The organism is Bacteroidota bacterium, assembly GCA_016714535.1.
In the GTDB taxonomy this organism is placed as follows: Bacteria; Bacteroidota; Bacteroidia; order AKYH767-A; family OLB10; genus JADKFV01.
The window spans coordinates 1-57,671 of sequence record JADKDR010000004.1; the positions used below are offsets into that span (position 1 = coordinate 1).

A 57,671-nucleotide genomic window follows, 5' to 3' on the forward strand; every position below is an offset into this window, starting at 1 on the left:
AAGAATCGGCATTTCAAACGGGCTGGTTTATTGAATCAATTTTAACTGAGTTGTTTATTTTATTTATCATTAGAACACATAAAAACTTTTTCAAAAGCAAACCCGGTAAATATCTATTCATTTTAAGTATTGTGGGATTAGTATTGACACTTGGGTTACCATATTTACCATTTGCTAATGATATTGGCTTGACACCTTTGCCATTTCTAAACTTAGGAGCCATGCTAACTATTGTAGCATCATATATACTTACAGCAGACTTGTTGAAAGTGTGGTTTTTTAAAAAGTTTCACAATGCTTAAAGTTGACAGTGACAATTTAACAAGAGAGGAATAACAACTACTGCTAACACAGGGTTTGGCAAAATTGGCGGTTCAGTGCTTCGTATGACAGTTTTTACTATATTTGAACATTGGTGCTTCGTATGAAGTTTAGTGTTAAAAATCGCCACCTTCGCCAAGCCCGAAAACGTCAGGATGTGAAAAAACCTACCTTTTAAAAATTTTGGCGGCCGAAACAGCTTCGTAACGGTGACCATATACGATTTGTGGCGTTTTTAACGGGGGTTGTTTTTTACGCTGCTACACTATGCTCGTGAAATTGAATGCGTAGAAATTGATGTAATGCGGTCGTTTTTGATTTTAGCCGTGAAATCCTTGTGTAGTCAGGATTCCAGTTTTTTAGTTTCTCTAACAGTGGCTGTATACCTAGTATGTTGATTGTGCGCTTGATGTTGTAAACTGTCATGATGAGGCTCCATTCGCCATTTACTTTTTCTAATCCTTTCAAGTTTGTGTAGTAATATCCCCATACTCGTTTTATTGTACCAAATATGTGTTCGTTTATTTCTTGTCGCTTGCGGTATGTTTCCTTGTGGCTGTTATAGCGAGCATTGTTGGCTTCAACTTCGGCAGCAAACTCACTGCGTTCTATTTCGCGGCCTCCTTTGGCGCGCCCTGTGCACAGGTGTTTTGCAGGGCAGGTTTTACATTTTGGTGTACGGTATTTTTTAAATTGGTAAGTATCGCGCTCGCGCGATTTGCGATGCCATGTGCCTGTGGTTGTTAGTGTTGCGCCTTGTGGACATGTATATGTATCGGTGCTTTCATCGTATACAAACTTAGTTACTACGTAATCGGGGGTGGTGCCATGCTCGTTGCTGTTTACTATTTCGGGTGGTGCTACTATGGTTACTATGCCGGCATTGGTGGCCTGCTGTATTTGCCGGCCGTTGTGGTATCCCTTATCTACTATAGCTGTATACGTTGATACATCCATATTTTGCTTTGCTTCGGTGGCAATATCGGTAAGGGCGTTTCTGTCGTTACGGTTTATGGTGTGTGTGGCAGCTACAAGTTTGTGCTTATCGTCAACGGCTGCTTGTGTGTTGTAGGCTACTTCTACTACCTGGCCTTGTATGAGCAATGCGCGTGCATCGGCATCGGTGGTGCTTATCTGCGTGTCGCCACTTTCTTTTAATTCTGTTTCCAGTGTTTCATAAAATATTTTTCGCGCTGCAAGTTGCTCAATCTTTTTGGTAATGTTTGTGATTTTTATCTCGTCTTCGGCTGCATCGCATTTATCCAATTGTGCCATATATTCACTTATTTTATTTTCAATGAATGTAAAGTGGCGCTCAATTTTTTTCTGCGAATAATTATTTTTCTTGCTGTTGTGGGCGCGTATTTTGGTCCCATCTATTGCAATAAGCTCTCCTCCTATTAAGTCAATGTCTTTAAGAAAACTTACAAATAACTTGAACGTATTGCGCAATGCCTTTGGGTTGTCCTTACGAAAATCGGCAATGCTATGGTAGCTCGGTATCAACTTGCCACAGAGCCATTGCATTTCGATGTTGCGCGTGCACTCGCGCTCAAGCTTGCGGCTGCTGCGTATTCCATTGAGGTAGCCATACAAATATATTTTTAAGAATATACTGCTGTGGTACGATGGCCGGCCTTCATCTTTTATGGTGCTTACTGCAAAATCTAATTTCTGTAAATCGAGCTTGCAAACAAAAGCATCAATAAAGCGTACAACATTTTCAGTATCGATGTTGCAATCTAAACTTGATATTTCCATTTGATGCCGGCAGCCCTCAGCTATGTGATGCATATTTATTTTTTTTGCTAAGGTATGTCAACGGTGTCGTTGTAATTTTTATTTTTACCACATGTTGTTAACGTGCAGCTGTTGAGGAAATGGTTTTTGGTTTTTTCACAGGCTGACGTTAGCGGTCATTGTAAAAAGACAGACAGACTATCAAAATATCGACAGAAAAAATGAAAGACAGCCGACCCTTCGCAAAATTAAAAGAGGTGCTTTGCCAACACACAAGCCGACACAAAAGCACCACATTTAATTTTGCCCGACCGCATGGCAACAAAAAATAGGCATTAACTTAATATTGGAAAGCATCAAATTCTATTATGACTTTTATCAAATACTTTTAAATTCTTATTTCATAATTTTACTTACTTTAATTTAAAACACATCAAAAGCAGAGAATAAAGGCAAACTGAATATCAGCTATGAAATTATTAAAGGGTATCCAGTAGAAGACGTTGTAGAGAGTTATGCAATTCACAATAACATCGATTTGATTATTATGGGAACAAAAGGTGCAACTGGTTTGACAAAGGTTCTGATAGGAAGCAATGCAACAGCAGTAATAAACAATAGTAACATTCCTGTAATCACGATTCCTGAGTTTGCCAGGTTTAATAATCTCAAACATATTGTTTACGCAACAGATTTTTTGAATCTAATTAAAGAATTGAAAATGATTTTGCCATTAGCACAATTGTTTGATTCTAATATTCATATTCTGCACATTGTCTCTTCAGAATCTAAAAAGAAAATCAACACAAAGACTATTGTTGATAAACTTCAAATTAAATATCCCAAAATTACTTTCCATGTTTCAATCAACGATGATATTATGGAAGGAATTGATGAATACAATGCCTATATAAAAGCAGACATGCTCGCAATGTTCACCCATGACCTTACTTTTTTTGAAAAATTATTTGGTAAGAGTGTAACGCGACAAATGGCATTTCATACTTGGATGCCTTTATTGACAATTAAAAAGTTGAAATTATGAAAACAATTCTCGTTCCCACTGACTTTTCAATCCCAGCCGATTATGCAATCCACTATGCAATCGGATTGGCTAAGAAATTTAATTCTTCAATTATTCTTTATCATGCGTTCATTCCCTTTGAAAGCGGTTTTTACTCTTATACACAAAGCACAAAAGAAAATCTTGAAACAGAAAATAATTTAATCAAGCGACTTGATAAAATTAAAGAAGGTCTTTTAAAAAAGAACAAGCAACTTTCTGTTTCTATTCATGTTGACCGGGGACCGGAAAGTATTCGATTGGTAGAATTTTGCAAGAAAAAGAAAATCGATTTAATAGTAATGGGAACTACAGGGGCAAGTGGATTAAAAGAAGTTATTATTGGAAGTTTTACTGCAGATACAATGGCTAAAGCACCGTGTCCGGTATTGGCTATACCAAAAGGATGTAAATTTAGAATTCCGAAAAAAATAACTTTTGCATCTGACTATCACAAATCAGATATTCAGGCAATCAGATTTATTTCTGAATGGAATAAGACATTTAAGGCACAAATAAATATTCTACATATTGATGATAGAGAGCAAACAGCAGCATCGGAAGAAAAACTACATACCAAATTCAAAAGAAAAATTGAAAAGGAATGTGAAAATGTTTCAATAACATTTCAGCATACAGAAGGAACTGATATATCAAAAGCAATTTTAGAAATCACATTAAACGATAAGACAGATATCCTGGCTATATCACCAATTAAACACAAAGGGTTTTGGAACAATTTGTTTCATAAAAGCATAACGAAAACTACCGCTTACCATATTCGCATTCCTTTACTTGCAATACCAATTTAATAGAATTTATTATGGTTAATGATAGTCAAAAAGAAGAAATTGGAATTAAATCAGAATGAATATGGATAATTTATACATAAATATTTTAGGATTTGCTGTTTGTGCTGCGGTAATTATTTTCAGTGGCACGAAACTTTCCTTTTATGGAGATAAAATTGCCGACCTCACAGGTATGGGCAAAGCATGGGTAGGACTTATTTTAATGGCATCAGTTACCTCTTTACCGGAATTGATTACAGGGATAAGTTCAGTAGCCATTGTTAAAGCACCAAACCTGGCAGCCGGTGATATTTTCGGTAGTTGTGTTTTTAACCTGCTCATACTTTCTGTCTTAGACGCTAGAATTAAACAACCTCTTTTTTCAATGGTCAAATCGAGCCATATTGTAGCAGCAATTTTCGGAATTATTTTATTAACGGTGGCAGGCATGGCAATTTACTTGTCGAATGAAATACCGTCTGTATTATGGATAAGCAGTTTTTCTTTTGTCCTTTTTGGCGTTTACTTAGTATCCATTTGGGGCATTTTCAAATATGAACAAGCCGCTTTAATTGAATCTCCACCATTTGAGACTCCTCAAAGCCCTACCCATTCGGCCGACCTTAAAAAAGTTATTGGTGGCTATGCACTACATGCCTTAATTGTAATTGGTGCAGCTATATTTCTACCCTATTTTGGTGAGCATATCGCAGCACATACGGGTTTAGGTAATGCCTTTTTCGGCACACTATTTATTGCTGCCGCCACATCATTGCCAGAGTTGGTAGTTTCATTAGCTGCATTACGAATGGGTTCATTAGATATGGCTGTCGGGAATTTATTGGGCAGCAATGTGTTTAATATGTTTATACTGGGTATTGATGATGTTTTTTATCGGGAAGGTTCCTTGTTTAATGCCATTTCTCCCACACATTTATTATCGGTTTTTATCACCATTATCATGACGGCTGTTGTAGGTTTAGGACTTCTTTTTAAACCTAAGAAAAAGCAAATATGGCTTTTAAGCCTTGATACTTTAATAATTGCACTTCTATATATGGCTCTGATGACATATTTATTTATAAAGAAATAAAATGAATTGGCATTTACTCCCACTTTCCGAAATATCACAGTTATTAAACACAACTCCGACAGGCATTGATAATGTTTCCGCTACACAACGGTTGGAAGAGTACGGAAAAAATCAGATTACAGATAAAAAGAAGAAAACTATTGTGCAGATGCTGCTACATCTGTTAACAGATTTCATGATTCTCATTCTTATTGCAGCAGCAATTATATCCGGTGTTTTAGGAGATGTAAAAGATACGGTAATTATTCTTGCCATCATTATTCTTAATGCAGTTGTGGGTTTTATACAAGAGTATCGTGCCGAAAAAGCCATGGAGGCATTGAAACTAATGGCAGCTACTAACGCACGTATATTGCGTGAAGGAAAAGTGATTGATATTCCTGCATCTGATTTAGTACCCGGAGATGTGGTAATGCTCGAAGCCGGAAATATTATTCCTGCTGATATACGGTTCTTTGAAACACATCAGGTTAAAGTAGACGAATCAGCACTGACTGGCGAATCACATAATGTTGAAAAAAATCCCAACGAACTTCCCGAAGGCGATTACCCGCTTGGTGACAGAATTAATATGGGATTCAAAGGAACATTTATTACCAATGGTCGGGCACTTGCTTATGTTGCGGCAACAGGCATGAATACTGAACTCGGTCGCATTGCTAAATTGATTCAAACCGATGAAACTTCAACACCCTTACAAAAAAGTTTAGCTGCTTTTGGAAAACGATTATCTGTTGTTATACTTATCATCTGCACAATAATATTTGTTATTGGCTGGCTCCGTGGCGAAAATATTTTAACCATGCTGCTAACTTCCATTTCGCTTGCCGTTGCAGCCATACCCGAAGCATTGCCTGCACTTATAACCATTGCACTTGCTTTTGGCGCAAAGCGATTAGTAAAAAGCAATGCACTTATCCGTAAACTTCCTGCTGTTGAAACGCTCGGCTCTGTTACTTACATCTGCTCTGATAAAACCGGCACACTTACGCTGAACAAAATGACTGTGCAGGAAGTTTTTGAAACAGCAGATGCAGAAATTAATTCCATATTTTCAGAAAGCAATGCTTTATTAACTGCAATGGCATTGAACAATGATATGACAAATGATAATGATGGAAAATAGTTAAACAATTCAACCAAAACTACATTGATTCAATATACTTTCGACAAAAAATTTAAGCGAACTGATTTGGAAATAAAATTTCCGCAAGTTGGAAAAATCCCTTTCGATTCCACACAAAAGTGCATGACCACATTGCATAAAACCAACAAAGGAATTGTTGCAATTACAAAAGGTGCTGTTGAAGTGCTTTTTGAAAAACTTGATGATGATCAGAAAAAATCTATTCCTGAATTTGAACTCAAAGTAAATGAGATGGCATCAAAGGGTTATCGTGTGTTAGGTTATGCTGTGAGAATACTTCCTTCTGTTCCTGAAAGTTTAATTGCAAACGAAATTGAATCCTCCCTAACATTAATTGGATTTGCAGGGATGATTGACCCGCCACGCGAAGAAGCAAAGCAAGCCGTGTCAGAATGTAAACAAGCTGGAATTATTCCGGTAATGATTACAGGCGACCACAAACTAACTGCCACAGCCATTGCAAAAAAATAGGAATAATAGCTTCTGAAGAAGATATTGTATTAACAGGTTCTGAACTTGCCAAACTAACTCTCGATGAGTTTGAGAAAATAGTTGAGAAGGTGCGTGTCTATGCCAGAGTTAATCCCGAACAAAAACTAAAAATCATAACTGCCTTGCAAGACAAACATCATTTTGTTGCCATGACAGGCGATGGGGTGAATGATGCTCCTGCCCTTAAAAATGCAGACATTGGCATTGCCATGGGAATTAATGGAACAGAAGTATCTAAAGAAGCATCAGACATGATATTGCTCGATGATAATTTTGCCACCATTGTAGTTGCAGTAAAACATGGTCGAAGAATTTTTGATAACATTCTGAAATTCATCAAATATATTATGACCGGAAACTCAGGAGAGATATGGGCAATTTTTCTTGCACCATTTTTTGGTTTACCAATCCCATTGTTAGCAATACACATTCTATGGATAAATCTTGTAACCGATGGACTACCTGGATTAGCTCTTGCTTCTGAGCCATCAGATGCAAACATTATGAAACGAAAGCCAAGAAATCCAAAGCAAAATATTTTTGCAGGAGGTATGGCATGGCATATTCTGTGGGTCGGTTTTCTTATGGGAGTAGTAACCATCGGAATGCAGGCATGGGCAATACATAGTGAAAATTCTCATTGGCAAACAATGGCTTTTACAGTGCTTTGTTTCAGCCAAATGGGGCATGTAATGGCAATCCGCTCAGAGAGCGAATCCATTTTTAAAATTGGAGTGTTTTCAAATAAGCCCATGTTGGGGCTCATAATAACAGTTGCACTACAATTGATGATTATTTACACCCCATTTTTTAATGATGTTTTCAGAACACAACCCTTAACATCTTACGAACTTGCAATAACTGTAGCCGCATCGATTATTGTATTTTGGGCAGTTGAGATTGAAAAATGGATTAAAAGAATAAGAAATGAGAAATAAAATAGTTGTCACAAAAGCTTCCGGTGCAACCGAACCTTTTTCAATAAAGAAATTGCGAAATTCTTTAGAAAGGGCAAAAGCAACTTCGGAAGAAATCAATTTAATAATTGAAACATTATTACCTAAATTATATCAGGGCATCAGCACTAAAAAAATATACAGCGAAGCATTCCGTTTACTTCGCCATCAATCAAAACCTCACGCTGCCCGTTACTATTTAAAAAGGGGAATTATGGAACTGGGGCCTTCTGGTTTTCCTTTTGAGAATTTTGTGGGTGAACTATTCAAACATCAGGGCTATATTGTTCAGGTAGGGAGAATACTGCAGGGAAAATGTGTGAGTCATGAAATAGATGTTATTGCTGAAAAAGAAAATCAGATGATTCTTATGGAATGCAAATATCGGAATCAATCCGGTATTACTGTTGATGTAAAAACACCACTCTACATTCAATCGAGATTTGAAGATGTTTTAGCAAATGGTTTACTCAAAGATAAGGAGAGTATGTTTGCCGGATGGATTACTACCAACGCGAAGTTTACAAGAGATGCTTTGGAGTACGGAAACTGCAAGGGCTTGAATATGCTTAGTTGGGATTACCCTCACAACAAAGCGTTAAAAGATATTATTGATAATTCAGGACTATATCCATTAACCTGCCTTACATCTCTTACACGCCATGAAAAGCAATGGCTACTTGAAAAAAACTATGTGCTTGTAAGAGACATTTACAACAATAAAAATTTATTACTGCAAGCAGGCGTGAAAGAAACAAGATTAAAAACTGTCCTTGATGAAGCAATAAAATTATGTGAATGAAATGACTAAATATGCCACCGCATTTGCAAGCACATTTTATTTTTTTGCAAACACACAATGCAACCGCACCAAAAAATAAAAAGAGCTCGCAAGCCAACGCATCAAGACACCTGTAAAATTAGCCGACACGGGACGACAGGAAATAACAACGAACCGCTAACATTTAGCCGTATAGACGAAAGCCCCTGGGCGAGTCGAATACGTGGGGCTTTTGTCTATACGGTGTTCAGCGACACCGGCATGGGGTGTCGTCATAATTGAGTGGCTTTGCTGGAGGGGGGGCGTGCTAAATTGCTTAGGTGTAATAGTAAAGCAATTTTATTTATTGCAATTGTTTAACTATGGTGTATACGATTTGTGGCGCTTTTAGCTCTTTAATATATCAGGTCAAAAATTACTCTTTCAAATTTCAATTTCACTAAATTGAGCTTTCAAACAAAAGCATCGATAAAGCGTACAACATTTTCAGTATCGATGTTGCAATCTAAACTTGATATTTCCATTTGATGCCGGCAGCCCTCAGCTATGTGATAGATATTTTTTTTTTGCTAAGGTATGTCAGCAGTGTCGTTGTAATTTTTATTTTTACCACATGTTGTTAACGTGCAGATATTGATGAATTGGTTTTTCACAGGCTGACGTTAGCTGCAACTGCATTGGGACAGTGCTTCTATCAAAGTTTTGAGCGGACAACGACCGAAAGTTAAACTTCGGCAAAGCCGTTTGACTATCCTTCGCAAAAGCAAAAGAGAAGCAAAGCCACGCAAAAAGCTAACGCACTTTTGCTTCACATTTGCTTTTGCCCCACGCACAAATACCGTTTTTCATAGCGGCATGCCGGCTCAAAAAGTTACCTTTGACAAAATCTATAAACAACAAATGATAACAGTAATTATTCCAACACTTAACGAAGAAGAAAACATTGCCAGTGTTGTGACCTTTGCAAAAGGGCAACCTCATGTAACGGAGGTAATTGTAGTGGACGACAAATCGCTGGACAAGACAGTTTCTATCGCACAGGAACATGGAGCAAAGGTTATCACCAGCACCAAATTGGGTAAAGGTGCATCTATGAAAGATGGTATCTTGTGTGCAACTAATAACATCATTGCTTTTCTTGATGGCGACATTGACCCATATCCTCACTATACCATTAAATTATTGACCGACCCCATCTTGCAAGGTGAAGTTGATTTTGTAAAATCCTCATTCAATCGCAATGCTGGTAGGGTAACAGAACTTGTAGCAAAACCACTTCTCAGTATTTTCTTCCCTGACTTACTTCGGTTTAGTCAACCTCTAAGCGGAATGATTGCAGGAAAAAAATCACTCTTTCTGCAATTAGATTTCAGAGACGATTACGGTGTGGACATAGGCATACTGATAGATATGCACCTGTTTTAGATAACCAACTCAGCACACTCAGCAAATTGGTTGTGTTTGATATGGATAACACGCTTTTGCAAGGTCGCTTTATTGATACCTGTGCAGGCAAATTTAATTTCAAAAAAGAGTTGATGAACATTCGTTCTGCCGAAACTGATGTTATCATTCTCACCAAAAGAATTGCCACACTGCTAAAAGGAAAAACAATTAGTGAATTGATTGAAGTAGCTGATAGCATTTCAGTAATAGAGGGAACAAAGGAAATAATTTCACAACTCAAACAGCGGGGCTACATGGTTGGAATTATTTCAGATAGTTACGACTGCATTACCAACCACATCAAAAACAAATTGGGAATGGATTTTTCACTTTCCAATGAACTTGAATTTTCAAAAAGCATTTGCACAGGCGAAGTAAAAATTCCTTCCTTTCTTTTCAGCAATGCAAAGAGTTTGTGCAAGCATTCGCTTTGCAAAACCAATGCACTGTTAAGCATACTTGAAAAATACAGCATCCAAAAAGAAAACTGTATTGCCATTGGCGATAGTATGAACGACCTTTGCATGATTAAAGAAGCTGGGCTTGGAATTGCCTTTTGTTCAAAAGACGAATTGCTAAATCACCATGCAGACATAATACTTAATGAACAAAGTTTTTCTGAACTACTTAACTTGACTAAGTAAAATATGACCACAGCTATTATTATCACAATCTGCCTACTACTTCTGCTGGCATATATCTTTGACATTAGTTCGCCTCTTACAAAAATTCCTTCCGTTATTCTGCTTTTGCTTTTAGGTTGGTTAGTCAGACAAACAACTGACTTCTTCCAATTACATATTCCTGACTTAAATCCACTACTGCCAATATTCGGAACAATTGGTTTAATCCTTATTGTGTTGGAAGGTTCCTTAGAACTTGAACTCAACAAATCAAAAATCTCAATAATTAAAAAATCATCACTCAATGCACTTATTCCAATGTTTGCATTGGCATTTCTTTTTGCATTTGCTTTTCAATACTTCGGGCAAGTATCCTTTAAAATAGCGTTGGTAAATGCAATTCCATTTTGCGTTATCAGCAGTGCTATTGCTATACCAAGCGTTAGAAATCTTTCTGCCTATCATAAAGAGTTTACAATTTATGAAAGCAGTTTGTCAGATATTTTTGGTGTTTTGTTTTTCAATTTCATTGCACTCAACGAAATTATCAATGCTCAATCATTTGGGAACTTTGCTTTGGAATTGCTTCTCATCATTGTCATTTCATTTTTCGCAGTTTTAGGACTTTCATTTTTACTAAGCCGTATTAAACATCACATCACTTTTACTCCAATTATTTTAATGGTCATTCTCATTTATGCAGTTTCTAAAGTTTATCATTTGCCTGGCTTAATTTTTATTCTTGTTTTTGGTTTATTTCTTGGCAATCTTGACGAACTGAAACAGTTTAACTGGATTGAAAAATTAAGACCCGAAAAGTTAGACAAAGAAGTAAAGAAGTTCAAGGAGATTACAGTAGAGGCAACTTTTCTAATTCGTGCATTATTCTTTATGTTGTTTGGTTTTCTAATGGAAGCAAAAGAAATTTTCAATCCTGAAACTATTCCTTGGGCTGCCGCCATTGTAACTTCAATCATTTTGGTCAGATGGCTTGCACTTAAAATTTCTAAGATATCGGCATCACCACTTTTATTTATAGCACCAAGGGGACTAATCACCATTCTACTTTTCTTAGCCATTTTGCCCGAACAAAACATATCAATCGTAAACAAATCCCTCATCATACAAACCATTATACTTTCAGTTCTTGTAATGATGTTAGGTCTAATGACAGCAAAGAAAAATGAATCTCACTAAGTTATTTACCGATTTTTTTGACAGCGAAAAAACAGGCGGACTAATTTTAGTCTTCGTGACAGCTCTTTCACTTGTTCTTGCTAATTCTGCCTGGCAGACAGACTATATTAATTTTTGGCATATTGACTTGGGTGGACACAGTATTGTTCATTGGATTAATGACGGACTAATGACCATCTTTTTTCTCCTCATCGGTTTAGAGTTAGAAAGAGAAATTTATCAAGGAGAACTTTCTGACATAAAAAATGCTTCATTACCAATCTTTGGAGCAATAGGCGGTATGATTGTTCCAGCTGGACTATTTTTATTGCTCAACTTCGGGTCAGACACTCAAGCAGGTGCAGGTATTCCAATGGCGACAGATATTGCTTTTGCTATCGGCATATTATCTCTTTTAGGCAATCGTGTTCCGACCTCTCTAAAAATATTTTTGACAGCTTTGGCAGTAATGGACGACTTGGGAGCAATCATAGTTATTGCAATTTTCTACACGACCTCAATTGCATTTGTAAATTTATTTATTGCATTGGGCATTTTTGCGTTTCTACTCATTCTAAACCGATTGAAAGTTCACAACCTAATTCCATATTTAATTGGTGGTGCAGCAATGTGGTATTTTATGTTGCATTCAGGTGTTCACGCTACAATAACTGGTGTTTTGTTGGCATTTGCCATTCCATTTGGCAACGGTGGAGAAAAATCACCTTCATATATTCTTCAACATTTCTTACACAAACCAGTTGCTTTTTTTATTCTGCCATTGTTTGCAGTAGCTAATACTTGCATTGCGGTTGGCGATAGTTGGCAAAGTGGTTTAGGACAAACAAATAGTTTAGGGATTATTGTAGGACTCGTAATCGGTAAGCCTTTAGGCATTTGGCTCTTTTCGTTTATCGGTGTTGGCTTGGGACTTTGTGCATTGCCGACAGACTTGAAATGGAAAAATATAATTGGTGCAGGTTTTTAGGCGGTATCGGTTTTACAATGTCAATCTTCATTACGCTTCTTGCGTTTGACAATGCAGACAACGTAAACAATTCAAAAATTGCAATTCTAATTGCTTCACTTATTGCGGGAACAATTGGTTTTATCTTTCTTAAACTGACACTTAAAACACTAGTAGAAAATGACGAAACAACTTGACGATAGAAAAATGCGTCTATAATAGCAGCTACAAGAAATTGGCGGTTCAGTGGTTAAATGAAATTTTGTGCTTCGTATCAAGCTCAGTGGTAGCAGACAGTTTAGTGCTCCGTAATCGCCAAATTCTTGTATTTGCAAAACGTCAGGATATGAAAAAACCCATTTTGGAAAATTTTGCCAGCCGAAACAATTCCGTAACGGTAACGATATACGCTTTATGCCTCTTGTAGTTTAAAATACCACGACAACAATTCCTCTTTCAAATTTCAATTTTACGAAATCGAGTTTGCAAACAAAAGCATCGATAAAGCGTACAATATTTTCAGTATCGATATTGCAATCTAAACTTGATATTTCCATTTGGTTGCGGTAGCCCTCAGCTCTGTGATGCATATTTATTTTTTTTCAAAGACACGTCAACGGTGTCGTTGTAATTTTTATTTTTACCACATGTTGTTAACCTGCAGCTGTTGTAGAGTTGTTTATTTTACAGGCTGTTGTTAGCCATAGCGCTATTGAGGCTTCAAACATTTAATCCAACTTTGGTGTTAAAGACTATATTGAAATAAGTTAAACCTTTGCACAAAAAACATCACAAAAAAATGATGAAAAAGATACTCTCAATTTATGTTTTACTTGTTGCCTTTTACATAGGCAATGCCCAAACCACCAATACAAACATTAGCAACGGTATTCTATTTGACGGTGAACCTTACCTGGTTATCAATCCTACAAATAATCAAAACTTAGTGGCCGCCTGGATGGGTTTCAAGTTTTCAAATGGACAATATAAAATTGCAATTAAAACAAGGGCAAGTTTTGATGGTGGTAATTCGTGGAGCATCGTAAACACATTGCCTCATTTCGGAACCGGTTATGGTTCGGCTGATGTTTCTATGGCTTTTGACAAGACCGGATTATTGTATATTTCATACATCGATTATAAGCAAGCACCCGATAGCGGAGGAATTTATGTTTCCCGCTCTTTTGATGGCGGATTAAACTGGAACGCTCCGACAAAAGCCTTTGACATGTATGATGTAGCAAACAAACGACCTATTGACCGACCCTGGCTTGTAGTTGACAATTCCAACACAGTAAATTCAGGAACACTTTACATTACCACCAAACCCGCTCCCTGGATTGCACCACCTAATAGAAACTATTATAAAGTTTCTTCTGATAGTGGTTATACATGGACTTCTATTGCCAATGTAGATGGAGGGGTGCATTTGGTTGGAAATTTAATTGCTGCTCCAATGGCGGCTCCGGCAACTACAATAAATGGAAATTTCTGCGCTGTTTATCCGAGTTATGTAAATAGTCAAAATCCTTTACCAGCATACTACTTTGCAAAATCAAATGACAAAGGGCAAAACTTTTCATACACCACTGTATTTGCAGCTATTCCTGCGGCAAATGATACCAATTTCAAAAACGGATACCAACTAATTGCACAATATGCAGACAGCAACAAATTGATTTTTTTAACTCCCGATGCACAAAATGGCGATGCTGATATTATGGCATTTCATACTAACGATGGTGGTCAAACATGGAGTAGTCCGATTCGTATAAATGACGATTCATTGTCTAATGGAAAAGCACAGGATATGGTGTGGGGTTCATACAATGAACAAGGCAATCTGGTTGTTACATGGCGCGACAGACGCAATTCAGTTGCAAACGGATTTTGGAATGCCGGCTATGATTTTTATTATGCCACAAGCTCCGATAACGGACAAACATTTTCTACAAATAAAAAAATGACGAGCCAATTTGTTGATTTTGATTCTCTTCTTACTCTTAGCGGAAATGATTTTATGAGCTGTGTTTATACAGGTGATACACTTTGCACTGTTTGGGGCGATACCCGAAATGGGATAATGAATATCTACTTCGCAAAGATAATTGCAAGCACCAACACCAATGTTGGATTTACTTTGCTTGAAGGTGAAGAACCGCAGTGGAAAATATTTCCGAACCCGACTAACGATTATTTAAATGTTACATTTTCAAACAACATGACCGGTAAGGAAATTTCCGTATATGATGCCAATGGTAAAAAAATGTTTAATCAAACTATCACAGATTCCTATATCAAAATCAAAACACAAACTTTAGCGAAAGGGATTTATTTTTTGAAAATTGAAAATGATGTTAAATATTTTATAAAAGAATAAAATTAGATTGGACACCTAAGAGTGCACATCAATCTGAACAAAGTGTGAGTAAACTTGACAAGACAAATCTCCGCATAGTCAGTAGAGCTAAAGATAGCGGGGTCTCCATACTTCACCTGTGCTCAGTTAAAATGAAAAGTGGAATTTCAATTCTACAAAATTTAGCGCTAAAACTCCCCAACATTGTAAACCCCATACCGTCAGTTTGCAAAAAACGCTCATTTGAAAATTTCGACAACCAAAACAATTCCATAACCGTAACCATATACGATTTATGGCTCTTTTTGTAATTTAAAATACCGGGGCAACTATTACTTTTCTAATTTCAATTTCACTAAATTGAACTTGCTTACAAAAGCATCAATAAAGCGTACAATATTTTCAGTATCGATGTTGCAACCTAAACTTAATATTTCCATTTGATGCCGGCAGCCCGCAGTTATGTGATGCATATTTTTTTTTGCTAAGGTAAGTCAGCAGTATCGTTGTAATTTTTATTTTTACAACATATTTTTAACGTGCAACTGTGGGCTGTTTAGTTTTTTCATAGGCTCACGTTATGCCCCAAGCTATAACAACTATATAACCAACATATTCACAGTTTAGAAACAAGTAAAAAAGAACAAAAGAGAATGACGAAATATTTTATACTTTTTCTAATAACAATACTAACCTGCCACCAACTTAAAGCCCAAAAGGCATTGCAACTTGATACAACAAAAACGTTGAAAGAGGTACTTGTAACGTATCAAGCCGACAAGTTAACTCCAATAACTTTTCAAAACATAAGTTCAATAGACCTTAAAACAAAATCAACAGGGCAAGAACCTTCGTTCTTGCTTTCTGAAACTCCATCAATCACAAATTATTCAGACGCAGGAAACTCACAAGGCTATTCCTATTTCCGATTTAGAGGCATTGACCAGACAAGAATTAACATGACGCTTGATGGAGTTCCATTAAACGAACCCGAAGACCAGGGAGCATATTTCTCAAACTATCCCGACATCTTTAATTCAGTAAGTAAAATTCAAATCCAAAGAGGTGTTGGAACTTCTAAAAACGGAGTTGGAAGTTACGGTGGTAGCGTTCAGATATTTTCTCCAAACCTTTACGATTCAACAAAAACAACTTTCGGTTTAGGCTACGGTTCATTTAATAGTTTAAGAGCTTTTGGAGAATACAACAGTGGAGTTAAAAACCGCAAAGCACTTTATGTTAGAGCATCACAAATTTATTCTGACGGTTATAAATACAATTCTTCAAACAACTCACAATCTGTTTATATCAGTAGTGGTTTGTTCTACGACAAATCAACATGGATAATAAATTTACTTGCCGGGCACCAACAAAACCAATTGGCTTGGCTTGGCGTTTCAGATTCTTTAATTTCAATTGACAGACAAACCAACGCTAACAAAAATGAAAAAGACCAGTTCACTCAATGTCTGGTAAAACTTCAAAATAATTGGCGACCAAATAATTACTCATCAGTTCAATCAAGTATTTACTATACTTTCTTGAAAGGCAACTACGATTTTAATCTGAACGGCTTTTTAGGATTACCAACAACAGTCGAACTTTACAAGTATGCTTTCCAATCCAACCTAATTGGCTTTTTTAGCAATTATACTTTTTCAAAAAAGCAATTCAACTGGACAACAGGAGTTCATGGAAATATTTATGACCGCCAACACACAGGCAGCGAAAAAACTTTAGGCCAACTTTATATAAACACTGGCTATAAAAATGAAGCAAGTGTTTTTACAAAAGCAGATTACACTTTCAAGTGGCTTACCTTCTTTGCCGACATTCAATATCGTTATTCATCCTTTGACTACAAAGGAACGGTTACCCTTGAAAAAATGGAATGGCATTTCATCAATCCAAAAGCAGGTTTGAGTATTAACATAAAACAAAATTCAGTGATTTATTACAGCATTGGTAGTACAGGCAGAGAGCCAACAAGAAACGATATGTTTGGAGGAAATGATGATTTGTTAGCCGACAGTTTAGGCAACGCCATTATTTCAATCAAAACGCCTGAGTATGTTGTCAATCACGAATTTGGTTTCAGAAACCAATCAAGTAAACTGAATTTCAATTTAAATCTTTACTACATGGATTTCGAAAATGAAATTGTACTTGACGGAAAGTTTGGACCAAATGGTTTGGCACTCACAAATAAAGTTGAACAAAGTTTTAGAACAGGAATTGAGTTAAACCTTACTTACAAAGTAAACAAAAGTTTTTCACTCATCAATAACTCTTCGTTCAATTATAGTCGTATCAAAGAACAAAAAGAAGTGTTCACTCCTATTCTCACACCGCCTTTAATCATCAATCAAGAAGCGGTTTATTCCTACAAAGGTTTTTCGGTAGCAGTTTCTGCAAGGTATCAAGACAAATCATTCATTGACTTTGCAAATACTTCTACTGTTAAAAGTTATTTCCTTATAAATGGACGAATTAGTTATGACATCAAATGTTTTCAGCTTTGTGTTTTCGTAAACAATATTACCGACTCCAAATATTTCAATAATGGCTATATAGATTTTGACGGAAGCAAAAAATATTTTGTGCAAGCACCGACTAACTTTTATGTTTCGCTTAAATATAGCTTCTGATGCACTTCTTTGAAATAAAAAATATTGCATTTCAAATTTTGGATTACCCAATCAGCTATGTTGAGTTGACAGGAACATTGTTTGGATTGTCTTCGGTTTACTTTGCATCTAGGGCAAACATTTTAACTTGGGCAACAGGAATAGTGAACGAATTTTTTCTTTTCATTTTGTTTTTTCAGGTTCAACTCTATGCAGACATGTTTCTGCAAATTTACTTTTTCGTTGTAACGCTTTACGGGTGGTATAAGTGGAATTCAAAGACAAGTGAAAACAAAATTTCTGAAACAAGTTCCAGAAACAAAATACTTCTTGCTGCATCTATCCTAATAGGAACATTGATTTCTGGTTTTTTCTTTACCAATATTCACTTGTACTTGCCAACATATTTTAAAATAGAAGCGGCTTACCCTTTCACCGATTCGTTTGTAATGGTTTCAAGCATTGTTGCTACAGTCCTACTCGCCAAAAAGAAAATTGAGAATTGGCATTTATGGATTGCTATTGATTTAGTTTGTGTTGTCCTCTATTTTAAAAAGGGAATTTTCTTTCTATCACTTGAATATTTTATTTTTCTTGGGCTTGCATCTTACGGACTCTATCACTGGAGAAAACAATTGAGCAATGACTAAAGCATTTGTGTTCGGAAAATTTCTGCCTTTTCACAAAGGACACGAGGCGATGATAAATTTCGCCTTGAGCAAGTGTGGCTACCTCACAGTGTTAGTCTGTTGCAGTGACAAGGAAAATATTCCCGACACAGTTAGAAAGAGGTGGATTGAAAAGACATTTGAAAATGAAAAGAAAGTTGAAGTAAGAACCTTCAACTATTTAGAAAGTGAATTGCCAAACACCTCAGAAACTTCAAAAGAAGTTTCTGAAATCTGGGCAGACATTTACAAAAAGCAATTGCCTGATTATTCGCTTCTAATTACATCCGAAGAATACGGAAACTTCGTTGCTTCCTTTATGAATATAAAGCACATTGCTTTTGACATCCCCAAAAAACTTTTCCCTGTTTCGGCTACTGCTGTTCGTAACAATGTGTTTGCTAATTGGAAATTTTTGCCCGACAGTGTGAAACCCGACTTTGCAATTAAGGTTGTGATATTAGGAACGGAATCAACAGGCAAGACAACTTTGTCAGAAAACCTTTCGAAGCATTTCAATTGCAGTTTGGTTTTGGAAGCAGCAAGAGAAATTATTGCCAACTCAAATAATTTCAGTTTTGACGACTTGCACCTTGTAGCAATAGAACACGCTAAGAGGATTGACAAAACTATTTTAGCAAACAGTCCGCTCGTAATTATTGACACCGATATTCACACAACAAAATCTTATTCAAGATTCACCTTTGAAAAGGAACTTGAAACAAGTGCTGACATTTATAATTCCAATAGAGCAAATATTTATCTCTACCTCAATAACGATGTTGATTATTTACAAGACGGAACGCGATTGAGAGAAGTAGAACGAAATTTATTAGACCTTTCGCATAGACAAGTTTTGGCAGAACATAACATTGACATTATAGAAATAAAAGGTGCTTGGGACGAAAGGTTTGAAAAGGCAGTTGAACAAATAAACAAACTAATAGCAACAAATGGACAAAAGCACTGGGCATAACATTTGCCAAAATTCGAAACTCCACTCGAGTAGAGCAAACAAGGATTTTTAGTTTACATGATATTCAACAACGCATGAAGCCATTAGTATGCGCTGCAACCTACACTGCCAAAGGTGTTTTTGTATCTGAATGTGGTTGGTAATTTGATGATTATAACTATGTGCTTATACGTTGCGCTAAAACTCTTACTCAATTTTGCGCACCAGACATAACTAAAGCGTACAACATTTTCTGCTCATATGTTGCATTTAAATTTTGATTTAACCATTGTGATATGTTTGCCTGCAAGTATTTGAAACTTGATTTTTTCTTTTTTGCTAAAGTATGTAATCAGAGTCGTTGTAATTTATATTTTTACAATAAATAATTAACGTGAAGCTGTGGGCTGTTTTTTTTTTATTCCGGCTGACGCGAACAAAAAAAATAACCGACACCATAATGACAAAAGAATTAACGAAAGACATTATACAGTGGGACATAAAATCTTGGTCTAAGGCACTTTCGTATTGGGACAGCAATATTGATTGGAATGAAATTAAAAACGGGCTTGAGTTAGGGGGTAGAGAAGGTGGACTTTCGCTTTGGCTCGCATTAAAAGGATTGACAGTTGTTTGCTCTGACCTGAACGATGTTCACACAACAGCACAACCACTTCATGTTAGACACAATGTTTCTTCGCATGTCAAATACCAGGATATTGACGCAACTAATATTCCATACGAAAACTATTTTGACATTATCGTATTCAAATCAATTATAGGCGGAATTGGGAGAAACGACAAAGTTGAAATTCAACAAAAGGTTTTCAAAGAAATATACAAAGCATTGAAACCAGGTGGAAAACTTTTGTTTGCAGAAAATCTAATTGCCTCTCCTTTTCACCAACAACTAAGAAAAAGATTTGTCAACTGGGGAAGTTCCTGGAGATATGTGTCTATTAAGGAAATGAAAGAATTTCTTAACGACTTTTCGTACTGCGACATACATACTACAGGTGTTCTTGGAACATTTGGCAGAAATGAAAGTCAGAGAACTTTACTATCAACAATTGACCAATTAATTTTAAATAGAATTTGTCCAGCCAATTGGAAATATATCATTTATGGTATTGCAGAGAAATAGAATTACTCATGCCCACAGCACTTCTAATTAAACAAAGATCAATTATAAAAACAAATGAAACGCCACGTTATGCTACCCTGATGCTTTTAATCAAGTTTCGTTCTAAAGAAATATTGTTGTTTCTCTTGCACGAATTTGCCATCCATTTAAAGACTGCCAGATTAAGCAAACTACTCTCCTTTAAACACCGGCTTTCTTTTTTCGAGAAATGCCTGTACCCCTTCGTTATAATCGTGTGTTTGGCCTGCAATGGTTTGCAATTGTTCTTCTACATTTAATTGTTGTGTCAGTGTATTTGACAGCGAAGCATTCAATGCACGTTTGGTTAGTCCAAGTCCCCTGGTGGGCATGGTTGCTAATAAGCCGGCACATTTCATAGCTGTTTCTTCCATTATTTCTGCTTCGCAAACTTTATATATCATGCCCATGCTTTGTGCTTCGGCAGCGCTCACTTTATCGCCCAGCATCATTAATGCAGTAGCGCGTTGCAGGCCTATCAATCGTGGCAGTGTGTAGGTGCCTCCACTATCTGGTATTAAACCAATCTTGCTAAACGCTTGTATAAAGCTTGCTTCGCTTGAAGCAAAAACAATATCGCAAGCCAGTGCAATATTGGCACCTGCGCCTGCCGCTACACCATTTACGGCACAAACTATCGGTTTTTCGATGGTGCGTATTTTTTCAATAATCGGATTATAATGATCCTTTACAATACTTTTTAATTCAGGCCCATCGGTTGCAATGGCTTCTGCCAAATCCTGCCCTGCGCAAAATGCGCGGCCATTGCCGGTTATATAAATTACACGAACCGCATTGTCAGCTGCAAATTGATCCAACGTTTGTTGAAGCATCATAGCCATCTCCTTGTTAAAGCTATTTAATACTTCGGGCCTGTTTAGTTTTATTATTCCTATCCCTGTTTTTATCTCACTAATTATACTACTCATAGTCGAAAATTATTTTTTTTCTTCAAACATCAAAATAATAATATATTTTTGGCTTAACAAAGTCCCCTAATAATTAAACATTTAAAATAATAATCTGATGAGAAAAATTTTCTACGCGTTAATCGCATGCTGTTTGTTAACCTTAAATAGTTACAGTCAGTGCACTCCGGACAATAATATTACGGTACCGGGCATTTATCCCGATACTCTTACCAATTTGCCACCGGCATATTTTAACCAACCCTATGCTACTACCTTACAGGCAAAGGTTCTTACTGATACCAATACCTCGCAGGGTTATGCTACCATAACCAATATTGTAATAAACAGTGTTACCGGTATGCCACCGGGTGTAAATTATCAATGCTACAACAACAACTGTACTTTTCCGGGGGGCAGCAATCGATGTATACAGGTAAGTGGCACACCTACGGCACAAGGAACGTATCCTATCACCGTTAATATTACCATTAATGCAAAGCTGTTTGGAGTATTACCAACATCGCAGCAATCAAGCGTAGTAGGTTATAAAATTGTGGTTAACCCTGCTCACAATGTAGATTTTATTGGTACGCCAACTATTGTTTGTGCGGGAGGTACAGTAAATTTTGGCGAGTCAAGCAACTATCCATCAACCAGCCGTACGTGGACATTTACAGGAGGAAACCCGGCTACTTCTACCGATCAATTTCCGGTAGTAACTTATGCCACACCGGGAAGCTATGCGGTTTCTCTTACATCAACCAGTGTGGGAGGTACTGATACAGAAACCAAGTCATCGTTTATTAATGTGAATGCCTTGCCTACCGGATTTATCAAGTATAATAGCAATGATAGTGCATGTGCAGGAGATACCGTAAAACTTATGGCTAACAGTGCCGGGGCCACCAGCTATCAGTGGTACAAAGGAGTAAACATAATTAATGGCGCTATGTCACAAACCTACAATGCCGTTACAACCGGCACGTATAAGGTAATGGTAACAGGTCCCAATGGTTGCGCAAAAACACTCGCACCCAAAAAGGCAACGATAGTGCCGCTGCCTGCAGCTGTTATAACCCCGGCAGGTCCTACAACATTTTGCCAGGGTCAAAGCGTGTTGCTAAATGCTAATACCGGAACAGGCCTAACTTATCGCTGGAAAAAAAATGCAAACTTTATTACCAATGCCACTGCTTCGGCCTACACTGCTAATAAAGCAGGCACCTACCGTGTAGAGGTTAAAAATAGTTTTGGTTGCAAAAAACTCTCTTCCGGAGTACAGGTTACTATTAATTGTCGTGAGTCTTCGTCTATCGAAGTTCCAATATCGGGAATTCAACTAATGCCAAACCCGGCCAACGATTTGGTCACCATAACATTTACTGCAACTAGCCATAATGTAAACCTTGTGCTCACCGATATTACAGGTCGTGTGCTTGTAAGCAAAGAGGTAGAGGTGGCTCAAGGGCAGATAAATCAATTGGACTTGCCCTTAACAGAATTTAATTCGGGTGTATATTTTGTTGCAGTTTTAGATGGCAAAAAACAAATGACAGCTAAACTGATAGTAAAATAGCATTAATAGACACCCTCAAAGGTTGGATATAAACTAAAATTTAACCCGTGCATTTTTAAAATGGCACGGGTTTTATTATGGATTTTATACTAAATTCGCGCCTCATTTTAATTTGAAAAAAAAGCAAAAAAAAGTAACAATGAATAAAATTAAATCATTAATTATCGGTGCAGCCATGCTTGGTGCAGGCATCTCAAAATCTCAAACAATGGAATTAAAAACCAAAGCAGACACGCTAAGTTATGCAATAGGAGTGTCTATTGCAGGCAACCTGCAACAAAGCAAACTAGACAAGGATCTTGATATTGACAAACTTGCAGCGGGTATGAAAGACTTTTTTGCCAACAAAGAACTAAAGATGGACATGAACTCTTGTAACTCATTTATTCAAAATCTTATGCAAGAGCGTCAGGCAGTAGCAGATGCCGAAAAACAAGCAAAGGCTGGCGAGAACCTTGCAAAGGGCAAAGCATTTTTAGAAGAAAACAAAAAACGCAAAGGAGTTGTAGCATTACCAAGCGGATTGCAATACGAAGTAATTACTGAAGGAAAAGGGCCAAAGCCGGGTGCAGCAGATAAGGTAAAAACACATTACCATGGAACATTAATGGATGGAACGGTTTTCGATAGCTCGGTACAACGTGGGCAACCAATAGAGTTTCCTGTAAATGGTGTAATTAAAGGATGGACCGAAGCGCTTCAGTTAATGGGTACTGGTAGTAAGTGGAAGTTATTTATTCCGGCCGATTTGGCCTATGGTGAGCAAGGTGCTGGCGGCTCTATTGGAGCTAACGAAACACTAATTTTTGAAGTAGAATTGCTTGAAGTAATTAAGTAATTTAAACAAATAATGAAATTTAAGCCGGCCATGTTGCCGGCTTTTTTTATTTTTGACGTTATCAATAAGCTCCATGAAAAAAGTATTTGTAATTGTATTGACTTTGCTTTCCACCTTGCCGGGGTTACATGCGCAGCCTGTACCTTTACGAAATGATATAACCATAACCAAACTGATGAAAGCTCCCCCTTTGGTTACACGCATGGCTTACCGCGAAATGGACTCGAGTTTTTATTTATGCGATGTGCCAGGCAATATATATAAAGTTACTTTTATCACTCCGGATAGCGCTACGTATACACTCATGTTTACATCAGCACATCATGGAATTACGTACATGCAAGGCTTACAGTTTCATGATAGCACAATCTACGTTTCGGGCAATAACCACACAGATTCGGCCTATACACAAGGGTTGGTGGTTAGGGGGGTGTTAGGTGCTAATGGAAACACGCAATGGCAGGTGGTGGCATCAGGCTGGTATGAAACTGCATCGGCTTTTGATCATTACTTTTCAGGAATGATTTTGAATCAGGCGGGCGACACTATTATCTGGTGTAGTGGTGCTCGTGGCGATCATGGCGAAGAGCAATCGCGCAACGGACAGTTTCCCGGATTACGAAATACTCCGCATACCTCGCGAATGCTGGCCATTCCGGCTAATGGTGTCAAAATAGCCATACCTAATGATAGCATAGGGATACAGTACAGTGGATTTATTTATTGCGAAGGCGTACGTAATACGTATGCGCTTGCCTATAATGCAAGCGGGCATTTGCTGGGTTGCGACAATAGTGGCGATCGCGATGATGATGACGAACTCAACTGGATACGCAAGGGACTGCACTATGGTTTTCCTTATGTAATGGGCAGTAACCCTAATCCGCAACAATATCCGGGTTTCAATCCTGCAACCGACTTATTGATTAATCACGCTTCGTCTGCTTTTTTAAATGGCTTTTTTTATAATGACAGCACATTCCCTCAGGCGCCACTTATAAATTTTCAACTACCTTGTAAGAACAATGGACCCGATGCTGCTTTGTACCGCGATAGCACCACAGGTGCAATCGTAAATGGCGCACTCAATGGTACTGGCACATCTAGTTTTACAGCACACCGGTCGCCACTGGGGCTGGTCTTCGACAAGGATAGCCTGCTGGGTAGCGATATGAAAGGCAACGGTTTTGTATTGAGTTGGACAAGAGGTGATACTGCATTGGCGGGCTTCAGTCAATTACTGGCTCCCTTTAATGATCATAGCGAAGATCTATTGATGCTTGATATGCAATTGAATCTGGCCGGTGATAATTATGAAATGAATGCTTACCGCATAGCCGAAAATTTCATTACGCCTATTGATGCGGCATTGCGCGACAGCAGCTTGTATGTTATTGAATTTGACGGGGGCAATGCAGGCTCGTTCTATCGTATTCGTTTGCCTTATACGCAGGTGTCGCTTGCCGAAGGTGCACCACCCGAAGAATTGATTGCTTATCCAAATCCCGCTCAAGACTATGTAGTAATAACAGGATTTGCACCAACTAACAAAAATTTTACAGTACAGTTTTATGATATTTCAGGAAAGGAAATTTTAATTCCAATTACAAAACATTTTAATCACATACAGGTACCGTTACGGCTTGTGCCAAATGGAATGTATGTATGTAAATTAATTTGCGAAAACAAAGTGTTTCGCACAAAGTTGATGGTGCAACATTAATCTTCGGTTGGGTGTTCAGGTGTTTTTAATATCAACTGCATAAAAACAAGATCAAGCCATCGCCCAAATTTATAAGCCGCTTCTTTTATATAACCACATTGCTCAAAACCAAGCTGCTTGTGAAAGTCAATGCTCACGGTATTTTCTGCATCTATGCCGGCAATTAACGTATGAATGTTATTTGCTTCCGCTTTTCGAAATAATTCGAAAAGCAACTTACGCGCAACACCCTGTTTTCTGAAGTCCTTATGTACATATACCGAATGCTCGGCCGAATACTTATATGCCGCACGCACCCTAAACTGACCATAGCTTGCAAATCCTGCTATCATGTTACCCGATTCATACACCAGCACCGGATAAGCTTTTTTTACTTTTTCCTGGTACCAGTTCAGTATATCGGTACTAGTATATGTTTTGTATTCGTAAATAGCAGTGGTGTTGATGATTGCATCGTTAAAAATTGCAAGAATGCCGGGTAAGTCGGCTTGGGTTGCTTCGCGAATTAAAAAGTTATTAGGACGCACTATCATATTTCTAGCATAAATAAAGTATGCGCAATATCCATTATTAATTTTAATCCGGTTAATACTTTGCCGTTTAGAATTTAACAATTCGTTACTAAAAAAAATTGCCTCAGGATAAAATGAAAGCAATACTTTTGACTCAGAACAAAGTACCTGAACCCCTTTCAATGAAAACCATATACATTGCTTTCGTGCTGTTTTTCTGTTTCGCATTTGGTGTGCAATCACAGACGCTCACCATTCGTGGAACGGTATCAGATACCGCATCAGGCAAGCCACTGAAGAATGCCGTAGTACTTGCATCGCGCCTTGCCGACTCGGTACTCGTGGCTTATGGGCGCACCAACGAATATGGTCTTTTTTCCATTTCCAATTTGCCGGTTGATACCTACCAGGTGATTATTGAACATACTTTGTTTGGCGATCAACTATTTTTTGTGTTAGGCAATTTGAAGCAACTTGAAATTGATTTTGGAAAAATTGCCATGCCACCAAAAACACTATCTCTCAAGGAAATTACTGTATTTGGCAACAGCGAAGCTATTTTTTATAAAGGCGATACCTTGGTTTACACGGCTGACTCATTTAAAGTAAAAGCCAATGCCAATGTGGAAGACTTACTAAAAAAATTACCCGGCATACGTGTTGAGAAGGATGGAAAAATATATTCACAAGGCAAAGCCGTTGATCAGGTGTTAGTTGATGGTGATGAATTTTTTGGCAGCGATCCTACCATTGCTACACGCAACCTCAATGCCAGTGGCATTGAGAATGTGCAGGTATATGAAAAGAAAGCAGAATCGGTAGATGCCCCCAACGAAACCTTACAGGTAATGAATCTTACGTTAAAAGAGGAAGCCAAGAAAGGTCATTTTGGTAAGGCAATTGCAGGTAGTAACGGCAGCAATTTTCACGAAGGCCAGGCTTTGATTAATAAATTTAATTCGAACACCAAGATTTCAGGATTTTTAATTGGTAGCAATACCCCATCAAACAATGTAGATTGGGAAGATGCCTATAAATATGGAATTGAAGATGCTATGGGCGAAATGACCATGATGGATGATGGCGATGGCTACATGTACTCGCGCACTATGGATAATGATGGCCTGCCGCGTGTATTGAAAGGAGGCGCCTATTACTCAGATAAAATAAACACGAAAGCAAAAATTAATCTGAGCTACTCTTATAGCCAAAACTCAGTAGAAAAAAGAACCGAAACCAGCACACAAAATTTTTTAGAAGACTCCACTTTTTTTTCTGAAAATGCTTCGCAGCAAAAACAAAGTGGCGAAAGCAATGCGTTCAATTTTGGGATGACCTATAAGATTGACACCTTAACTGAATTTGAAATAAAAAACAAGATAAGGATTAGCAACTATGAAAATACCTCGAGCGATGAAACTGACTTTAATACTGGCGTACAAAAATTTTTGCGCAGTAACGATATTTTTTCCAAAACCAACGGTGAAAACTTTGCGTCAAACCACCTGTGTAAATTTTCCAGAAATTTTAAAAAGAAGTTCAGGTCATTAAATTTTAATTACAACTTCAACACGACTAATGGCTTTAGCGATGGGCAATTACTATCATCCAATATAGCCACCGTTACAACCGGCAATGAAGATGCTGATCAGGAAAAAATCAGAAATTCAAAAAATACCTTTCAGGGTGCCCAACTGAGCTATACAGAGCCCCTCACCCCTAAATTCAAAAGTGAGATTGGCTACGAATGGAGTCGCGATAAAAGCAATCAGAATCGCGAGACGTATGATTATAATGTTTTAGAAAATAGCTATAACCTGTTTAACGGATTGCTAAGCAATAATTTTGAAAACCTACGGTTTAGTAACCGACTTTTCACCAGATTCATTTACGAAACTAAAAAAATAAGAGCATCCGCAGGCGCTCGGGGTCAACATGTGAATGCAAAAAATGTTAACCTGATAGATGGCTCGGTGCTCAGGCAAGAAGTAAACCAGATACTACCAAGTGCCGCTGTGCGAATACGCACTCAGGACAATGCCAATTTCTCTTTTCGTTATAGCACAAGTTCCCGATTGCCCGATATAAATCAAATACAGCCGGTAAATGATAATAGCAATCCAAATAATATTCGGATTGGCAATCCCGAATTGTTACCCACCTTTAAACACAAAGCAGATATCACTTATAACTTTTGGAAAGCCATATCTGGAAATAATCTATGGTCGAGTATCAATATTACAAACACCGCCAATGATTTTACCAATGAAATAACCTACGATAGTCAGGGAAGAACATATACACGCACCGTTAATGTAAATGGCAATTACTCGGCAGATGCAAACGTATATTACACCAAATCTTTTTTGTCGAAAAAACTGAGTATCGCCCCAGATATATCGGCCAATTATAGCCGGTTTAAGAATTTTATTGGCGGGCGCGAAAACATTACCCTTGACCGCGGCATAAGCAGCGGTGTAGAGATGAGTGCCGAACTCGAAAACTTTGAAGCCTCGGTGAGTTATAATTATAGTTATAGCAAACCATCTTCTTCGCTCAACAATGCCAGCAACAGGCCCTTCGGTACCGACCGCATTTCGGGAAGCTTTAGTTTAGAAATACCCAAGCTATTGACTATTGAAGCAGAAGCTGAGTATGTAAAAAATAATCAGCGGGCGCAAGGTTTTAATACGGAATTCACCTTGCTCAATGCCCGTATTCTTTTTCCAGTAATGAAGGATAAAAAAATGCAGCTAAGTGTTGAAGGCTATGACTTGCTTAATCAAAACATCAATATCTCACGCGACATTACAAACAATACCATTACCGATACCAAAACCAATGTGATTAACCGGTTTTACATGATAAAACTGATGTATAAGTTTAATAGTAAGAATGCAAATGAAGACGATGAGGGTTGGTAAAATGTCCAAAAATATTAAACTAGTAGAAAATAAAATGCCTGAAATAATAAAACCCTTTTGATTCCTGATGCAGATGATTTGCACGCAAATACTTCTTCAATATTAACCAAATAGGATGCATAAATTAAAAACATATATAGTTATAGTTGTACTGATAGCTTTGTGCCAGGAGTCGCATGCACAAATACGGCATGGCAAAATTGTGTATGAACGAAAAACTAATCTATACAAAAAACTAAAAAGCGATGATGCCAAAGACTGGCTAAAAGAAAGTGACAAAATTAAAATCGATGTTTTTGAACTTTATTTTAATGACAGTATCACCTTGTTTAAACAACAGGAAAGCGACCTTCGTGAGTATTACGCCTGGGCTACCATCAAGAATATGGTTTACCAAAACAATAATACCGGGGAGCGGCTTACGATAAAAAAAATCTGGAACGAAGAGTTTGTTTTGAAGGATTCGCTCGTAAGGCGTGACTGGAAAATAACAGATAGCAAACGAAACATATGCGGCTACAATTGCCGAAAGGCTATTTGGCAGGCTAATGACAGCACCCGCATTTATGCCTGGTATTGCACTGAAATAGAATTGAGCATTGGCCCAGAAAATTTTATTGGACTACCGGGAGCCATACTTGGTCTTGCCACTGAGGATGGTGGTGTTATCTATTTTGCAAAAAGTGTAGATCAGACAAACCCTTCTCCTGAAAACTTGCAGTTAAAAAAGACCAAAGCAAAAGTTTATAAAACCAATGAACTAAAGGCTAAGCTGGAAAAGGAATTTGGTAAAGACCGTTGGGGTAAAGAAATGATAGAAAACAATTTCGGACTTTGGTAATGTTATTGGCTTTGCTCTTGGTGGAGTTGGTGCATTCGCGCTATCACTTCTTCTATTGTCACTGACAACTCAAGGTGATAGTCGCCTACTTTTGTGCGGCAAAGCGAACTTAGGTAAGCCCCTGACTGCAGTGCTTTTCCAAAATCATTTGCCAGTGAGCGTATATACGTCCCTTTGCTGCATACTACCCTAAATGAAACAACAGGCATGGTAATGTTGGTAATTTCAAATGCATAGATGGTCACTTCTTTTTCGGCAATGGCAACCTCCTGCCCTGCACGTGCCAGGTGATACGCACGCTTACCATCTACTTTTACTGCCGAAAAAACCGGGGGTGCCTGCATAATTTTTCCAACAAAATTTTTTGAAACTGCATGTATCAGCTCGGCAGATATAAGATCGGTTTGAAAAAAAGTATCGGGCTCCTTTTCAAGGTCATAGCAGGGAGTGGTAGCACCAATAAAAAAGGTGCCTGTATATTCTTTTAACTGTGCCTGTATACTTTCTATCTGCTTGGTGCAGCTGCCAGTGCACAATACTAAAACGCCTGTTGCCAATGGATCCAGTGTACCTGCGTGCCCTATTTTTAGTTTTCTTATTTGTCCTTCGGCATTGCGAAGCTTGAGTTTGTTGGCAGTAAGTTTAATGCAATTTACCGCATCAAAGGAGGTCCATCGTAACGGTTTATTTATGTTTAGTGTACTGCCGTTAAATAACTGCTCGAGCGTAAAGTGTGGTGACATTGCTGCAATAAGTTATCCGGCCATATGTAAATCATAGCGAAACACATATATCAATATCAGTAATGAAGCGCCTACTATAATGCGATAATAACCAAAATGTTTAAAGCCCTTACGCTTGAGAAAACTGATAAATCCCTTAATGGCTATAAGAGCAACTATAAACGCAACAGCATTGCCCACCAATAACAAATTTATCTGGTCAGAGGAAATGACTATTCCCTTTTCGTAATAATCATACAATTCTTTTATCGTTGCTGCGAACATGGTAGGTACGGCAAGAAAAAAAGAAAATTCGGCAGCCTGTGCGCGCGTCAACCCCATAGTCATGCCGCCTATAATAGTGGCTGCCGACCGCGATACTCCGGGAATCATACTTATACATTGAAAAACACCAATTACAAATGCGTCTTTATAATTGATAATTTTTTCGCGAATGTTATCCTGAAATATTTTATCTATAAAAAGCAAAATAATACCGCCCAGAAGCAAGGCTATGGCAACCACAGTTACATTTTCGAGCAAGGCATCGATGTGTTTTTTTAACAGCAAGCCAACAATTACCGCTGGTATAAATCCTGCTATCAGCTTAAAATAAAAATCGAACGATTTAAAAAAACGCTTCCAATACAAAACCACTACACTAAGAATGGCTCCAAACTGAATGCATACTGTAAACAGCTTGGCAAATTCCTTATCTTCAATCTTTAGGAATGCTTCGGCAATAATCATATGCCCGGTGCTGGAAATAGGTAAAAACTCAGTCAGCCCTTCTACAATGGCAATGATAATAGCTTGTAAATAAGTCATGGATAATGAAGGGGTCCTTACTCTTTGGATTTATAAATAATAGCTGCAACCTCAATACCAAAGCCAAGAATAACTACTATGGGAGCAATGGTAATCCTACGCGTACTAAAAATTTCGGGACTAAAAGCGGTAGGGTCATCGGGGTTGCCACCTGCCATTAATATAAATCCTAAAATTATTACGGCTATGCCAATAAGCATAAGCATATAATTTTCGCGTCCAAAAGCAAAATCAACTTTGCCGGTATCGTTAGGTTTGGAGGGGCTTTTTGGGGCTTCTTGTTTTTTATTAGGTACTAATGCCATAATTTTTTTTTCAAAAAAGAATTAAATTGTCAGAGTAAACAAGGGGCTTAAAACATGGCATCTGCCGGTTTATTTAACCATTTGTTTACCGCAAAGAAAGTACAAATTAGTGAAATGCCAATACTTATAGCAGTTAATATTCCGGTAATGGTCAGCCACATTTGAACATCGGTGACTACAATAATATCGGCTGAATATCTTCTTACAACAGTTACAAACAGAATAAGCAAAGCCGAAGCAATTACAGCAGCAACCAACCCATTGATAACAGACTTTATTAAAAATGGTTTTTGAATAAACGTGCGTGTAGCACCAACCAGTTGCATGCTACGAATAAGCATACGCTTGGCATACAAGGTGAGTCGGATGGTATTGTTTATTAAAATAATAGCCACAAAACCAAGGAGCGAGCTGAGAATGATTACGATAAGAGAAATTTTTTCGAGGCTTTGATTGATGCGCTCTACAAGTGATTGCTGAGCCACTACTTCTTTCACTTGTTTTTTTAATCGCATTACATTTTTAAAATGGTCAATCACCGTATTGTCTACATAATCGGCATTAAAAAATATCTCAATACTCGGGTTAAGGGGATTGTAGCCCAGGGTGGATATAAAATCATCGCCTAACTCCTCTTGCATAATTTGCGCAGCCTCTTCTTTACTAATATACTTTACTTGTTTTACAGCTTCATTTTGCTGCAATTCTTTTAACAAGGTATTGATATCGGCAGCAACCACATCGGGCTGTAAAAAAAGCGTTATCAAATGATTTTCTTTTACATAGTTTTTTGCCCGGTAGGCCTGCAATAATAATATGCCTAGCATGCCCAACAAAAAAAGCACAAGTGTAGTGCTTACAATGCTCGAAATGTACGAGGAACGAATTGTCCGTGTCAATATTGAATCTTTTGGCTCTGTCATTTAGTTTGGGGTTACAAATCCGGACAAACATATTTTTTTCTGATAAAACTATTTTGCTTAATAACTGCTATTTTAAAAAAGTAGTTAACAGCCAAAAGAGGATAATGGCCTGATTTTTATACTACCAATTTGAATCAACAAAATACTTGTCTCCATGAAAACTGCAATTTTATCCACTTTAAAAAACAATAGTACATTTGATGCCCATTCCAAAAAAAAAGATAATTACATTTTTGATATGAAATCAGGTTTTGAACCGGAGAGTAACCTTAGTTATTCAGCACATATAAGTGCAGTAATAGATGCCGGATGCGAAATAGGCGAAGGCACACGCATATGGCATTTTAGTCATATTATGCCTAACTGTAAAATTGGCCGCAACTGTAATATCGGGCAAAACGTAGTAATATCACCCGATGTGGTGCTAGGTAATAATGTAAAAGTTCAGAATAATGTGAGCCTGTATACCGGAGTACTTTGCGAGGACGATGTTTTTCTTGGACCCAGTATGGTTTTTACCAATGTAATTAATCCGCGTAGTGCTGTTGCTCGCAAGAATGAGTATAAGCAAACGCTGGTAAAAAGAGGGGCAAGCATTGGCGCAAACGCAACTATTGTTTGCGGCAACACCATAGGAGCATTTGCATTTATAGGAGCCGGTGCTGTAGTCACTAAAGATGTACCTGACTATGCGTTGCTCATGGGCAACCCTGCGCGTCAAACCGGATGGATGAGCGAGTACGGACACAAATTGAGTTTTGATGCCACCGGCCACGCCACCTGCCCCGAAAGCAAAGAGCGCTATAAATTAGAAAATGGCAGGGTGCAAAAAATTCAATAAGCAGCGAACATGGTTAAAAAAATAAAATTTGCCGTTGTAGGATGTGGCCATATTGGAAAACGCCATATTGAAATGATACATCGACATCCTGATTGTGAAGTGGTGGCTATGTGCGATATAAAGCCGCTAGAGCAGTTAACATTACCCTACGATTTGCCTTTTTATAATTCGTTTGAAAAACTTCTAGCTGCACACCCTGAAGTAGAAGTAGTAAATATTTGTGCACCTAATGGACTACATGCAGCTTTTGCATTAGAAGCGTTGCAGGCGCGTAAGCATGTGGTTATAGAGAAGCCAATGGCGCTTACTAAAGCTGATTGCGAAAAAATTATTTTTAAATCATTACAGGTTTCTCGCCATGTATTTTGTGTAATGCAAAATCGGTATTCACCACCAAGCGAATGGCTAAAGCATATCGTTGACAATAATATTATTGGCGACATCTTCCTGGTTCAGCTTATCTGCTATTGGAATCGTGATGAGCGCTATTACAAAGCGGGTACCTGGCATGGCACCAAAAATTTAGATGGTGGAACTTTGTTTACTCAATTCTCTCATTGGGTCGATTTACTATATTGGATATTTGGCGATATCGACCATATCAAAGCATCATTTGCAGATTTTAACCACTCTCAATTAACTGAGTTTGAAGACACGGGCATTGTACAATTTCAATTTGTAAATGGTGGGATGGGCAGTATTAATTTTTCCACTTCAGTGTGGGACAAAAACCTCGAAAGCAGCCTGACGGTAGTAGGAAGTAAAGGAAGCGTAAAAGTTGGCGGACAGTATATGAATCAAGTTGACTATTGCCATATTAAAGATTACAACTTGCCAACGCTTGCCGAAACAAACCCGGCCAATGATTATGGTGCTTACAAAGGATCGGCCAACAACCATGGTTTTGTTATACAAAACGTGGTTGATACCATACAAGACAAAACAAGCGCCACTACCAATGCCCTAGAAGGATTGAAAGTGGTTGATATTATTGAGCGTATTTATAACAGTGCCAACAAGTAATTGCCTTGGGCAATTGCTGCGTTTTTTGATTCTTGGTTTAAGTATAAATTCTTAGTTAAAGTTGCATTTCATTTTTCAGTGAAAAGTATTGTCGGTGGCTTATTTTTGTAAACCCATATGAATGGTTTGGCAGAAGTGGAAGTGCCATGCGCCCCATAATTATTTCGAAAAAAGTATAGAGTATTATTTTCAGAGAAACCCTTCATGGTGCTTTTTTTAAGTCGGTATCTTTGAAGTAATTGGTTTTTTCTTAACCCGTATTGTCTTTTAATGCCTATTTGCTGTCTTTTTTGGAATACGATTTACTTATCAAATATTTTCTTTTTTGTTATAGTTTCAAGCTCTTGATAACTTACTCCATATATTTTTAAATTATTGTAAGCGAGTGCTAGGTTCCGCTTCAGGGTTTCCTCTGCCATAAGGATAGATTTAGTTAAATTATTAAAATCCAATTCAGACCAAGTATAACCTTCAGATGAAAGGCGCAGCAGATCAGCGTCCGTATAATTGATTGGCAATTGAATAGTTCTTAATATCTGATCGTTTTCGAAAAATGTTGTTTTCGCGGGAATTGTTATTTTGCCTATAGTTACCTTGCTATCGTTAATTATTACTTCAATATCCGGACCTTTCTCTGCTTTCACTATTTCAATAAAGTGCAAAGCATAAACTGCTGCCTTTGTTGTTCCAATTGTTTTACTTTCCAAAGTAAATATTGCACCCGGCACAGCAAATTGTACCAAACCATCTGTGACAGTAATATCACAAATTATCTTTTGAGCAGCGACTTTATTACAACGAATAGCTGCTTTTATTAATTTAAGGGTTTGCAGAAGTTTTTTTTGATTTGATTTAAAACTTACCATCACACGTTATTATTTTATTGATTCATTGTTACTAGATTCTTTTGGGATAAATAGATTGCGATTATCTTTTATTTCAATGGCTTTTTTCAATTCAACAATAGTATTCAATTTTCCTTCTTCAAGAATGCTTTTTTTTCAATTCTGTAAGCAATTCCTCATTGCTGAAATCATCCCAAGTTAAGTCATATGCCGTGCAGCGCAGAATCATTTTGCTTACTAACATTTTTATAGCCGGAAAACCAATACCTCCTATTATTACTTTAATATAATCATCCATTGTTTGCTGTTTTTTGACTTTATCCTTAATGCCTTGAATCTCTTCTTATGTTTTTTTTAAAACGCAGTTCTTTCATACAACATGCTATCAATGCGTTCACGCAATTGCCTTACACTCCATCGTTCGTTGCTGCAAATCTGCATGTAGAATTCGCGTTGCAAATCGTCTTTAATATAAATTTGTGCGACCAACTTAATTCTCCCGACAGTGCAGAGATAATCCGTTTGGAGGGAATAGTCTCTACAGTGTAGAGACAATTCGAAATCTGTTGTTTGGTCCAGCCTTTGCCAAAATCTTCGGTTAGTTTTTGAGATAAATTTTCAATGACTTGTTCGCCTTAACCTGCTCTTTTATTTTGAAGAATTTCGGATTTAATCATGTTGCCAATGTTTCAGTAAAACATGGTAAGCTGCTGGTTAACAGTAACGGCAATGGCAACTTTGCTTTCGTATACCAATTGACAAATGGCATCTCGTACAACGCAGCAGTACTTAATTTATTTGATTTATTTTTACCCATGCTATTTAAGCCCTAATTGCCGTAAAGTAAGTCGTCTATCAGGCCTGTATCATTCATCTTTATCCAAATGTAAAATTGCCATCTATACTAAAAAACAAGTTTCGTTTTTTGTGGAACAGTTTGTTGTATATTTGAAGAGCACTTTTACGAGTGACTTTAGGTTGTATAATTAAGTTCGCTTAGCTGTACAACCGCTTATGTTAAATGGATTAAATGAAAAAACAATTTTTATTTTTTATACTGTTAGTACTTATCCTAAAGGTAAATGCGCAACTATTACCTGCAAACCTCAATTGCACTGATTCGAAAATATGGTTAAAGACCAATTATTACAATGGCATACATCAAACACTGGGCTATTCGCTTGCCCGAAAAAAAATGTATGCTTATATCGATAATCATAATGACTCGGTAGAGTGCGTGTATTCTGGCTTTAAGGTTTATAATGCGTATGGCAACGAAATTACTTTTCCGGCTCCGGTAAATACTGAGCACTCGGTGCCACAAAGTTTTTTTAGTAGTATGGATCCTATGCTTAGCGACATTCATCATTTGTTTCCATCATACGATTTATGGAACACCGACCGCGGCAGCAATCCTTTTATGGATATACCTGACAACAATACTGTTAAATGGGTAATCAACAATTACTCGCAAAGCAATATACCAAGTAATAATATTGATGGCTACAGCGAATACCGACCAACAGATTACGAACCTCGCGAATCACACAAAGGCGATTTAGCGCGAGCACTAGCATATTTTTATACCATGTATCCATCGGTTGGGCCTTTAACTGATGTAATTAGCCTCAATACAATGTTGCAATGGAATACGCAGGACCCTCCCAATCAAGACGAAATTGACCGCAACAATGCCATTGCATTTTATCAGGGAAATCGAAATCCATATATTGATTATCCATCGTGGATGATTCAGGCATTTGTTTGTAATATTTCGATAGCCGATGTTGATTTAGCAAGTAATTGGTCTGTTTATCCCAACCCTGCAAAAGATATACTCTTTGTAAAAAATGAATTGGCTTTTACACAAGGAATTATTTCGGTTTATAGCATGTCGGGCACACTGGTTTATTCGCAAAAAACAGATGATACAACCACTCAACTAGATATTAGCAAATTGAATGGTGGAGTGTACATCCTGCAGTACAATGCAGGCACCTTTATGTTTCAGCGAAAAATTGTTGTTATCAGATAAGCTTGCCAGGCAAAAATTATCGCTCTCTTTTGCAGATATTTATTTGTTACAAACATCATCTAAACTCCAAAAAAAATCTGGCAATAACTATTTCCGCTATTGATACTAAAACCCCAATGATCATGCATAAAATGTGCTTCTGTTCATATTAATAAAACACGGTGGGTTTGCACATATTGCTTGCTAAGCTAAAAATTAATTTCGTACGTTACTACGGATATAACATTAAAAAAATACTTGGTATAGGGTGATAGTTAATATTCATCGTCTGCGTTTTTAAAAAAAAACAATTGTATGTTAGAAAATTTACCACCGTACCTATACGTAGTATTTGGAATTACAACCCTGGCAACGTTGCTTCTTTTCATTTGGGCAATTAAAAATTCTGCAATTGACAACATTCGAAAAAAATCAACCCTACTGTTTTCTATATTAATAATTTGGCTGGCAATTCAAGCGGCCCTCAGCATAAGCAACTTTTACAACGCTGATACCAACACACTGCCGCCAAAAATAGTATTAACAGGCATACTACCTGCCATAGCAAGCATAGTGCTATTGTTTGCCACCTCCAGAGGGAGGCAATTTATTGATAGCTTACCACTAAAACATCTAACGTATATCAACACCGTTAGAGTTCCGGTTGAACTAGTTTTATATTGGCTTTATTTAAATAAATCTATCCCTGTACTGATGACATTTGAAGGACGAAACTTTGACATACTTGCCGGTATTACTGCACCTGTAATAGCATACTTTGGTTTTACAAAGCAGGTAATTGGTCGCAAGGTAATTATAGGCTGGAACATCGTTTGTTTGGGACTTCTACTTAATATTGTAGTAAGTGCATTTTTTTCTGCTCCTTCTCCATTACAACAACTTGCATTTGACCAACCCAATATTGCAATACTAAATTTTCCTTTTAGCTGGCTACCAACATTTATAGTTCCTATTGTGTTGCTCGTTCACCTTGCATCGTTACTACAATTGCTAAAACCGTTTAATAAAAGCTCGGGGCCTGAAAAAAAAATTTTCAGGTTATCCATTATCTTCTGCAAACCACTCGGAATATGAAGTTGGGGTTTCTTCAAGTTTCATGTAAATAAGTTGCAGGTTGTCGGGAATTAAAGGTGTCAACACGTTATTAAAATGCAAAAGAAGATTTTCGCAAGTAGGTTGTTTTTCGAGGAAGATTATTTTTTCAAATTCACTTTTCAGAAGTTCGTCCATCGTGCTATGAGGCGAATTTTTGTTTAGCACCAATGCATGATCAAAGTGTGCCAGAATATTTTCAAAAACGATTTTCTTTATTTGACTAAAGTCAACTACCATTCCTAATTTGGGATGATAAGCCTCATCTAATGGATAACCCTTAACCGTAACCGTTAATCGGTAGGTATGCCCATGGATGTTTTTGCATGGCCCATCATAGCCATACAATGCGTGGGCTACATCCATTAAAAAAACTTTGCTTACCCGCACTAATTGCTTCATACGTTTTGAATATTATGACCAAAAAAATTACCATTGCGCTCCGGGATAAGCGCGTTGGAGGTATTGCATTTCGCACAGCAAATGGCCAAGATGCTCGGTATGTACACCATTGTAGCCTCCTCCAATCTTATTAATCACATCAGGAATTTTTAAATCAGCTTCTGCAATCAATGCGTTAACATCGCTTTCCCAATGCGGATATAATTGCTCGTGACTAATACCTAAGCCCAAATCGACCAATTGCATATCGGTTTCATTCATGGCAAACATATCGTCTTTGTATCGCCACAATTGATTCAGTGCAAATTGTGTGCGTGTGTTGCTTTCTTCGGTACCCATGCCAAGTCTCATTATCCAATCGCGGCTATGACGAATGTGATAGTTTGTTTCTTTCACGGCTTTGGCTGCAAATCCCTGTAGCATAAGATTGTTACTGTTGCACAAGTGATGATACAAATGCCTGGCAAAAACCGAAAACAAAAATTGCCTTACCATAGTAAAAGCAAAGTCGCCATTAGGTTGCTCCACCATGAGGCAATTGTAATACATGCGTTCGCTTCTTAAAAAGGCAAGTTCATCGGCAGAGGTTTCTTTTGCGCTTAATGTTACAGCATATTCATAAAGCATCTCTGCCTGACCAAGTAAATCCAACGAAATATTTGTTAATGCCAGATCTTCTTCCAAAAAAGGGCCGCGACTGCACCAAGCTGCCAGGCGCTGCGATAAGATCATGTTGTTGTCGGCAAGCCTGAGCGAATAATTATATAAAGCATGGTTAACATTCATTGCATTAAAGGTTTTTGGTGCCTTGTGGCATTTTATAAAAATTTGGTGTTCGATAAATCTTATCGGCTGCAGGATCAAAAAATTCCTGCTCCATATCCGGAGTTGTAGCTGCAATACAGTCGGTAGGTACTACCCACAAACTGCGGCCTTCGCTTCTGCGTGTATAAATATCGCGAGCATTTTGCAATGCCATGTTTTTATCCGATGCATGTACACTGCCTTGATGCTCAAATGGGCTTCCGCTTTTTACTTGTAAAAAAACTTCCCATTGTGGCAGTTGATCAACTTTGTGTTCCATTATTTTATTAGTTTAACTGATGTTGATTTTTGTTGATTTTTTTTGTTCGTATTTCATTGCTGCTTCTCGTACCCACGCGGCTTCGTTGTGATATTTTATATGATGTGCTATGCGTTGTTCATTGCATGGACCATTCCCCTTTATCACACTGTTAAATTCGTCCCAGTTAAGTTCGCTAGTTTGCCAATGCATGGTCTCCTTATTATAAGTAAGCATTTTATCAGGAATGGAAAGTCCAATATGATGTGCCTGCTCCACCGTGCGATCAATAAAACGTTGCCTCAACTTATCGTTACTTTCAACTTTTACTTTCCAACGCATCGACTCCTGCGTATGTGGCGAATCGCTATCGTGGGGGCCAAACATCATGAGCGAAGGCGCCCACCAACGATTCATGGCATCCTGTGCCATTTCCTTTTGGTCTGAGGTGCCATTCATCATCCGTGCCATGATCTCATACCCTTGCCGCTGATGAAACCCCTCTTCTTTGCAAATACGTACCATAGCGCGTGCGTAAGGCCCATACGAACTTTTAGCAAGCATGGTTTGATTCACTATAGCAGCACCGTCAACCAGCCAGCCAATAGCGCCTATGTCGGCCCAAGTGAGTGTTGGGTAGTTGAATATGCTTGAATATTTTGCTTTGCCTTCATGCAACATCTGTATCAAGCTTGAGCGGTCAATGCCAAATGTTTCGGCAGCCGAATACAGATACAATCCATGTCCTGCCTCGTCCTGAATTTTTGCAAGCAGTATTTTTTTTGCGCGCAAGGTAGGGGCACGCAACACCCAATTACCTTCGGGCTGCATGCCTATCACTTCGGAGTGTGCATGTTGCGACATTTGTCTCAACAAAGTTTTACGGTATCCTTCTGGCATCCAGTCGCGAGGTTCAATTTTTTCTCCAGCATCTATGCGCTCCTGGAATTTTTTTTCCAATTCACTTTCGTTCATCCTTTTTGTTTGCTTTATAATGTTCCCCTTCGTGCCTGCTCTGCCTCAATACTTTCAAACAATGCTTTAAAGTTGCCCTTGCCAAAACTCTTGGCCCCTTTGCGTTGTATGATTTCGAAAAACAGCGTTGGTCTGTCTTCAACCGGCTTGGTAAATATTTGCAACAGGTATCCTTCTTCATCGCGATCAACCATTATGCCCCACTTCTTCAACTCTTCCATATCTTCTTCTATTATTCCTACACGATCGCGCACCGTATCGTAGTAAGAACCGGGTACGTACAAAAACTCAACACCACGTTTACGAATTTCCGAAATAGTAAACACTATATCATCTGTAGCAACTGCAATATGCTGGCATCCTGCTCCATTGTAAAAATCAAGATACTCTTCTACCTGCGATTTTTTCTTTCCATGAGCGGGCTCATTTATTGGGAATTTGATGTAACCATTGCCATTGGTCATCACCTTACTCATTAATGCTGTGTACTCGGTCGAAATATCTTTATCATCAAAAGTTACCAGATTAAAAAAGCCCATCACCTCAGCATAAAATTTACTCCATATATTCATTCCTCCTAACTCAACATTGCCTACCATGTGATCTATATATTTTAAGCCTGTTGGTGCAGGATGGTACTCCGAATTCCAACTTTCGAAACCGGGAAGAAAAACACCTTTATAATTTTTTCGTTCAATAAATAAATGAACTGTATCTCCATACGTATGTATTCCCGAACGTTTTATTTCTCCATCTTTATCTGTTAAGGTTTCCGGATTTAAATAAGGTTTGGCACCACGCTTTGTAGTTTGCTCAAAAGCATCGTAGGCATCATCTACCCAAAGTGCAATTACTCTTACACCATCGCCATGCTTCTGTATATGTTCGGCTACATCGCCATCTTTTACCAGTGGAGTAGTAAGTACCAATCTTATTTTTCCTTGTTGCAACACGTAGGAGGTGCGGTCGCGAACACCTGTTTCGAGGCCCGCGTATGCAAGGTCCTGAAACCCGAAAGCTGTCTTATAAAAGTGTGCTGCCTGCTTGGCATTGCCAACATAGAACTCCACATAGTCTGTTCCTAATAAGGGAAGAAAATCCTGAGCACCCTCAAATATTTTTTTTGTTTCAGAGTAATTGAAATTTTTTACTGCGGTTAAATCCTCGGTTATCATTTTTTATTGAGTATTATTTTTTTAATTAAATACGAATTACCTTTTATTAGATTGACAAGAGTGGTTACTTTAAAAAGTCATCAACACTATTTAGTTTCTTACTTATGTTTAATTTATAAGATTGCTGATTCGATTTTATGATGTGTGCCGGTAAGCCATGACTTGTAATAATCTTTGTTTTCAATTAGGAGTGCCTGATCGGTTACCATAACCGGATTAAACGGATCAATCATTACAGCAAGTTCATTGGTTTCCTTTTTTCCTATACTACGTTCTATTGCTCCGGGGTGCGGCCCGTGTGGTATACCACCGGGGTGTAAAGTGATTTGTCCTTTCTCGATATTATTGCGACTCATAAAATCGCCATCAACATAATACAACAACTCATCGCTGTCGATATTACTGTGATGATATGGAGCAGGTATCGCTTGTGGATGATAATCGTACAAGCGTGGCACAAAAGAACAAACTACAAAGTTTTTTGCCTGAAATTGTTGATGCACAGGAGGTGGCATATGTATGCGACCTGTTATTGGTTCAAAATTAAAAATAGACAATGCAAACGGAAACGAATATCCATCATAACCAATTACATCAAATGGATGAGTTTCATAAATGTAGGGATAAATAAGACCACGCTTTTTTATATTGATCAGAAAGTCGCCTTTTTCATCATGTGTTTCGAGTGAGTGAGGTAATTTAAAATCGCGTTCGCAAAAGGGAGAGGTTTCGAGAAACTGACCATACTGATTGCGATAGCGGGATGGTGTTTCTATAGGCGTATGCGATTCGATAAAGAGGAAAAGATTGTCGGTTGTTTCAAATTGTATTTGATATACTGTGCCACGCGGGATAATAAGATAATCACCATACTCAAAATCAACTGTACCGTACATCGATTTCAATTTGCCTTTGCCTCTATGTATAAACAACATCTCATCGGCATCAGCATTTTTAAAAAAATATTCCCCGGTACCTTGTTGTGGAGCAGCAAGACCAATTTGCAAATCGTTGTTTAAAAAAAGCACCTTGCGGCTATCAAGGTAATCTTCTTCGGGCTCAATGGAAAAGCCCGAAAAACTGCGGGCTTGCAAGTTATCTTCAACAATTACATCGGGACGCACGCTGTATGGTTTGCCATGCTCCTTAACCATGGTTGGCGGATGTAGGTGATACACCAATGATGATACTCCCGAAAATCCTTCGGTTCCAAATAACTCTTCCTGATATAAATTCCCATTGCTTTCTCTGAAAACTACGTGTCGCTTATTCGGAATTTTTCCTAGGCTATGATAAATTGGCATGGCTTTATTGTCTTAAAATTTTGTTCAAAATAATAAAACATAAATGCCTAAAAAAATGACTTAAATCATGAATCAGAAATTATTATTTTATCTTTTCGAAATGCGCATTTATTGCCTCAAGAACTCAATTTCTTGAACGATGCAAAAACCCTTTCACAAGTTTTTTTATATTCCTGGTGCACACTAAAAAAAGAAGTTAAACTAATTTAATACGAAACGATTTAAAAATGGCGTGCGTATTTACAGCCGTAATAGTTAGTGAGGAATGAAGCAATTGATTGCTTCATACAAGTTCGAAGAATTGGCAGAAAGATTTTCGGGTATAGAAACAAAAGCACCACGTACTACTAACAACAAAGCTAATATTGCCATTGCAATGGGCGACACACGTGCATATATCTTACGAAATCTGGTGCCGGCAAAATTCGATAGCAACGAAAAAGTCATCATTACAGGAAAAGTTCCTAATCCAAAAAACAACATGAATAGCGATGCACCGCCTACCGAACCGGAAGCGGTGGCACCTGCTGCCGCAGCATATACAAAGCCACATGGCAAGAGGCCATTCAACGTTCCAATAAAAAACAGGGAGAGCATTGTTTTCTTTGTAAATAACATTTTAAGGGGTACACGCATAGGAGCGGTTAGCTTTTGCGACAAGCGATAGAAAAATAATTTCCCCTTAGTAGTAAAGGAAATTAGCAACGTTACAAGAATTGTTAATCCAGCTATCATACTTAATTCTCGTTGAAATCCTTGTAACGATATAGCTAGTCCTAAGAAACCGGCCATCACTCCTATCAGAATGTAAGTGCCAACTCTACCAAGGTTGTAAATGAGCCTACCGGCAATCAGGTTTATAGTTGATCGGTTATCAACTGGCAACATAATGGCAATGGGACCACACATACCTGCGCAATGGAAACTGCTTAGCAGACCAAGTGTAAATGCAGATATGTACCAGGTCATAATCATCTTAACGAAGATGGATACTGCTTTCGTTGGAACATGCTCCTAAAGCTGTGTTCCAGGTGGCGCGTAGTTTCCAAAATCCTCTTGGCTTACCTTGCATAGGAATTTGAATGGTAGAATTTGGTTCCAACTTAACAGGAACAACAAAATCAGATTTTGCATTATCGGGTTTGTAAAAAGAAACTTGTCCTTCCACTTTTTCATGTGAAGTGGAAATTACCTCAACCACATTTTTATCATAATTCAATTTCAACTGCAGGCCTTCGGCCTGGTTCAATGCATTGACACGTGCATTAATACGCTCCTGATAGTTGACAGCATCCTTATAATAATCGGTAGATACCAAATCGTAAGTTTGCTGTGATGCTTTTACAGCAAATAAAATCATAACTGTTACAAACGTCAGGTAAGTAAATGTAATGCCGTGCCCCCAATTCAGTTTCATTTTATTCTTAATTATTTGGTCCAAGAAAATTAGTTTCAAAATCATCTATTTTGTCACCCTTACTATATACCTCGAATTTTACTTTCGTCTTAGTCTTGGTAATTTGCGAAGGAGTCATTTGAAGAAAAAATACACCTTGATAAACGGCTTCTTTCTTCAGTGTTTTAAGGTCACTACCAACAAAGGTAATGGTGGCTGGAGGGTCTACGGCTTTCAATGTTACGTCCATATCGTCAAACGTTTTATTTACCATCTCAATATTATAGAGGTTGGTAATGTTGCCCTCGGCCGTTTTCTGATACATGGCTCCGGGAGTGCGCAAGATGGTTGTTTCTATATCGCTGCGAAGCAGTATCAGGGTAAACAAGGTAGTCACTAATAGAAACAGAATTGCAGAATAGCCAATAATACGCGTAGTAACTTTAAACTTTACGCCTTTGCTAATGGCATTTTCGCTGGTATAGCGTACCAGCCCTTCGGGTTTATTTATCTTTCGCATGATGTCATTGCATGCATCAATACATGCCGTGCAGTTGATGCACTCCAATTGTGTACCATTGCGAATATCAATTCCGGTTGGGCATACCTGTACACATTGATGACAATCTATACAATCGCCCAAAGGAGCATCTTGCTCCTTCTTTAATTTGCCACGAGGCTCTCCTCGTTTATAATCATAACCAACGATTACTGAGTTAGGATCGAGCAATACACCTTGCAAGCGTCCGTATGGACAAACTACAATGCATACTTGCTCGCGAAAGCGGGCATATACACCATAGAAAACTCCGGTAAACAGAAGGATAGATAAGAAGCCGGCTGTGTGCTGACCAACACCTTCCGTTACAATTTTTTTCCATTCTTCTACTCCAATAATGTACTGCAGGAATGTATTGGAAATAATAAAAGCGATGATAAAAAATGCAATGTGCTTACCAAATTTTCGAAACGTTTTATCTAAATCCCACTCGCGTTTGTCAAGCGCTTTTTGTTTCGACATATCCCCCTCTATCCAATATTCAATCTTACGAAAAACCATTTCCATAAATACGGTTTGCGGACATGCCCAGCCACACCATAACCTTCCGAATAGTGCTGTAAATAAGGCGATAAAAACAACAAACGTGAGCATAGCCAATACAAAGAGAAAGAAATCCTGTGGAAAAAAAACGATGCCCAACAAAACAAACTTACGCTCAACCACATTGAGCAACATAAACGGATGACCATTGATTTGAATCCATGGCATTGCAAAAAATACAATGAGAAAAAAAACACTTACAAACGTTCGCGCATTATAATGTTTTCCATGAGGTTGCTTTGGATACAGCCATGCGCGTTTACCATCGGCAGCTATAGTTGCAATGCTATCGCGAAAAGTTTCGTCTCTGCCGGTTATATCATTAATTTCCGAATTCATTTTTTATTATCCTCCTAAATGGAATTAGATTTCTTTACTTTCAATCACGACTATTTAAAATGTTAGGCCAGGTTAATGATAAGCAGAGCAAATTCGCTCTATAAATTATTTTACAGAATCGGTAGCAGCAGCAACCACAGCCGTTACAGTTGTATCGGCAGCTGCAGGAGCTGCCTTTTCAGTCCAAATATCTCCTTGGGCCTCCTTGGCGCCAACAGGCTTTGTACCTTGCATGGTAAGTATATAACTGGATACTTGCTGTATTTGCTTTGGTGTTAATTGTGACTGCCAGCTAATCATTCCCTTTTGAGGAACACCATAAACAATGGTCTTGAATACATTTTTTATTCCTCCACCGTGCAACCAGTATTCATCGGTTAGGTTAGGTCCAACCTGACCACCACCATCTTCCTTATGGCAGCTAGCACAAAGCTTTACAAACACTTCTTTTCCTGAAGAAATTGCTGCAGCATCGGCCAGTACAGTAACGTTTTCTTCGTTTACATTATCGGCACTGGCCCTGAGCCTTTCTTCTTTTTCTCTTTTTGCCTCTGCTAATTCATCATTGTACTCTTGTGCCTGCAATCTGCCTGTGCCTGCATGGTAATAAACAAGATAAAAAAACGACCACGCAATGGTAAAATAAAATCCATACTTCCACCAGGGTGGCAGGTTGTTATCAAGTTCGTGTATTCCATCATAATCATGATCAAGCAGAATGTCCTTTTCCTTTGCAACCGGAACACTATCAACCATCCACAGGTATATACTTCGCATCCACGAAGGCGCTTCTTCTGTTTCAGCAGCCATTTCTGCTTGCGGTTGTGTTTGTTCGTTGTTTATAAATTTGAGCAATCGCATATTAACCCTGTACAAAATAATAATTGCGCATATTAATATGAGGATGATAAAAGCACTTAATATAAAGTTGCCGCTTAATAGCCACTCAGGAGGTGTAGGCGCCTTGGTGGTTGCAGCCTGATCGGCTTGTGCATTTGCGCTAGAAGCCCCTGCTAGCAAAAGCAATACGATGGCTTTGGTATAATTTGATTTTTCGGACACCATCTTAGCAAGATTGCGAATGGTCTTGCCCATAGTTGTTATAACTAATAACATAATCAGAATTATTAATAATGAAACATAAAACTCATTAGACAGAAAAATGTCGGGTACTTTATTTGAACTTGCAGCAGCTTGCGCCCAAGTTGCAAAACCCGGAACTAATAAGGTTACCGTTAACCATATTTTATTCAATGAAATAGCTTTGTTTTTCATACTATTTGAATTTTAGTTTTGCTCGTTTTCGGTTAAAGGCAACTGGCTTACCATTTCAAAATCTTCGGTTTTAGAACGTAATAACCAAGCAGCAATCATGGTAAAAAAAATAAAAAACACTATGAATGAGAATACCGGGTAAATGCCGATATTTTCTATGGATGACAATACTTCTTTATACATAACTGACAGATTTATTTTGATTCGGTTAATTTGTTTTTGTTGATGTCGGTTCCAAGGCGTTGCAGATAGGCTATCATGGCTATAATTTCCTTTTGGCTCATCACTTTAATACCATTCTTGGCAAGATCTGCGGTAATTTCATCTGACTGCTTTTTCAAATCATCGTTTGCTTTATCTGCATATCCCTCCGGATAAGGCACTCCAAGTTTTTGCATCACTTTAATCTTATCAGGTGTGGATGCAATATCCAAATCGTCCTCAATCAAATGGGGATATGGAGGCATGATACTTCCAGGCGACATGGTTCGCGGATCTTCCATATGGAAATAGTGCCATGCATTGGGATAACGGCCACCTTCGCGATGCAGGTCGGGCCCGGTGCGTTTACTTCCCCATTGGAATGGGTGATCGTAAACAAATTCGCCCGGTTTAGAGTACTCACCATAACGTTCGGTTTCAAAGCGGAATGGACGAATCATTTGCGAATGGCAGGTATAGCATCCTTCGCGAATATAAATATCGCGTCCTTGCAACTCGAGCGGAGTGTATGGCTTAACATAACTTAAAGTGGGCACATTGGACTTCACCATGAAGGTTGGAATCAACTCAACAATACCTCCAATTAAAATAACAATTAAGCTCCAGACCAACATTTGCACAGGTCTACGCTCAATCCAACGATGCCAGTGTCCAGGGTGTCCGGTATAGTTTTTTTCGAGGGCAGCTGCTTCGGCCGGCTCGTTAGCAATCAGGCTACCGGCATTTGCCGTTTTTGTTAAATTATATACCATCACAATGGCTCCTATCAAATACAAGCCACCGCCCAATGCGCGCAACTTATACATAGGCATAATCTGCACTACGGTTTCTAAAAAATTAGGATACTTTAAAATTCCATCTTCAGTAAACTCCTTCCACATAAAGTGCTGTGTAAAACCGGCAAAATACATGGGGATGGCATAAAACATAATACCCAACGTACCAATCCAAAAATGGAACGATGCAAGTTTTTGTGAGTGAAGAGGCGCGTTATAAATTTTAGGGATGAGCCAATATAAAATTCCAAAAATTAAAAATCCATTCCAACCTAAACCACCAATATGCACATGGCCTACAATCCAATCGGTAAAGTGTGCAATGGCATTTACACTTTTAAGCGAAAGCATAGGTCCTTCAAAGGTTGCCATACCATAACAAGTTACTGCAACTACAAAAAACTTAAGCTCCACATTATCACGAACCCGATCCCACGCACCACGTAGGGTAAGAAGACCATTGATCATCCCACCCCATGATGGCGCAATAAGCATAATGGAGAACACCACACCAAGCGACTGTGCCCAGTCGGGCAAGGCAGTATAAAGCAAGTGATGGGGCCCCGCCCATATGTATAAAAATATAAGCGCCCAAAAATGTATGATAGATAAACGATAAGAATATACCGGCCTGTTAACTGCTTTGGGAAGGAAGTAATACATTAATCCGAGGAAAGGAGTTGTAAGGAAAAACGCAACTGCATTGTGCCCATACCACCATTGTACTAATGCATCCTGCACGCCTGCATATACGGAGTAGCTCTTGAAAAAAGAAACCGGTATGGCCATGGAATTAACGATATGTAATACAGCTACCGTTACAACGGTAGCAATGTAAAACCAAACCGCCACATATAAATGCCGCTCGCGTCTTTTGATAATTGTGCCAAACATATTTATGCCAAACACAACCCATATAAGCGCAATGGCAATATCAATAGGCCACTCTAATTCGGCATACTCCTTACTAGTGGTTATACCAAACGGAAGTGTGAGTGCTGCACTCACAATAATTAATTGCCATCCCCAAAAGTGAATGCGGCTAAGCACATCGCTAAACATACGTGCTTTCATTAACCGCTGTAGCGAATAGTAAACGCCCATAAACATGGCATTACCTACAAAAGCAAATATCACAGCATTGGTATGCAAAGGACGAAGCCTGCCAAATGTTGTATGTGATTCGAAATTAAGTCCGGGAAAGGAATTTGCAGTGCTATTATCAAGCCCACCAACATGGCTACTATGCCCCAAATCATAGTAGCAATGGCAAAGTTTTTTACGATTCGGTTATCGTATTCGAATTTTTCTAGCATAAATCTTTATTTTGGTTTTCGGTAGTTTCAATTTTTTTTTCAGTGGTGCCTTCGTTTTCAAATAACATCCGTATAGAGGGTGTAACCTCATCTTCATACTGCCCGCTTTTCATTGCCCACAAAAAGGCTATAAGAAATCCGGAAGCAACAAGTAAGCTAATGGCTATAAGAATGATGATAACACTCATAAGTCGACAAAACTATTTTCTTGGCCTTAGGCAGGTCATGATGATTGTTTGACATATATATGACTTTTATCATCTATTGTTTATTCGATATTTTTTTTGCCAATTTTTAACCTGCGAGCATACAAACTACTGGCTGCCACTGTAAACAGTACCAGGCTAATGGTGCTTATAGGCATGAGTATGGCCGCTATCAATGGCGATAAGGTGCCCGTAACCGCAAAACTTAAACCCACTACATTATAAAGCAGAGAAATTATAAAACTTATCACAATTATTCTCATGGATACTTTGGCATAGGTTAACAGTGCCGGTATATGTTTTATAGCAGAGGCATCTATGATGGTATCGCTTGCAGGGGTAAAGGCATTGGTATTTTCAGAAACAGACATACCCACATTACTTTGCATCAAAGCCCCTGCATCATTCAATCCATCGCCCACCATCATTACCTGATAGTTTTCGTCTTGCACCTGTTTAATAAAATCGCGTTTATTTTTTGGTAATTGATTGAAACATATACCCGCCTTACTTCCAAAAATGTTTTGAAGGTTTTCTTTTTCGTTGTCATTGTCGCCTGATAGCAAGGCAAGTTTGTAGCTGCCATCGTTCAATTTGCTTATCATATCTGCAATGCCATCACGATACTTATTATTTATTTCAAAATAACCCATGTACTTGTTTTCGATGCTTAGATGCACACAAGAACCTTGCGGTGCATTGGCATCGGAGTTGCCAACCCATTGCTTATTTCCTAATTTTATAGCGGTACCATTGGCCATTCCTGCTATACCGAAACCACTTTGCTCATTAACACTGGTTACCTGTAAAAACTCTTTTTGATGTAAAGAATTGGCAACTGCTTTACTGTGCGGATGCGATGACTGCCTGGCAATGCTGTACACTAATTTTTGGTAATGGGTAGAAAGCTCTTTGCCAAAATACTTAACATGCGATGCTCCTGAGGTTGTGAGGGTGCCGGTTTTATCAAAAATAATATATGATATATCGGCAAGTTGTTCAATTACTTTATGGCTGCGCAGGTATATTTTGCTTTTTGCCAAAATGCGCATCATGTTGCCAAAAGTGAAAGGAGCTGATAATGCAAGGGCACAAGGGCATGCAATAACAAGCACAGCGGTAAAGGCATTGATGGCGCGCAACCTGTCCTGCTGCCACCATACCATTGCGGCAACTATGGCTACAACTATGGTAACTACAATAAACCATTTGCTTATCAGATGAACGAGTTTTTCAAATTTGCTTTCGTTATTCTTTTGCATGTGTTCACTCCACAATTGCGTAATGTATCCCTTGGCCATTTCGCGCGACACAAGACACTCAATCATTCCTCCACAATTTTTGGCACCTGCATACAGCAGCTCGCCACTGGCGTGCTTCACAGCATTTGTTTCACCGGTAACAAAGGCATAATCAACATTGGCCATGTTGCTTTGAAGGATAGCGTCAACCGGAATTATTTCCTGTTGCCGTATCAGTATTCTGTCGCCTACTTTTAGCGTGTCGGCAGCAACATCCTTTTCGAGTCCATTAATAAGCGTAGTAACTGAAATTGGAAAATACGATTTGTAATCGCGGCTAAATGAAAGAGACTCAAATGTAAAGTCCTGAAACCAGCGCCCTATTAACATAAAGAATATTAGCCCGCTGCCACTGTCTAAATATCCGGTGCCGGTGCCTGAAAGTATTTCGTATACACTGCGAATAAAGATAGCTGCAATGCCCAACGCAATGGGCGCATCAATGGATACCTGCTTATGCTTTAATGAGCGATATGACTGAATAAAAAATTCGGAAGCGCTGTAAATAAAAACAGGCAAGGATAAGAGTAAACTCATGTAGCTAAAGAAATATTTCAAGCTATCATCAGCTAAATTTCCCGCAGAAAAATAATCCGGAAAACTCAGCATCATAATATTTCCGAAACAAAACCCGGCCACACCAATACGAATAATTCTGCTACGGTTAGCTGAGATGGTTTGTTCTTTCCTGTTAGTATCTAAATTGATGGCGGGTTCATAACCCACCGCGGCAAGTTGTTCTGTTACCTGTCGCAGTGTTGTTTGACGTTCGTCAAAAACAATTTTTAATTCTTTGCACAGAAAATTTACTTTGCTTTCGACAATGCCTTTATTAAGTCTTCTGAAATTTTCGAGCAACCAAATGCAGCTGCTGCAATGCATTGCAGGAATAAAAAAGGTAAGATATACCAAGCTTCCATTTCGGTATTGAACCAGTTTTTCGGCTGCCCATTTTTCATCAAGATATCTGAAACGCCTGTCATCGCGCAAGGCGGTTTTTATGCCGGGTTGCTTCTGGTACTCATAATAACTGCATAGGTTGTTTTCGCGCAACACTTCGTATACGAGTATGCATCCGTTACAGCAAAATGTTTTTTCATCTGCAGTAATGGCGTCATCCTGGCATATAGCACCACAATGAAAACACAACTCTTGTTCAACTACTTTTGGCATAGACTAAATTACACGGCAATGATATTGTGCTTTAGAAACTCCGAAGTTGAGAATAGTCTTATTGCAAACTGACTTTTATCATCTTATTACAAATTGAATTAATCAATCTTTGGCCATTAAAAAAAACACGATGTTCATACAGCAAATATATACCGGATGTCTTTCACAAGCGAGTTACTATATTGAATCGGAAGGAGAAGCAGCAATAATAGATCCTATGCGCGAGCCCGGGCCGTATTTAAGACTGGCAAAGTCGCGTAATGCACGTATACAATATATTTTCGAAACACATTTTCATGCAGACTTTGTATCAGGGCATGTTGATATTGGTGACATGAGCGGAGCTACCATTGTGTTTGGTCCTAATGCGCAACCACACTATCGTGCTTACGTGGGCAAGCACCACGAAATTTTTACATTAGGCAATTGCTCGATACAATTGTTGCATACCCCTGGCCACACGATTGAGTCTTCGTGCTTTTTACTTATGAACGAGTTAGGGCAGGACTATGCTGTATTTACTGGGGACACTCTGTTTGTTGGTGATGTTGGCAGACCTGATTTGATGAGTGGAATGTTAAGCAAAGAGGAGCTTGCTTCTCAACTGTATGATTCACTTACGAATGTAATAATGGATTTAGATGATGAGGTGATTGTTTATCCCGGTCATGGAGCGGGTTCGGCTTGTGGCAAAAATCTTGGCATCGAAAAACACTCCACCATTGGTGAGCAGAAAAAAAATAATTATGCATTGCAACCCATGAGTCGTGAACAGTTTATCGAAATTGTTGCCGGCAGTCTTGCTACACCTCCGGCATACTTCTTTAAAGATGCAGGAATAAACAAACAAGGCTATCGGAGTTTTGATGAGTTGTTGCTAAATAATTGCAAAGCACTTTCGATTGATAATTTTAGACAAGAGCAAGAGCAGGGAGCAATAATAATTGATACACGTAAAGCAGCAGAATTTGCCGAAGGTTTTATTCCCGGAGCCATCAACATAGGTCTGCAAGGTGAGTTTGCTCCTTGGGTAGGAACGCTCATCGACATTGACAAACCAATCTTACTTGTTACTGATTTGGGAACCGAAGCTGAAGCCGTAACCCGCCTTGCACGCATAGGGTATGAGCAGGTGAAAGGATATCTGAATGGTGGATTTAACGCATGGCTCAAAACAGGGCTGCCTATAAATACAGTGGAAAATATTGATGCAAGTGATTTCTTCTTTTATTACGAAAACCCTGAGTATACGCTTATTGATGTGCGAAGACCTGCCGAGATTAAACAAGCAACCATCAACCGCGTTTACACAAAACCATTGGGCGAGCTTCAAAGCATCTTGGACGAATTTACACCCGACCGCAACTATTTGCTGTTTTGCAAAGGTGGATACCGTTCTATGATTGCTGCTTCTATATTAAAAGCAAATGGAATTAACCACATAGTAAACGTAGATGGCGGTGTAGAAAAAATTATAAAATTCAGCCCTGAATTAGTTTTACTAAATAAATAATACAGCAACATGAATCACACACTTTTGATAAAAACAACAAAAACAACTTTTGAATTAAAGCGAGAGTTCAACAGAATTTTTCCATTTCTGCGGATAGAGTTTTTTAAAAACCCATGTGTTAAAGGAATAGGATTTACAAAAGATAAATTAATAAGTAGAAATGAATCTTTAGGCCGCATTCAATCTAAACCCGATAACTTTGAGTTTCATTTTGATACCACTATTACCGTAGGAGAATTTGAAACACATTTTTTCAAAAATTTTGGTTTATGTGTTCAGGTATTTCGCAAGTCGGGTAACGTGTGGCTTGAAACATCAAAAACTGATGACTGGACGCTCGATCAACAAAACGAAGAAGGCGAACAATTAGCAAAGCATTTTAAAATAGAAAAGGAAGACCCTGAAGAACACGACATCTATTAACCTTAGGGTTTAGGCGCGCATTGTTTTTTGGAGGCATCGTACGAAACAAAAAAGTTGAGCCACACCAAACGCGATATTCTAAAAGTTAGTGGAGCAAATGATATGATACTTAAACTTACCAAACTGAGGTAGGTCCATACTCCGGCATTAAACAGCCATGCATTTATGCCCCATGTAATTAAAAACCACCCTACCATAAGTGCATAGCTAACATACATAGCACCATAATAAAACCCCGGCTCCTTATGATATGTTTCATTACAACAAGTGCAGTTATCATGCATCTTATCAAAGGTAGAAAGATTATACGCGTTAGGAAATTTGAAAACCCGGCCAACATGACATCGGGGGCATTTATTCCACAGTACCGAGTAAAAGAAATTTTTTAGCATGGCTCCTTATAAATGTTGTTGTATAATTTGCTCCAGTTGCTGTGCTGCAACCACTCCGGATTTACGCCACACAATACTTCCGTTTTTAAAAAGAATCAAGGTAGGTATACTCTGTATGTTATACGTTTGCGCTGCTGCCTGAGCGCTGTCAACATCAACTTTAATAATTTTAATGGCATCTCCCATTTTTGATTTAAGCTCAACAAGTATTGGCTTCATCTGCTTGCATGGACCACACCAATCTGCATAAAAATCGACAAGGGTGGGCGTTGGGCTTTGTATTACTTGTGAAAACGTTGGTTGCATTTCTTATTTATTTTTTACTACGCCTATTTTTGTGTGTATGATTATTACGAATGTTATCGAATTAGAAATAAGACAAGCACCTTCTGATTTTTGCAACATGCATTCTGTCTTTTTTTAATCACTTTTATGTTTAATGATTACGATTTACTCTAAAATAACTTTGGCCATTTTGAACTTACCATTTACTTGCACCAGCTTGCCTTTTGCATTGTATGTGAATGAAGCGAATTACGATTTTGAATTTTCGGCAATGGCAAGAAACTTGGTCTTGATACAAATGTGCTTTGTCCACTATTTTTCAAGTTTACTTTTCAACCCTTGCCATCCTCCGCCATTGTGCACCTGAGCAAATCCATGTGATTGAAAAATACCTTTGGCAGTAGCACTGCGCATACCCGAAGCACAACAGGTAATTACCGGCTTATCCTTATTAATTTTGGATAGTTGCTTTGGCAGATTTTGCAAAGGAATATTTATGCTGCCATGTATATGACCTTGTGCATACTCACCGGGTGAGCGTACATCTATAATCTGGGCGCCTTGATTTTTTAACTCGGCAAAATCAATTGTTGGGCCAATACCCAACATTTGTTTCAATGTATCAATCATGATTTTTTACTTGATTACTTTTTACGTGTAGAGATTCCGAATGGAAAATACAATGGACAAAAACTAATTAAACTTGTAAGCACAAAAACTACAGCCAAGACTAGCAAAACGATTGCTACTGTGCCTGAAATAATATTAGCATAATACAAACCTGCAATTGCTAAAGCTACTAAGATTCGAATTGCCTTATCGGCAGTACCCATATTTGGTTTCATTTTTTTTGATTTTAAATGTTAGACTTAAACTTTATTTATTGATGCAAAGATTCACTAAGTAAAATTGCCATACAGCAACTTTTGTTACATAACTGTAATTTTATTTCGCCCCAGCTGAATAAGGCCCTCCGTTTCCATTTGTTTTAATAAACGGGAAACAACCACACGTGCAGTACCAAGTTCCGATGCCAGTTGCTCGTGAGTAAGCTGTATGGGCTGTCGGTTGTTTATTTCGCTTTTTCGAACAAGTGTTTCGTGCAAGCGCTGATCTAACTTTTTAAATGCTATCGAGTTTACCACTTCCAGTAATTCTTCAAATCGTTTGTGGTATAACCTGAAAATATAATCAAGCCATTCGGGAAACTCCGCAATAAGTTTACTTACTTTCTCAATAGGAATAAGAAGTATTTCTGTGGGTTCATCGGCAATGGCTTTTATTTTGCTTGTTTCGTGATGCATACCTCCAAGAAATGACATTATGCAACTTTCGCCTGGCAATATATAGTAAAGTAATATTTCATGATTTTCATCATCGGCCTGTGTTACTCTTATAACACCCCGAAGCACAATGGGTATAGCGCGTATATACGCATTCTCGTTAACGATAATATCGCCTTCCTCATAGGTTTTAGAAATGCCATACGATACTAACCTGCTGCGCAATTCGGAAGTTGCTATAAATTTATTTATCAGATGGGTATTCATACTTTACTTTTTGTTGATGTTGTCGGCTTTTATTAATTTTTCATCTCGGCCAATTTTCTCTCATTAAGCAGCACAATTTTTCCTGCTGAAATTTCTATAAGCCTTTCTTCTTTAAAATCGCTGAGAGTTCGTATCAGACTTTCGGTGGCTGTGCCGGCTATACTTGCCAGATCATCTCGCGATATAGCTATGCTAAATACTGCGTCTTTATCTTTTTGATATCTGTTGCGCAATTGTATAAGTGCTTCGGCTACACGTTTGCGTACACTGCTATAAGCAAGTTCAATAAGTTTTTCCTGATGTTCATTAATGTTATTGGTAAGTATATGCATAAACCTTCGCGCCACTTCGCGATTACTAAATATGAGTGAAGTAACATCCTCTTTAGGCAAAAAGGTAATCTCGCTATCTTCTAGTGCTTGTGCCGATTCGCCATACATACTATCTTCAAACAAACTGCTATATCCAAAAAACTCGCCCTCGCGCAGCAGCGAAGTTACAAACTCGCGTCCATGTTCGTGTATCTTATATACTTTTACTTTGCCCTTATTGATAAAGTAAATTCCCAGTGGGTAATTACCTTCCAGATATATGTGCTGCTTTTTCTTATATTGATTAATCTTTCGGCCTGCCACAAATTTTTCTAACGCATCCTTGCCGCGTATATCTCCTATGAATCCCGAAATCCCTTCCAGATCATTTGAATATTCTCGCTTAAGGTGCTCAATTTTTTTCAGTCTGCTTTCTACTGCATTCAGTAATTCAATTTTGTCAAATGGTTTGGTTATATAATCATCGGCACCCATTTCCATACCTTTTCGCATATCGCTCCGCTCAGCCTTTGCTGTTAAAAATATAAATGGTATAGAAGCCGTATCGATGTTCTTGCTGAGCATATGCAACACGCCATAACCATCCAATACGGGCATCATGATATCGCAAATAATCAAGTCGGGCTTATGCTGCAATACTTGCTCTACACCTTGCTTACCTTCGGCTGCAGTAGCTACTTCGTAACCGGCAAGTTCAAGAATTTCGGCAGTATTCTCCCGCACTTCTTTATTATCTTCTATTAACAGTATTTTTATCATCATATAACATTTTTTTATCCTTAGTAAACAATCTTGCAGCTTAAAATCTAATCTCGTTTTTTAATTATGAGTCATCTTATCTGAGT

General features: G+C 38.2%; 56 protein-coding genes and 4 pseudogenes. 29 read left to right on the forward strand and 31 right to left on the reverse strand.

Annotated features, from left to right (window positions below; genetic code table 11):
• A partial coding sequence (locus tag IPO27_05835; GenBank protein ID MBK8846111.1) for a cation transporting ATPase C-terminal domain-containing protein occupies positions 1 to 302 on the forward strand: 302 nt, incomplete at its 5' end.
• A gap of 367 nt (positions 303 to 669) precedes the next feature.
• Here the strand turns inward: IPO27_05835 and IPO27_05840 are convergent.
• Positions 670 to 2,115 (reverse strand): annotated as a pseudogene (locus IPO27_05840) (IS1182 family transposase).
• A 403-nt stretch (positions 2,116 to 2,518) separates the two neighbouring features.
• Between IPO27_05840 and IPO27_05845 the strand changes: the two are divergent.
• From IPO27_05845 to IPO27_05900, 12 genes and pseudogenes are all read left to right on the forward strand, one after another.
• Positions 2,519 to 3,106 carry a universal stress protein gene (locus IPO27_05845; protein ID MBK8846112.1) on the forward strand — a complete coding sequence of 196 codons (588 nt, stop codon included), beginning with the start codon at positions 2,519 to 2,521 and terminating at the stop codon, positions 3,104 to 3,106.
• Complete coding sequence (locus IPO27_05850) at positions 3,103 to 3,936, forward strand: universal stress protein (protein ID MBK8846113.1); 834 nt, start codon at positions 3,103 to 3,105, stop codon at positions 3,934 to 3,936. Before IPO27_05845 ends, IPO27_05850 begins: the two co-directional genes overlap by 4 nt.
• A gap of 55 nt (positions 3,937 to 3,991) precedes the next feature.
• Complete coding sequence (locus IPO27_05855) at positions 3,992 to 5,008, forward strand: sodium:calcium antiporter (protein MBK8846114.1); 1,017 nt, start codon at positions 3,992 to 3,994, stop codon at positions 5,006 to 5,008.
• A gap of 1 nt (position 5,009) precedes the next feature.
• Entirely contained in the window at positions 5,010 to 6,134 is a 1,125-nt protein-coding gene (locus tag IPO27_05860) for an HAD-IC family P-type ATPase (protein ID MBK8846115.1), read from the forward strand.
• A 24-nt stretch (positions 6,135 to 6,158) separates the two neighbouring features.
• On the forward strand, positions 6,159 to 6,626 hold the full coding sequence (locus tag IPO27_05865) for a hypothetical protein (protein MBK8846116.1): 468 nt from the start codon (positions 6,159 to 6,161) through the stop codon (positions 6,624 to 6,626).
• Positions 6,623 to 7,585 (forward strand): HAD-IC family P-type ATPase, encoded by a 963-nt coding sequence (locus IPO27_05870; protein MBK8846117.1) that lies wholly within the window; start codon positions 6,623 to 6,625, stop codon positions 7,583 to 7,585. Before IPO27_05865 ends, IPO27_05870 begins: the two co-directional genes overlap by 4 nt.
• A complete protein-coding gene (locus IPO27_05875; protein MBK8846118.1) occupies positions 7,575 to 8,405 on the forward strand; it encodes a restriction endonuclease in 831 nt (276 codons plus the stop codon). The genes IPO27_05870 and IPO27_05875 overlap by 11 nt, the downstream gene beginning before the upstream one ends.
• An 879-nt stretch (positions 8,406 to 9,284) precedes the next feature.
• Positions 9,285 to 9,809: a glycosyltransferase gene (locus IPO27_05880; protein MBK8846119.1), complete on the forward strand. Its 525-nt coding sequence runs from the start codon at positions 9,285 to 9,287 to the stop codon at positions 9,807 to 9,809.
• A 41-nt stretch (positions 9,810 to 9,850) separates the two neighbouring features.
• Entirely contained in the window at positions 9,851 to 10,474 is a 624-nt protein-coding gene (locus IPO27_05885) for an HAD-IB family phosphatase (GenBank protein ID MBK8846120.1), read from the forward strand.
• A 3-nt stretch (positions 10,475 to 10,477) separates the two neighbouring features.
• Positions 10,478 to 11,650, forward strand: coding sequence for a cation:proton antiporter (locus tag IPO27_05890; protein ID MBK8846121.1), 1,173 nt, complete (start codon positions 10,478 to 10,480; stop codon positions 11,648 to 11,650).
• Positions 11,637 to 12,793 (forward strand): annotated as a pseudogene (gene nhaA / locus IPO27_05895) (Na+/H+ antiporter NhaA). Before IPO27_05890 ends, nhaA begins: the two are co-directional and overlap by 14 nt.
• A 602-nt stretch (positions 12,794 to 13,395) precedes the next feature.
• Positions 13,396 to 14,976 (forward strand): exo-alpha-sialidase, encoded by a 1,581-nt coding sequence (locus IPO27_05900; protein ID MBK8846122.1) that lies wholly within the window; start codon positions 13,396 to 13,398, stop codon positions 14,974 to 14,976.
• A 311-nt stretch (positions 14,977 to 15,287) separates the two neighbouring features.
• On the opposite strand, the gene IPO27_05905 is transcribed toward IPO27_05900, so the two are convergent.
• Entirely contained in the window at positions 15,288 to 15,428 is a 141-nt protein-coding gene (locus IPO27_05905) for a hypothetical protein (protein MBK8846123.1), read from the reverse strand.
• A 180-nt stretch (positions 15,429 to 15,608) separates the two neighbouring features.
• On the opposite strand from IPO27_05905, the gene IPO27_05910 reads away from it, so the two are divergent.
• The 4 genes from IPO27_05910 to IPO27_05925 all read left to right on the forward strand — a co-directional run bounded on the left by IPO27_05910 (position 15,609) and on the right by IPO27_05925 (position 20,349).
• Entirely contained in the window at positions 15,609 to 17,603 is a 1,995-nt protein-coding gene (locus IPO27_05910; protein MBK8846124.1) for a TonB-dependent receptor, read from the forward strand.
• Positions 17,603 to 18,232 (forward strand): nicotinamide mononucleotide transporter, encoded by a 630-nt coding sequence (locus IPO27_05915; protein MBK8846125.1) that lies wholly within the window; start codon positions 17,603 to 17,605, stop codon positions 18,230 to 18,232. The genes IPO27_05910 and IPO27_05915 overlap by 1 nt, the downstream gene beginning before the upstream one ends.
• Entirely contained in the window at positions 18,225 to 19,226 is a 1,002-nt protein-coding gene (locus IPO27_05920) for an AAA family ATPase (protein ID MBK8846126.1), read from the forward strand. The genes IPO27_05915 and IPO27_05920 overlap by 8 nt, the downstream gene beginning before the upstream one ends.
• Positions 19,227 to 19,665: 439 nt before the next feature.
• The gene (locus IPO27_05925) at positions 19,666 to 20,349 is read left to right on the forward strand and encodes a class I SAM-dependent methyltransferase (protein MBK8846127.1); all 684 of its coding nucleotides are present in this window, start codon (positions 19,666 to 19,668) and stop codon (positions 20,347 to 20,349) included.
• A gap of 170 nt (positions 20,350 to 20,519) precedes the next feature.
• Here the strand turns inward: IPO27_05925 and IPO27_05930 are convergent, their stop codons facing one another.
• Positions 20,520 to 21,296 (reverse strand): enoyl-CoA hydratase/isomerase family protein, encoded by a 777-nt coding sequence (locus IPO27_05930; GenBank protein MBK8846128.1) that lies wholly within the window; start codon positions 21,294 to 21,296, stop codon positions 20,520 to 20,522.
• Between the two features lie 97 nt (positions 21,297 to 21,393).
• On the opposite strand from IPO27_05930, the gene IPO27_05935 reads away from it, so the two are divergent.
• From IPO27_05935 to IPO27_05945, 3 genes are all read left to right on the forward strand, one after another.
• Entirely contained in the window at positions 21,394 to 22,854 is a 1,461-nt protein-coding gene (locus tag IPO27_05935; GenBank protein ID MBK8846129.1) for a T9SS type A sorting domain-containing protein, read from the forward strand.
• A gap of 139 nt (positions 22,855 to 22,993) precedes the next feature.
• Entirely contained in the window at positions 22,994 to 23,692 is a 699-nt protein-coding gene (locus tag IPO27_05940) for an FKBP-type peptidyl-prolyl cis-trans isomerase (protein ID MBK8846130.1), read from the forward strand.
• 73 nt (positions 23,693 to 23,765) lie between these two features.
• Positions 23,766 to 25,415 carry a T9SS type A sorting domain-containing protein gene (locus IPO27_05945; GenBank protein ID MBK8846131.1) on the forward strand — a complete coding sequence of 550 codons (1,650 nt, stop codon included), beginning with the start codon at positions 23,766 to 23,768 and terminating at the stop codon, positions 25,413 to 25,415.
• Here the strand turns inward: IPO27_05945 and IPO27_05950 are convergent.
• Positions 25,412 to 25,948: an N-acetyltransferase gene (locus IPO27_05950; protein MBK8846132.1), complete on the reverse strand. Its 537-nt coding sequence runs from the start codon at positions 25,946 to 25,948 to the stop codon at positions 25,412 to 25,414. The genes IPO27_05945 and IPO27_05950 overlap by 4 nt on opposite strands.
• Positions 25,949 to 26,160: 212 nt before the next feature.
• Between IPO27_05950 and IPO27_05955 the strand changes: the two genes are divergently transcribed.
• Together IPO27_05955 and IPO27_05960 are read left to right on the forward strand one after the other, a co-directional pair.
• Positions 26,161 to 28,851, forward strand: coding sequence for a TonB-dependent receptor (locus IPO27_05955; protein MBK8846133.1), 2,691 nt, complete (start codon positions 26,161 to 26,163; stop codon positions 28,849 to 28,851).
• Positions 28,852 to 28,966: 115 nt separating this feature from the next.
• Entirely contained in the window at positions 28,967 to 29,692 is a 726-nt protein-coding gene (locus IPO27_05960; GenBank protein MBK8846134.1) for a GLPGLI family protein, read from the forward strand.
• A 2-nt stretch (positions 29,693 to 29,694) separates the two neighbouring features.
• Here IPO27_05960 and truB read toward each other — a convergent pair whose 3' ends face one another.
• The 4 genes from truB to IPO27_05980 are packed head-to-tail and all read right to left on the reverse strand — an operon-like array spanning position 29,695 to position 32,470.
• The gene (gene truB / locus IPO27_05965) at positions 29,695 to 30,435 is read right to left on the reverse strand and encodes a tRNA pseudouridine(55) synthase TruB (GenBank protein MBK8846135.1); all 741 of its coding nucleotides are present in this window, start codon (positions 30,433 to 30,435) and stop codon (positions 29,695 to 29,697) included.
• A 12-nt stretch (positions 30,436 to 30,447) separates the two neighbouring features.
• Positions 30,448 to 31,242, reverse strand: coding sequence for an undecaprenyl-diphosphate phosphatase (locus tag IPO27_05970; GenBank protein ID MBK8846136.1), 795 nt, complete (start codon positions 31,240 to 31,242; stop codon positions 30,448 to 30,450).
• Between the two features lie 17 nt (positions 31,243 to 31,259).
• A complete protein-coding gene (locus IPO27_05975) occupies positions 31,260 to 31,547 on the reverse strand; it encodes a DUF3098 domain-containing protein (protein MBK8846137.1) in 288 nt (95 codons plus the stop codon).
• Positions 31,548 to 31,594: 47 nt separating this feature from the next.
• Positions 31,595 to 32,470 (reverse strand): cell division protein FtsX, encoded by an 876-nt coding sequence (locus IPO27_05980; GenBank protein ID MBK8846138.1) that lies wholly within the window; start codon positions 32,468 to 32,470, stop codon positions 31,595 to 31,597.
• A 238-nt stretch (positions 32,471 to 32,708) separates the two neighbouring features.
• On the opposite strand from IPO27_05980, the gene IPO27_05985 reads away from it, so the two are divergent.
• Both IPO27_05985 and IPO27_05990 read left to right on the forward strand, forming a co-directional pair.
• The gene (locus IPO27_05985; GenBank protein ID MBK8846139.1) at positions 32,709 to 33,311 is read left to right on the forward strand and encodes an N-acetyltransferase; all 603 of its coding nucleotides are present in this window, start codon (positions 32,709 to 32,711) and stop codon (positions 33,309 to 33,311) included.
• A gap of 9 nt (positions 33,312 to 33,320) precedes the next feature.
• Positions 33,321 to 34,334, forward strand: coding sequence for a Gfo/Idh/MocA family oxidoreductase (locus IPO27_05990; protein MBK8846140.1), 1,014 nt, complete (start codon positions 33,321 to 33,323; stop codon positions 34,332 to 34,334).
• Between the two features lie 302 nt (positions 34,335 to 34,636).
• Here the strand turns inward: IPO27_05990 and IPO27_05995 are convergent, their stop codons facing one another.
• The 3 genes from IPO27_05995 to IPO27_06005 form a co-directional block, all read right to left on the reverse strand.
• Positions 34,637 to 35,200 carry a hypothetical protein gene (locus tag IPO27_05995; protein ID MBK8846141.1) on the reverse strand — a complete coding sequence of 188 codons (564 nt, stop codon included), beginning with the start codon at positions 35,198 to 35,200 and terminating at the stop codon, positions 34,637 to 34,639.
• Positions 35,201 to 35,318: 118 nt separating this feature from the next.
• Positions 35,319 to 35,477: a hypothetical protein gene (locus IPO27_06000; GenBank protein ID MBK8846142.1), complete on the reverse strand. Its 159-nt coding sequence runs from the start codon at positions 35,475 to 35,477 to the stop codon at positions 35,319 to 35,321.
• A 56-nt stretch (positions 35,478 to 35,533) separates the two neighbouring features.
• The gene (locus IPO27_06005) at positions 35,534 to 35,674 is read right to left on the reverse strand and encodes a hypothetical protein (GenBank protein MBK8846143.1); all 141 of its coding nucleotides are present in this window, start codon (positions 35,672 to 35,674) and stop codon (positions 35,534 to 35,536) included.
• Between the two features lie 158 nt (positions 35,675 to 35,832).
• Here IPO27_06005 and IPO27_06010 point away from each other — a divergent pair, with 158 nt between their 5' ends.
• The 3 genes and pseudogenes from IPO27_06010 (at position 35,833) to IPO27_06020 (ending at position 38,210) form a co-directional block, all read left to right on the forward strand.
• Positions 35,833 to 36,012: a hypothetical protein gene (locus tag IPO27_06010; GenBank protein MBK8846144.1), complete on the forward strand. Its 180-nt coding sequence runs from the start codon at positions 35,833 to 35,835 to the stop codon at positions 36,010 to 36,012.
• Positions 36,013 to 36,209: 197 nt separating this feature from the next.
• Positions 36,210 to 37,214 carry an endonuclease gene (locus tag IPO27_06015; GenBank protein MBK8846145.1) on the forward strand — a complete coding sequence of 335 codons (1,005 nt, stop codon included), beginning with the start codon at positions 36,210 to 36,212 and terminating at the stop codon, positions 37,212 to 37,214.
• Positions 37,215 to 37,508: 294 nt separating this feature from the next.
• Positions 37,509 to 38,210: pseudogene (locus IPO27_06020) on the forward strand (hypothetical protein).
• Between the two features lie 42 nt (positions 38,211 to 38,252).
• Here the strand turns inward: IPO27_06020 and IPO27_06025 are convergent.
• The 14 genes and pseudogenes from IPO27_06025 to IPO27_06090 form a co-directional block, all read right to left on the reverse strand.
• Positions 38,253 to 38,708, reverse strand: a complete 456-nt coding sequence (locus IPO27_06025; protein MBK8846146.1) for a 6-carboxytetrahydropterin synthase — start codon at positions 38,706 to 38,708, stop codon at positions 38,253 to 38,255.
• 27 nt (positions 38,709 to 38,735) lie between these two features.
• Positions 38,736 to 39,494 (reverse strand): phenylacetate-CoA oxygenase subunit PaaC, encoded by a 759-nt coding sequence (gene paaC, locus IPO27_06030; protein MBK8846147.1) that lies wholly within the window; start codon positions 39,492 to 39,494, stop codon positions 38,736 to 38,738.
• 4 nt (positions 39,495 to 39,498) lie between these two features.
• A complete protein-coding gene (paaB, locus tag IPO27_06035) occupies positions 39,499 to 39,792 on the reverse strand; it encodes a 1,2-phenylacetyl-CoA epoxidase subunit B (GenBank protein MBK8846148.1) in 294 nt (97 codons plus the stop codon).
• A gap of 12 nt (positions 39,793 to 39,804) precedes the next feature.
• A complete protein-coding gene (gene paaA / locus IPO27_06040; protein MBK8846149.1) occupies positions 39,805 to 40,746 on the reverse strand; it encodes a 1,2-phenylacetyl-CoA epoxidase subunit A in 942 nt (313 codons plus the stop codon).
• Between the two features lie 14 nt (positions 40,747 to 40,760).
• Positions 40,761 to 41,921 carry a 4-hydroxyphenylpyruvate dioxygenase gene (gene hppD, locus IPO27_06045; GenBank protein ID MBK8846150.1) on the reverse strand — a complete coding sequence of 387 codons (1,161 nt, stop codon included), beginning with the start codon at positions 41,919 to 41,921 and terminating at the stop codon, positions 40,761 to 40,763.
• 113 nt (positions 41,922 to 42,034) lie between these two features.
• Complete coding sequence (locus IPO27_06050; protein ID MBK8846151.1) at positions 42,035 to 43,225, reverse strand: homogentisate 1,2-dioxygenase; 1,191 nt, start codon at positions 43,223 to 43,225, stop codon at positions 42,035 to 42,037.
• 255 nt (positions 43,226 to 43,480) lie between these two features.
• A complete protein-coding gene (locus IPO27_06055) occupies positions 43,481 to 44,194 on the reverse strand; it encodes a sulfite exporter TauE/SafE family protein (protein MBK8846152.1) in 714 nt (237 codons plus the stop codon).
• Positions 44,195 to 44,201: 7 nt separating this feature from the next.
• Positions 44,202 to 44,642: a FixH family protein gene (locus IPO27_06060; protein ID MBK8846153.1), complete on the reverse strand. Its 441-nt coding sequence runs from the start codon at positions 44,640 to 44,642 to the stop codon at positions 44,202 to 44,204.
• Between the two features lie 7 nt (positions 44,643 to 44,649).
• Positions 44,650 to 46,062 (reverse strand): cytochrome c oxidase accessory protein CcoG, encoded by a 1,413-nt coding sequence (gene ccoG, locus IPO27_06065; protein ID MBK8846154.1) that lies wholly within the window; start codon positions 46,060 to 46,062, stop codon positions 44,650 to 44,652.
• A 105-nt stretch (positions 46,063 to 46,167) separates the two neighbouring features.
• Entirely contained in the window at positions 46,168 to 47,337 is a 1,170-nt protein-coding gene (locus IPO27_06070; GenBank protein MBK8846155.1) for a c-type cytochrome, read from the reverse strand.
• Between the two features lie 12 nt (positions 47,338 to 47,349).
• On the reverse strand, positions 47,350 to 47,520 hold the full coding sequence (locus IPO27_06075; protein ID MBK8846156.1) for a CcoQ/FixQ family Cbb3-type cytochrome c oxidase assembly chaperone: 171 nt from the start codon (positions 47,518 to 47,520) through the stop codon (positions 47,350 to 47,352).
• 11 nt (positions 47,521 to 47,531) lie between these two features.
• Positions 47,532 to 49,651, reverse strand: a pseudogene (ccoN, locus tag IPO27_06080) (cytochrome-c oxidase, cbb3-type subunit I).
• Complete coding sequence (ccoS, locus tag IPO27_06085; GenBank protein MBK8846157.1) at positions 49,645 to 49,839, reverse strand: cbb3-type cytochrome oxidase assembly protein CcoS; 195 nt, start codon at positions 49,837 to 49,839, stop codon at positions 49,645 to 49,647. Before ccoS ends, ccoN begins: the two are co-directional and overlap by 7 nt.
• 80 nt (positions 49,840 to 49,919) lie before the next feature.
• Positions 49,920 to 52,331, reverse strand: coding sequence for a heavy metal translocating P-type ATPase metal-binding domain-containing protein (locus IPO27_06090; protein ID MBK8846158.1), 2,412 nt, complete (start codon positions 52,329 to 52,331; stop codon positions 49,920 to 49,922).
• Between the two features lie 130 nt (positions 52,332 to 52,461).
• Between IPO27_06090 and IPO27_06095 the strand changes: the two genes are divergently transcribed.
• Both IPO27_06095 and IPO27_06100 read left to right on the forward strand, forming a co-directional pair.
• A complete protein-coding gene (locus IPO27_06095; GenBank protein MBK8846159.1) occupies positions 52,462 to 53,844 on the forward strand; it encodes an MBL fold metallo-hydrolase in 1,383 nt (460 codons plus the stop codon).
• 9 nt (positions 53,845 to 53,853) lie between these two features.
• Positions 53,854 to 54,267, forward strand: coding sequence for a hypothetical protein (locus IPO27_06100; GenBank protein ID MBK8846160.1), 414 nt, complete (start codon positions 53,854 to 53,856; stop codon positions 54,265 to 54,267).
• Between the two features lie 2 nt (positions 54,268 to 54,269).
• On the opposite strand, the gene IPO27_06105 is transcribed toward IPO27_06100, so the two are convergent.
• The 6 genes from IPO27_06105 to IPO27_06130 form a co-directional block, all read right to left on the reverse strand.
• Entirely contained in the window at positions 54,270 to 54,659 is a 390-nt protein-coding gene (locus IPO27_06105) for a DUF983 domain-containing protein (protein ID MBK8846161.1), read from the reverse strand.
• 6 nt (positions 54,660 to 54,665) lie between these two features.
• Positions 54,666 to 54,965, reverse strand: coding sequence for a thioredoxin (trxA, locus tag IPO27_06110; protein MBK8846162.1), 300 nt, complete (start codon positions 54,963 to 54,965; stop codon positions 54,666 to 54,668).
• A 291-nt stretch (positions 54,966 to 55,256) separates the two neighbouring features.
• Positions 55,257 to 55,574 (reverse strand): rhodanese-like domain-containing protein, encoded by a 318-nt coding sequence (locus IPO27_06115; protein MBK8846163.1) that lies wholly within the window; start codon positions 55,572 to 55,574, stop codon positions 55,257 to 55,259.
• 14 nt (positions 55,575 to 55,588) lie between these two features.
• On the reverse strand, positions 55,589 to 55,789 hold the full coding sequence (locus IPO27_06120) for a DUF2892 domain-containing protein (protein ID MBK8846164.1): 201 nt from the start codon (positions 55,787 to 55,789) through the stop codon (positions 55,589 to 55,591).
• Positions 55,790 to 55,873: 84 nt separating this feature from the next.
• Complete coding sequence (locus tag IPO27_06125) at positions 55,874 to 56,494, reverse strand: Crp/Fnr family transcriptional regulator (protein ID MBK8846165.1); 621 nt, start codon at positions 56,492 to 56,494, stop codon at positions 55,874 to 55,876.
• Between the two features lie 32 nt (positions 56,495 to 56,526).
• Complete coding sequence (locus IPO27_06130) at positions 56,527 to 57,585, reverse strand: response regulator (protein ID MBK8846166.1); 1,059 nt, start codon at positions 57,583 to 57,585, stop codon at positions 56,527 to 56,529.
• Between the last annotated feature and the right edge of the window lie 86 nt (positions 57,586 to 57,671).

Bases quoted from the DNA above. Each gene is read 5' to 3' on its own strand.
- IPO27_05850 (MBK8846113.1), top strand. From the start codon at position 3,103: ATGAAAACAATTCTCGTTCCCACTGACTTTTCAATCCCAGCCGATTAT.
- IPO27_05855 (MBK8846114.1), top strand. From the start codon at position 3,992: ATGAATATGGATAATTTATACATAAATATTTTAGGATTTGCTGTTTGT.
- IPO27_05860 (MBK8846115.1), top strand. From the start codon at position 5,010: ATGAATTGGCATTTACTCCCACTTTCCGAAATATCACAGTTATTAAAC.
- IPO27_05875 (MBK8846118.1), top strand. From the start codon at position 7,575: ATGAGAAATAAAATAGTTGTCACAAAAGCTTCCGGTGCAACCGAACCT.
- IPO27_05880 (MBK8846119.1), top strand. From the start codon at position 9,285: ATGATAACAGTAATTATTCCAACACTTAACGAAGAAGAAAACATTGCC.
- IPO27_05885 (MBK8846120.1), top strand. From the start codon at position 9,851: ATGGATAACACGCTTTTGCAAGGTCGCTTTATTGATACCTGTGCAGGC.
- IPO27_05890 (MBK8846121.1), top strand. From the start codon at position 10,478: ATGACCACAGCTATTATTATCACAATCTGCCTACTACTTCTGCTGGCA.
- IPO27_05900 (MBK8846122.1), top strand. From the start codon at position 13,396: ATGATGAAAAAGATACTCTCAATTTATGTTTTACTTGTTGCCTTTTAC.
- IPO27_05905 (MBK8846123.1), bottom strand. From the start codon at position 15,428: ATGCATCACATAACTGCGGGCTGCCGGCATCAAATGGAAATATTAAGT.
- IPO27_05910 (MBK8846124.1), top strand. From the start codon at position 15,609: ATGACGAAATATTTTATACTTTTTCTAATAACAATACTAACCTGCCAC.
- IPO27_05915 (MBK8846125.1), top strand. From the start codon at position 17,603: ATGCACTTCTTTGAAATAAAAAATATTGCATTTCAAATTTTGGATTAC.
- IPO27_05920 (MBK8846126.1), top strand. From the start codon at position 18,225: ATGACTAAAGCATTTGTGTTCGGAAAATTTCTGCCTTTTCACAAAGGA.
- IPO27_05925 (MBK8846127.1), top strand. From the start codon at position 19,666: ATGACAAAAGAATTAACGAAAGACATTATACAGTGGGACATAAAATCT.
- IPO27_05930 (MBK8846128.1), bottom strand. From the start codon at position 21,296: ATGAGTAGTATAATTAGTGAGATAAAAACAGGGATAGGAATAATAAAA.
- IPO27_05935 (MBK8846129.1), top strand. From the start codon at position 21,394: ATGAGAAAAATTTTCTACGCGTTAATCGCATGCTGTTTGTTAACCTTA.
- IPO27_05940 (MBK8846130.1), top strand. From the start codon at position 22,994: ATGAATAAAATTAAATCATTAATTATCGGTGCAGCCATGCTTGGTGCA.
- IPO27_05945 (MBK8846131.1), top strand. From the start codon at position 23,766: ATGAAAAAAGTATTTGTAATTGTATTGACTTTGCTTTCCACCTTGCCG.
- IPO27_05950 (MBK8846132.1), bottom strand. From the start codon at position 25,948: ATGATAGTGCGTCCTAATAACTTTTTAATTCGCGAAGCAACCCAAGCC.
- IPO27_05960 (MBK8846134.1), top strand. From the start codon at position 28,967: ATGCATAAATTAAAAACATATATAGTTATAGTTGTACTGATAGCTTTG.
- truB (MBK8846135.1), bottom strand. From the start codon at position 30,435: ATGTCACCACACTTTACGCTCGAGCAGTTATTTAACGGCAGTACACTA.
- IPO27_05970 (MBK8846136.1), bottom strand. From the start codon at position 31,242: ATGACTTATTTACAAGCTATTATCATTGCCATTGTAGAAGGGCTGACT.
- IPO27_05975 (MBK8846137.1), bottom strand. From the start codon at position 31,547: ATGGCATTAGTACCTAATAAAAAACAAGAAGCCCCAAAAAGCCCCTCC.
- IPO27_05980 (MBK8846138.1), bottom strand. From the start codon at position 32,470: ATGACAGAGCCAAAAGATTCAATATTGACACGGACAATTCGTTCCTCG.
- IPO27_05985 (MBK8846139.1), top strand. From the start codon at position 32,709: ATGAAATCAGGTTTTGAACCGGAGAGTAACCTTAGTTATTCAGCACAT.
- IPO27_05990 (MBK8846140.1), top strand. From the start codon at position 33,321: ATGGTTAAAAAAATAAAATTTGCCGTTGTAGGATGTGGCCATATTGGA.
- IPO27_05995 (MBK8846141.1), bottom strand. From the start codon at position 35,200: ATGGTAAGTTTTAAATCAAATCAAAAAAAACTTCTGCAAACCCTTAAA.
- IPO27_06000 (MBK8846142.1), bottom strand. From the start codon at position 35,477: ATGGATGATTATATTAAAGTAATAATAGGAGGTATTGGTTTTCCGGCT.
- IPO27_06015 (MBK8846145.1), top strand. From the start codon at position 36,210: ATGAAAAAACAATTTTTATTTTTTATACTGTTAGTACTTATCCTAAAG.
- IPO27_06025 (MBK8846146.1), bottom strand. From the start codon at position 38,708: ATGAAGCAATTAGTGCGGGTAAGCAAAGTTTTTTTAATGGATGTAGCC.
- paaC (MBK8846147.1), bottom strand. From the start codon at position 39,494: ATGAATGTTAACCATGCTTTATATAATTATTCGCTCAGGCTTGCCGAC.
- paaB (MBK8846148.1), bottom strand. From the start codon at position 39,792: ATGGAACACAAAGTTGATCAACTGCCACAATGGGAAGTTTTTTTACAA.
- paaA (MBK8846149.1), bottom strand. From the start codon at position 40,746: ATGAACGAAAGTGAATTGGAAAAAAAATTCCAGGAGCGCATAGATGCT.
- hppD (MBK8846150.1), bottom strand. From the start codon at position 41,921: ATGATAACCGAGGATTTAACCGCAGTAAAAAATTTCAATTACTCTGAA.
- IPO27_06050 (MBK8846151.1), bottom strand. From the start codon at position 43,225: ATGCCAATTTATCATAGCCTAGGAAAAATTCCGAATAAGCGACACGTA.
- IPO27_06055 (MBK8846152.1), bottom strand. From the start codon at position 44,194: ATGACCTGGTACATATCTGCATTTACACTTGGTCTGCTAAGCAGTTTC.
- IPO27_06060 (MBK8846153.1), bottom strand. From the start codon at position 44,642: ATGAAACTGAATTGGGGGCACGGCATTACATTTACTTACCTGACGTTT.
- ccoG (MBK8846154.1), bottom strand. From the start codon at position 46,062: ATGAATTCGGAAATTAATGATATAACCGGCAGAGACGAAACTTTTCGC.
- IPO27_06070 (MBK8846155.1), bottom strand. From the start codon at position 47,337: ATGAAAAACAAAGCTATTTCATTGAATAAAATATGGTTAACGGTAACC.
- IPO27_06075 (MBK8846156.1), bottom strand. From the start codon at position 47,520: ATGTATAAAGAAGTATTGTCATCCATAGAAAATATCGGCATTTACCCG.
- ccoS (MBK8846157.1), bottom strand. From the start codon at position 49,839: ATGAGTGTTATCATCATTCTTATAGCCATTAGCTTACTTGTTGCTTCC.
- IPO27_06090 (MBK8846158.1), bottom strand. From the start codon at position 52,331: ATGCCAAAAGTAGTTGAACAAGAGTTGTGTTTTCATTGTGGTGCTATA.
- IPO27_06095 (MBK8846159.1), top strand. From the start codon at position 52,462: ATGTTCATACAGCAAATATATACCGGATGTCTTTCACAAGCGAGTTAC.
- IPO27_06100 (MBK8846160.1), top strand. From the start codon at position 53,854: ATGAATCACACACTTTTGATAAAAACAACAAAAACAACTTTTGAATTA.
- IPO27_06105 (MBK8846161.1), bottom strand. From the start codon at position 54,659: ATGCTAAAAAATTTCTTTTACTCGGTACTGTGGAATAAATGCCCCCGA.
- trxA (MBK8846162.1), bottom strand. From the start codon at position 54,965: ATGCAACCAACGTTTTCACAAGTAATACAAAGCCCAACGCCCACCCTT.
- IPO27_06115 (MBK8846163.1), bottom strand. From the start codon at position 55,574: ATGATTGATACATTGAAACAAATGTTGGGTATTGGCCCAACAATTGAT.
- IPO27_06120 (MBK8846164.1), bottom strand. From the start codon at position 55,789: ATGAAACCAAATATGGGTACTGCCGATAAGGCAATTCGAATCTTAGTA.
- IPO27_06125 (MBK8846165.1), bottom strand. From the start codon at position 56,494: ATGAATACCCATCTGATAAATAAATTTATAGCAACTTCCGAATTGCGC.
- IPO27_06130 (MBK8846166.1), bottom strand. From the start codon at position 57,585: ATGATAAAAATACTGTTAATAGAAGATAATAAAGAAGTGCGGGAGAAT.